The 55,279-nt window shown below is 62.6% G+C and carries 61 protein-coding genes (1 of these 61 running past the window's edge); 43 read left to right on the top strand and 18 right to left on the bottom strand.

What is annotated here, in order from left to right; translation table 11 throughout:
* Positions 1-1,150 carry the 3' portion of a mandelate racemase/muconate lactonizing enzyme family protein gene (locus tag NKG99_RS02610; protein ID WP_352863839.1) on the top strand. Its footprint begins 62 nt before the window's first position, so only the last 1,150 of its 1,212 coding nucleotides appear in the window; its start codon lies beyond the left edge, outside the window; its stop codon occupies positions 1,148-1,150.
* Entirely contained in the window at positions 1,147-2,064 is a 918-nt protein-coding gene (locus NKG99_RS02615) for an NAD(P)-dependent oxidoreductase (protein ID WP_352863841.1), read from the top strand. Before NKG99_RS02610 ends, NKG99_RS02615 begins: the two co-directional genes overlap by 4 nt.
* Before the next feature lie 79 nt (positions 2,065-2,143).
* Here NKG99_RS02615 and NKG99_RS02620 read toward each other — a convergent pair whose 3' ends face one another.
* On the bottom strand, positions 2,144-3,082 hold the full coding sequence (locus tag NKG99_RS02620; protein ID WP_352863843.1) for a diacylglycerol/lipid kinase family protein: 939 nt from the start codon (positions 3,080-3,082) through the stop codon (positions 2,144-2,146).
* 710 nt (positions 3,083-3,792) lie between these two features.
* Here NKG99_RS02620 and NKG99_RS02625 point away from each other — a divergent pair.
* The 3 genes from NKG99_RS02625 to NKG99_RS02635 all read left to right on the top strand — a co-directional run bounded on the left by NKG99_RS02625 (position 3,793) and on the right by NKG99_RS02635 (position 6,078).
* Positions 3,793-4,227: a DUF4383 domain-containing protein gene (locus NKG99_RS02625; protein WP_352863845.1), complete on the top strand. Its 435-nt coding sequence runs from the start codon at positions 3,793-3,795 to the stop codon at positions 4,225-4,227.
* Between the two features lie 6 nt (positions 4,228-4,233).
* Complete coding sequence (locus NKG99_RS02630) at positions 4,234-5,364, top strand: hypothetical protein (RefSeq protein WP_352863847.1); 1,131 nt, start codon at positions 4,234-4,236, stop codon at positions 5,362-5,364.
* A gap of 192 nt (positions 5,365-5,556) precedes the next feature.
* The gene (locus tag NKG99_RS02635) at positions 5,557-6,078 is read left to right on the top strand and encodes a hypothetical protein (protein WP_352863849.1); all 522 of its coding nucleotides are present in this window, start codon (positions 5,557-5,559) and stop codon (positions 6,076-6,078) included.
* Positions 6,079-6,087: 9 nt separating this feature from the next.
* On the opposite strand, the gene NKG99_RS02640 is transcribed toward NKG99_RS02635, so the two are convergent.
* Together NKG99_RS02640 and NKG99_RS02645 are read right to left on the bottom strand one after the other, a co-directional pair.
* The gene (locus NKG99_RS02640; RefSeq protein WP_352863851.1) at positions 6,088-6,711 is read right to left on the bottom strand and encodes a hypothetical protein; all 624 of its coding nucleotides are present in this window, start codon (positions 6,709-6,711) and stop codon (positions 6,088-6,090) included.
* A gap of 17 nt (positions 6,712-6,728) precedes the next feature.
* Positions 6,729-8,351, bottom strand: coding sequence for an FAD-binding oxidoreductase (locus NKG99_RS02645; protein WP_352863853.1), 1,623 nt, complete (start codon positions 8,349-8,351; stop codon positions 6,729-6,731).
* 238 nt (positions 8,352-8,589) lie between these two features.
* Here NKG99_RS02645 and NKG99_RS02650 point away from each other — a divergent pair, with 238 nt between their 5' ends.
* Positions 8,590-9,051, top strand: a complete 462-nt coding sequence (locus tag NKG99_RS02650) for a YegJ family protein (RefSeq protein ID WP_352863855.1) — start codon at positions 8,590-8,592, stop codon at positions 9,049-9,051.
* Positions 9,052-9,057: 6 nt separating this feature from the next.
* Here the strand turns inward: NKG99_RS02650 and NKG99_RS02655 are convergent, their stop codons facing one another.
* Together NKG99_RS02655 and NKG99_RS02660 are read right to left on the bottom strand one after the other, a co-directional pair.
* Positions 9,058-10,026: a hypothetical protein gene (locus NKG99_RS02655; RefSeq protein WP_352863857.1), complete on the bottom strand. Its 969-nt coding sequence runs from the start codon at positions 10,024-10,026 to the stop codon at positions 9,058-9,060.
* A gap of 64 nt (positions 10,027-10,090) precedes the next feature.
* The gene (locus tag NKG99_RS02660; protein WP_352863859.1) at positions 10,091-11,149 is read right to left on the bottom strand and encodes a CapA family protein; all 1,059 of its coding nucleotides are present in this window, start codon (positions 11,147-11,149) and stop codon (positions 10,091-10,093) included.
* 107 nt (positions 11,150-11,256) lie between these two features.
* On the opposite strand from NKG99_RS02660, the gene NKG99_RS02665 reads away from it, so the two are divergent.
* The 10 genes from NKG99_RS02665 (at position 11,257) to NKG99_RS02710 (ending at position 22,754) form a co-directional block, all read left to right on the top strand.
* Positions 11,257-12,513: a hypothetical protein gene (locus NKG99_RS02665; protein WP_352863861.1), complete on the top strand. Its 1,257-nt coding sequence runs from the start codon at positions 11,257-11,259 to the stop codon at positions 12,511-12,513.
* Positions 12,514-12,997: 484 nt separating this feature from the next.
* Complete coding sequence (locus NKG99_RS02670) at positions 12,998-14,566, top strand: DUF2778 domain-containing protein (RefSeq protein ID WP_352863863.1); 1,569 nt, start codon at positions 12,998-13,000, stop codon at positions 14,564-14,566.
* Positions 14,567-14,694: 128 nt separating this feature from the next.
* Positions 14,695-17,781 carry an excinuclease ABC subunit UvrB gene (gene uvrB / locus NKG99_RS02675; RefSeq protein ID WP_352863865.1) on the top strand — a complete coding sequence of 1,029 codons (3,087 nt, stop codon included), beginning with the start codon at positions 14,695-14,697 and terminating at the stop codon, positions 17,779-17,781.
* A gap of 120 nt (positions 17,782-17,901) precedes the next feature.
* Complete coding sequence (locus tag NKG99_RS02680) at positions 17,902-18,807, top strand: DMT family transporter (RefSeq protein WP_352863867.1); 906 nt, start codon at positions 17,902-17,904, stop codon at positions 18,805-18,807.
* 305 nt (positions 18,808-19,112) lie between these two features.
* On the top strand, positions 19,113-20,639 hold the full coding sequence (locus NKG99_RS02685; protein WP_352863869.1) for an ABC-F family ATP-binding cassette domain-containing protein: 1,527 nt from the start codon (positions 19,113-19,115) through the stop codon (positions 20,637-20,639).
* 140 nt (positions 20,640-20,779) lie between these two features.
* Positions 20,780-21,061 (top strand): type II toxin-antitoxin system RelE/ParE family toxin, encoded by a 282-nt coding sequence (locus NKG99_RS02690; RefSeq protein WP_352863870.1) that lies wholly within the window; start codon positions 20,780-20,782, stop codon positions 21,059-21,061.
* Between the two features lie 10 nt (positions 21,062-21,071).
* Positions 21,072-21,371 carry a HigA family addiction module antitoxin gene (locus NKG99_RS02695; protein ID WP_023768797.1) on the top strand — a complete coding sequence of 100 codons (300 nt, stop codon included), beginning with the start codon at positions 21,072-21,074 and terminating at the stop codon, positions 21,369-21,371.
* Positions 21,372-21,512: 141 nt separating this feature from the next.
* A complete protein-coding gene (locus tag NKG99_RS02700; protein WP_352863872.1) occupies positions 21,513-21,686 on the top strand; it encodes a hypothetical protein in 174 nt (57 codons plus the stop codon).
* 211 nt (positions 21,687-21,897) lie between these two features.
* On the top strand, positions 21,898-22,326 hold the full coding sequence (locus NKG99_RS02705) for a VOC family protein (RefSeq protein ID WP_352863874.1): 429 nt from the start codon (positions 21,898-21,900) through the stop codon (positions 22,324-22,326).
* 74 nt (positions 22,327-22,400) lie between these two features.
* Positions 22,401-22,754 (top strand): DUF1428 domain-containing protein, encoded by a 354-nt coding sequence (locus tag NKG99_RS02710; protein ID WP_352863876.1) that lies wholly within the window; start codon positions 22,401-22,403, stop codon positions 22,752-22,754.
* 63 nt (positions 22,755-22,817) lie between these two features.
* On the opposite strand, the gene NKG99_RS02715 is transcribed toward NKG99_RS02710, so the two are convergent.
* Complete coding sequence (locus tag NKG99_RS02715; protein WP_352863878.1) at positions 22,818-24,452, bottom strand: tetratricopeptide repeat-containing sulfotransferase family protein; 1,635 nt, start codon at positions 24,450-24,452, stop codon at positions 22,818-22,820.
* A gap of 186 nt (positions 24,453-24,638) precedes the next feature.
* Positions 24,639-24,857: a hypothetical protein gene (locus NKG99_RS02720; RefSeq protein WP_352863880.1), complete on the bottom strand. Its 219-nt coding sequence runs from the start codon at positions 24,855-24,857 to the stop codon at positions 24,639-24,641.
* 322 nt (positions 24,858-25,179) lie between these two features.
* On the opposite strand from NKG99_RS02720, the gene NKG99_RS02725 reads away from it, so the two are divergent.
* The 5 genes from NKG99_RS02725 (at position 25,180) to NKG99_RS02745 (ending at position 26,573) form a co-directional block, all read left to right on the top strand.
* A complete protein-coding gene (locus NKG99_RS02725; protein ID WP_352863882.1) occupies positions 25,180-25,386 on the top strand; it encodes a cold-shock protein in 207 nt (68 codons plus the stop codon).
* A 145-nt stretch (positions 25,387-25,531) separates the two neighbouring features.
* Positions 25,532-25,801, top strand: a complete 270-nt coding sequence (locus NKG99_RS02730; protein ID WP_352863883.1) for a hypothetical protein — start codon at positions 25,532-25,534, stop codon at positions 25,799-25,801.
* Positions 25,798-26,067: a hypothetical protein gene (locus tag NKG99_RS02735; RefSeq protein WP_127265761.1), complete on the top strand. Its 270-nt coding sequence runs from the start codon at positions 25,798-25,800 to the stop codon at positions 26,065-26,067. Before NKG99_RS02730 ends, NKG99_RS02735 begins: the two co-directional genes overlap by 4 nt.
* A 44-nt stretch (positions 26,068-26,111) precedes the next feature.
* On the top strand, positions 26,112-26,249 hold the full coding sequence (locus NKG99_RS02740) for a hypothetical protein (protein WP_352863886.1): 138 nt from the start codon (positions 26,112-26,114) through the stop codon (positions 26,247-26,249).
* Between the two features lie 99 nt (positions 26,250-26,348).
* On the top strand, positions 26,349-26,573 hold the full coding sequence (locus NKG99_RS02745) for a hypothetical protein (protein ID WP_352863888.1): 225 nt from the start codon (positions 26,349-26,351) through the stop codon (positions 26,571-26,573).
* A gap of 145 nt (positions 26,574-26,718) precedes the next feature.
* On the opposite strand, the gene NKG99_RS02750 is transcribed toward NKG99_RS02745, so the two are convergent.
* Entirely contained in the window at positions 26,719-27,123 is a 405-nt protein-coding gene (locus NKG99_RS02750) for a Kazal-type serine protease inhibitor family protein (protein ID WP_352863890.1), read from the bottom strand.
* Positions 27,124-27,625: 502 nt separating this feature from the next.
* Here NKG99_RS02750 and NKG99_RS02755 point away from each other — a divergent pair.
* The 3 genes from NKG99_RS02755 to NKG99_RS02765 all read left to right on the top strand — a co-directional run bounded on the left by NKG99_RS02755 (position 27,626) and on the right by NKG99_RS02765 (position 28,976).
* Complete coding sequence (locus NKG99_RS02755) at positions 27,626-27,838, top strand: cold-shock protein (RefSeq protein ID WP_006202520.1); 213 nt, start codon at positions 27,626-27,628, stop codon at positions 27,836-27,838.
* A 315-nt stretch (positions 27,839-28,153) separates the two neighbouring features.
* A complete protein-coding gene (locus tag NKG99_RS02760; RefSeq protein ID WP_013530020.1) occupies positions 28,154-28,366 on the top strand; it encodes a cold-shock protein in 213 nt (70 codons plus the stop codon).
* 181 nt (positions 28,367-28,547) lie between these two features.
* Entirely contained in the window at positions 28,548-28,976 is a 429-nt protein-coding gene (locus tag NKG99_RS02765) for a BA14K family protein (RefSeq protein WP_352863893.1), read from the top strand.
* A gap of 96 nt (positions 28,977-29,072) precedes the next feature.
* Here NKG99_RS02765 and NKG99_RS02770 read toward each other — a convergent pair whose 3' ends face one another.
* From NKG99_RS02770 to NKG99_RS02780, 3 genes are all read right to left on the bottom strand, one after another.
* Positions 29,073-29,711, bottom strand: a complete 639-nt coding sequence (locus NKG99_RS02770) for an MBL fold metallo-hydrolase (RefSeq protein ID WP_352863895.1) — start codon at positions 29,709-29,711, stop codon at positions 29,073-29,075.
* A gap of 138 nt (positions 29,712-29,849) precedes the next feature.
* Complete coding sequence (locus NKG99_RS02775) at positions 29,850-30,167, bottom strand: hypothetical protein (RefSeq protein ID WP_352863897.1); 318 nt, start codon at positions 30,165-30,167, stop codon at positions 29,850-29,852.
* A 145-nt stretch (positions 30,168-30,312) separates the two neighbouring features.
* Positions 30,313-31,206, bottom strand: a complete 894-nt coding sequence (locus tag NKG99_RS02780) for a branched-chain amino acid aminotransferase (RefSeq protein WP_352863899.1) — start codon at positions 31,204-31,206, stop codon at positions 30,313-30,315.
* 245 nt (positions 31,207-31,451) lie between these two features.
* Between NKG99_RS02780 and NKG99_RS02785 the strand changes: the two genes are divergently transcribed.
* The 4 genes from NKG99_RS02785 (at position 31,452) to NKG99_RS02800 (ending at position 35,386) form a co-directional block, all read left to right on the top strand.
* Positions 31,452-31,985, top strand: a complete 534-nt coding sequence (locus NKG99_RS02785) for a MarR family winged helix-turn-helix transcriptional regulator (protein WP_352863901.1) — start codon at positions 31,452-31,454, stop codon at positions 31,983-31,985.
* Positions 31,972-32,691: a response regulator gene (locus NKG99_RS02790; protein WP_352863903.1), complete on the top strand. Its 720-nt coding sequence runs from the start codon at positions 31,972-31,974 to the stop codon at positions 32,689-32,691. Before NKG99_RS02785 ends, NKG99_RS02790 begins: the two co-directional genes overlap by 14 nt.
* A 49-nt stretch (positions 32,692-32,740) precedes the next feature.
* The gene (locus NKG99_RS02795; RefSeq protein WP_352863905.1) at positions 32,741-34,156 is read left to right on the top strand and encodes an ATP-binding protein; all 1,416 of its coding nucleotides are present in this window, start codon (positions 32,741-32,743) and stop codon (positions 34,154-34,156) included.
* 207 nt (positions 34,157-34,363) lie between these two features.
* Positions 34,364-35,386: a glycosyltransferase family 4 protein gene (locus NKG99_RS02800; protein WP_352863907.1), complete on the top strand. Its 1,023-nt coding sequence runs from the start codon at positions 34,364-34,366 to the stop codon at positions 35,384-35,386.
* Here NKG99_RS02800 and NKG99_RS02805 read toward each other — a convergent pair.
* The 3 genes from NKG99_RS02805 to NKG99_RS02815 all read right to left on the bottom strand — a co-directional run bounded on the left by NKG99_RS02805 (position 35,383) and on the right by NKG99_RS02815 (position 36,888).
* On the bottom strand, positions 35,383-35,742 hold the full coding sequence (locus NKG99_RS02805) for a tRNA-binding protein (protein WP_352863908.1): 360 nt from the start codon (positions 35,740-35,742) through the stop codon (positions 35,383-35,385). The two genes, NKG99_RS02800 and NKG99_RS02805, sit on opposite strands and share 4 nt — an antisense overlap.
* 18 nt (positions 35,743-35,760) lie before the next feature.
* Positions 35,761-36,261 (bottom strand): type III secretion system chaperone family protein, encoded by a 501-nt coding sequence (locus tag NKG99_RS02810; RefSeq protein ID WP_013893499.1) that lies wholly within the window; start codon positions 36,259-36,261, stop codon positions 35,761-35,763.
* 324 nt (positions 36,262-36,585) lie between these two features.
* Positions 36,586-36,888, bottom strand: coding sequence for an accessory factor UbiK family protein (locus tag NKG99_RS02815; RefSeq protein WP_109659791.1), 303 nt, complete (start codon positions 36,886-36,888; stop codon positions 36,586-36,588).
* Between the two features lie 162 nt (positions 36,889-37,050).
* Here NKG99_RS02815 and NKG99_RS02820 point away from each other — a divergent pair, with 162 nt between their 5' ends.
* From NKG99_RS02820 to NKG99_RS02855, 8 genes are all read left to right on the top strand, one after another.
* Positions 37,051-37,311, top strand: coding sequence for a type II toxin-antitoxin system ParD family antitoxin (locus NKG99_RS02820; protein WP_352863974.1), 261 nt, complete (start codon positions 37,051-37,053; stop codon positions 37,309-37,311).
* Complete coding sequence (locus NKG99_RS02825; RefSeq protein WP_352863910.1) at positions 37,308-37,631, top strand: type II toxin-antitoxin system RelE/ParE family toxin; 324 nt, start codon at positions 37,308-37,310, stop codon at positions 37,629-37,631. The genes NKG99_RS02820 and NKG99_RS02825 overlap by 4 nt, the downstream gene beginning before the upstream one ends.
* Positions 37,632-37,692: 61 nt before the next feature.
* Positions 37,693-38,547 carry a prolipoprotein diacylglyceryl transferase gene (gene lgt / locus NKG99_RS02830; protein WP_352863912.1) on the top strand — a complete coding sequence of 285 codons (855 nt, stop codon included), beginning with the start codon at positions 37,693-37,695 and terminating at the stop codon, positions 38,545-38,547.
* Positions 38,544-39,644 (top strand): class I SAM-dependent methyltransferase, encoded by a 1,101-nt coding sequence (locus NKG99_RS02835; protein WP_352863914.1) that lies wholly within the window; start codon positions 38,544-38,546, stop codon positions 39,642-39,644. The genes lgt and NKG99_RS02835 overlap by 4 nt, the downstream gene beginning before the upstream one ends.
* A 126-nt stretch (positions 39,645-39,770) precedes the next feature.
* Positions 39,771-40,565, top strand: coding sequence for a peptidoglycan editing factor PgeF (gene pgeF, locus NKG99_RS02840; RefSeq protein WP_352863916.1), 795 nt, complete (start codon positions 39,771-39,773; stop codon positions 40,563-40,565).
* The gene (locus tag NKG99_RS02845) at positions 40,565-41,716 is read left to right on the top strand and encodes a M24 family metallopeptidase (protein WP_352863918.1); all 1,152 of its coding nucleotides are present in this window, start codon (positions 40,565-40,567) and stop codon (positions 41,714-41,716) included. The genes pgeF and NKG99_RS02845 overlap by 1 nt, the downstream gene beginning before the upstream one ends.
* 43 nt (positions 41,717-41,759) lie before the next feature.
* Positions 41,760-42,392, top strand: a complete 633-nt coding sequence (locus NKG99_RS02850; protein WP_352863920.1) for a hypothetical protein — start codon at positions 41,760-41,762, stop codon at positions 42,390-42,392.
* Positions 42,393-42,630: 238 nt separating this feature from the next.
* Complete coding sequence (locus NKG99_RS02855) at positions 42,631-43,566, top strand: ribose-phosphate pyrophosphokinase (protein ID WP_015316090.1); 936 nt, start codon at positions 42,631-42,633, stop codon at positions 43,564-43,566.
* 15 nt (positions 43,567-43,581) lie between these two features.
* Here NKG99_RS02855 and NKG99_RS02860 read toward each other — a convergent pair whose 3' ends face one another.
* Positions 43,582-44,466, bottom strand: coding sequence for an AraC family transcriptional regulator (locus NKG99_RS02860; RefSeq protein WP_352863922.1), 885 nt, complete (start codon positions 44,464-44,466; stop codon positions 43,582-43,584).
* Positions 44,467-44,667: 201 nt separating this feature from the next.
* On the opposite strand from NKG99_RS02860, the gene NKG99_RS02865 reads away from it, so the two are divergent.
* From NKG99_RS02865 to NKG99_RS02875, 3 genes are all read left to right on the top strand, one after another.
* Positions 44,668-45,912, top strand: a complete 1,245-nt coding sequence (locus tag NKG99_RS02865; RefSeq protein ID WP_352863924.1) for an MFS transporter — start codon at positions 44,668-44,670, stop codon at positions 45,910-45,912.
* Between the two features lie 100 nt (positions 45,913-46,012).
* A complete protein-coding gene (locus tag NKG99_RS02870; protein ID WP_352863926.1) occupies positions 46,013-46,309 on the top strand; it encodes an SDR family oxidoreductase in 297 nt (98 codons plus the stop codon).
* 112 nt (positions 46,310-46,421) lie between these two features.
* A complete protein-coding gene (locus tag NKG99_RS02875) occupies positions 46,422-47,336 on the top strand; it encodes an alpha/beta fold hydrolase (protein WP_352863928.1) in 915 nt (304 codons plus the stop codon).
* Between the two features lie 81 nt (positions 47,337-47,417).
* On the opposite strand, the gene NKG99_RS02880 is transcribed toward NKG99_RS02875, so the two are convergent.
* Complete coding sequence (locus NKG99_RS02880; RefSeq protein WP_352863930.1) at positions 47,418-48,275, bottom strand: alpha/beta fold hydrolase; 858 nt, start codon at positions 48,273-48,275, stop codon at positions 47,418-47,420.
* A gap of 152 nt (positions 48,276-48,427) precedes the next feature.
* Here NKG99_RS02880 and NKG99_RS02885 point away from each other — a divergent pair, with 152 nt between their 5' ends.
* Complete coding sequence (locus NKG99_RS02885) at positions 48,428-48,856, top strand: MarR family winged helix-turn-helix transcriptional regulator (RefSeq protein ID WP_352863932.1); 429 nt, start codon at positions 48,428-48,430, stop codon at positions 48,854-48,856.
* A 148-nt stretch (positions 48,857-49,004) separates the two neighbouring features.
* Here the strand turns inward: NKG99_RS02885 and NKG99_RS02890 are convergent, their stop codons facing one another.
* Positions 49,005-50,996 carry a putative bifunctional diguanylate cyclase/phosphodiesterase gene (locus NKG99_RS02890; protein ID WP_352863934.1) on the bottom strand — a complete coding sequence of 664 codons (1,992 nt, stop codon included), beginning with the start codon at positions 50,994-50,996 and terminating at the stop codon, positions 49,005-49,007.
* A 289-nt stretch (positions 50,997-51,285) separates the two neighbouring features.
* On the bottom strand, positions 51,286-52,326 hold the full coding sequence (locus NKG99_RS02895; RefSeq protein ID WP_502910943.1) for a class I SAM-dependent methyltransferase: 1,041 nt from the start codon (positions 52,324-52,326) through the stop codon (positions 51,286-51,288).
* A gap of 311 nt (positions 52,327-52,637) precedes the next feature.
* On the opposite strand from NKG99_RS02895, the gene NKG99_RS02900 reads away from it, so the two are divergent.
* From NKG99_RS02900 to ychF, 3 genes are all read left to right on the top strand, one after another.
* Positions 52,638-53,279: a 50S ribosomal protein L25/general stress protein Ctc gene (locus NKG99_RS02900; RefSeq protein ID WP_352863938.1), complete on the top strand. Its 642-nt coding sequence runs from the start codon at positions 52,638-52,640 to the stop codon at positions 53,277-53,279.
* Positions 53,280-53,302: 23 nt separating this feature from the next.
* On the top strand, positions 53,303-54,028 hold the full coding sequence (pth, locus tag NKG99_RS02905; protein WP_352863940.1) for an aminoacyl-tRNA hydrolase: 726 nt from the start codon (positions 53,303-53,305) through the stop codon (positions 54,026-54,028).
* 91 nt (positions 54,029-54,119) lie between these two features.
* Entirely contained in the window at positions 54,120-55,223 is a 1,104-nt protein-coding gene (gene ychF / locus NKG99_RS02910) for a redox-regulated ATPase YchF (RefSeq protein WP_352863942.1), read from the top strand.
* Positions 55,224-55,279 lie beyond the last annotated feature (56 nt).

The following is a 55,279-nucleotide window of genomic DNA, read 5'->3' on the forward strand; positions in this document are numbered from 1 at the left end:
ATATTTCATCTTCGTCAAGCTCACGACAGACGGCGGCGTCGTCGGCTATGGCGAAGCCTACAACGCCACCTTTTCCGCCCATGTCACGGCGAAAATGGTCGAGGACATGGCCGAGCGCTATCTCGTCGGCCGCGATCCGCACGACATCGAGAATTTTTTTCGCCGCGCCTATTCCTCCGGCTTCACCCAGCGCCCCGACGTGTCCGGCATGGGCTGCTTCTCGGCGCTGGAAATGGCTTGCTGGGACATCATCGGCAAGGAGGCCAACAAGCCGGTCTACAAATTGCTCGGCGGCCAGGTGCACGAAACGCTGCGCTCCTACACCTATCTCTACCCGCACAGCGGCAGCGTCCATTCCGAGGACGCGCACGGCAGGAACGTCTACAACGATCCCGATCTCGCCGCCGCTTGCGCGCTCGAATATGTCGAGCAGGGTTTCAACGCGGTCAAGCTTGATCCAGCCGGCCCTTACACCGCCTTCGACGGTCACCAGCCGCGCCTTGTCGACATCGACCTGTCCACCCGCATGGTCAAGGCGATCCGCGAGGCTGTCGGCACCCGTGCCGACATCCTGTTCGGCACGCACGGCCAGTTCACCGCGTCCGGCGCGCTGCGCATGGCGCGCGCCATCGAGCCCTACGATCCGCTGTGGTTCGAAGAGCCGGTGCCGCCTGATATGCCCGAAGTGATGGCGCAAGTGGCCCGCGCGACCTCGATCCCGATTGCCACCGGCGAGCGGCTGACGACCAAGTTCGAATTCGCCCGCGTCATCGAGAACCGCGCCGCGACCATCCTGCAGCCGGACCTCGGCCGCTCCGGCGGTATTCTCGAAACCAAGAAGATCGCCGCCATGGCGGAGGCCTATCACATCCAGATCGCGCCGCATTGCTATTGCGGGCCGATCGTCGGCGCCGCCAACATCCAGCTGGCGGTGACGCTGCCAAACTTCCTCATCCTGGAATCCCTGAAACAGTGGGATGGATTTCACGCCACGCTGCTGAAGAAGAAGATCGAGTGGCAGGACGGCAACGTCATCCCCTCGAAGGAGCCGGGCCTCGGCGTCGAGCTCAACGAAGCGGTCTGCGACGCCCATCCCTACACCGGCAAGGAGCTGCATCTGCAGATGATGCAGACGCCGTTGATGCCGTGAGCGAAAGCTACGCCTTCATCGGACTGGGCCATCTCGGCGGCAACCTTGCCGCCAGCCTGATCCGCAACGGCTTTGCCGTCACTGTCTTCGACCGTGATCCCGCCGCTGTCGAGCGCCTCGTTGCGCTCGGCGCCTCCGCTGCGAACAGTCCCGCCGAGGCCGCAGCGATGGCCGGCAACGCCATCTCTTGCCTGCCGTCGCCCAAGGTCAGCGAAGCGGTGCTGGCTGGCCCCGGCGGCTTGCTCGAAGGGTTGCCCCAGGGCGGCACCTGGATCGAGATGTCGACCAATGGCCGCGACGAGATTCTTCGCCTCGCCGCCCTCGCCTCGGCCAAGGGCGTCGAGACGTTGGAATGCCCGGTCACTGGCGGCGTGCATCTGGCGGCGGCCGGAAAGATCACCGCGCTGGTCGGCGGCGATGCGGCGCTCTACGAGCGTCATCGCCCGGCGATCGAAGCGATGTGCGCGAAGTCCTTCCTGATGGGACCAATCGGCTCGGCGGCGGTGATCAAGGTCATCACCAACATGCTCGCCTTCGTCCACCTTGTCGCCGCCGGCGAAGCGCTGATGCTGGCCAAACGGAGCGGTCTCGACCTCGCCCAATCCTATCACGCCATCGTGGCCTCCTCCGGCAACAGCTTCGTCCACGAGACCGAAAGCCAGCTTATTCTCAACGGCTCCTACGACATCGGCTTCACAATGGACCTGGCGCTGAAGGACCTTGGCTTCGCACTCGCCATGGGCGAACAATCAGGCGTGCCGCTCGACCTGGCATCGCGCGTCAACGCGATTTTCGAGCAAGGCAAGGCTGCCTATGGCGGCAGCGCCTGGTCGACCCAGATCGTCAAATTGCTCGAAGATGCCGTCGGCACCGACCTGCGCGCGCCCGGCTTTCCGGCCAAACTCGAAATCTGACGCCGGCTAGATATCAAGCAATATCAGATGGTTGTATCCATCGGCGGATCCATCTGAATCAGTCTGTTAACGGCTTGATTCAGTATCTGAGCGTCAGCGCGCCGGGAAGGATCTCGAAGGTCGCGGGTATGCGTCCGGGCGACTCGCCGTCTATGTCGACCAGCGCGCCGTTCTTCTCCACATCGCCGAGCGGTTCGACCACCACTTTCCTGCCGCGCAGGATGGTGATTGCTGGATGATTGCGGTGCCGGCCGCCATAGAGCAGGCGGATGTCCCAGATCAGCTTCATCTTGCCGGCGGCGCGCAGGATGACGATGTCGAACTGCCCGTCGGTCAGTTCAGCATCCGGCGCGATCATCATGCCGCCGCCGAAGAATTTTCCATTGGCCACCGCCACCAGCGCCATGCGCGCCTCGACCGGGGCGCCGTCATCGACAGTGATCCTGACATCCTGGAAGCGGTAGCGGATGAACTCGACAACGGTGCGCCACAGGAACAGCGCCTTGGCCGGCATCCTGCCCTTGCGCTTGTCGGCATTGACGGCACGGTCAGTGGCGCCGGACAGGCCCAGGCTGGCGATGTTGATGAAGTGGCGACTGGCCAGCGCGCCATGGTCGTCGATGTAGCAGATGCGCCCGGCATCGACCTTGCGCGCCTTGGCCTCGGCGATTCGCCTCAGCGCCGCGTCCACCTCCTTCGGCAGGCCGAGGCCGCGCGCGAAATCGATGCCGGCGCCGCACGGCAACAGACCGAGTTCGGTCGTCCTGCCGCCCTCCTGGATCGCCTGCAGCAGCCCGTCGGCCACTTCGCTGGCGGTGCCGTCACCGCCCGCCGCGATCACCAGATTGAAGCCTTCAGCCGCAAGATCGAGCGCCAGCCTTTCTGCATCACCTTCGGCCTGCGTTTCGCGCAGTTCGAATTCGCCGAAATGCTTTTTCAGCGATGCGGCGACATCAGGCCAATGCCGTTTCAGCCGGCCGCCGCCGGCAATCGGATTGAGAATCACCCCGACTTTCAAGCGCACCCTCCCGCAAGGACATCGAAGCGCCTCGAATCCTTGCCGGCATTGAAGCCCGCACCGGTCGGCAGGGCAAGGCCGAATGTCTACCGATGCCGCCCACCATACGACGGATCGGAAAATCGCATTCTCGTTAGTTGGTCCCCGATAATCCCGCTATCCACAGGCCCTCGGCCATTTCGCAAAGCCCTTTCCCAGCGTAAGTTAAACCCATCTCAGGCGGCTACCGATCACCCAGCCGAAAGGCGAAGTGAAAGGCGGATTTCCTGAGGCCCGTACGGACCGAAGCGAGAGCAGGCTTGCCTGTTTCGAGGGACGGAGCCGAGACCTACGGGGCCGCGGAAAGCGTGCCAACGCCGACGGCGGACCGATGCTGCCATGAAGGACGGCAAAAACCTTCGATGGCGCGCAGGGCAAAGCCCGCAAGGGTGGAGACCGGTGTGGTCCCGAACGGACGCTGCTTTCGGGTGGCGGACTGGCAGGACCGTCAAAATCAAGGCCGGCAAGGCGCGACGACTTTACGGAAGTTGCTGCCGCGACCGTGTCCTGATCTGACAGGGAGGCGCTGGGAGAAATCCCGGCGCCGACTGTCTTTTCTCCCCTTTGCCGGCGATCTTGCGAGCGCCGCTTCACCGCGCGTTAAAATCGGTTAGTATCGGCGCGTCGTCAGAGTCTGTTTGCGAAACGGGCTCGTAGAAGGGGGATACTTCATGACGTTGATCCAGAAGCTTGCCGTTGCCTATGCCTTCCTGTTCTTCGGCGTCGTCGCTATCGGCTACATACCGCCGTTCAACGATGCCGAAGGCAATCTGTTCGGCCTATTCTCGCTGCAATGGTATGACGACCTGCTGCACGCCTTCTCCGGCGTCTGGGCGCTGGCCGCGGCCTTCATCTCGCACCGCCAGGCGGTTTTCTATTTCAAGCTGTTCGGCTCGGTCTACCTGTTCGACGGCGTGCTCGGGCTGATCACCGGTTCCGGCTGCCTCGATGCCGGCATCTTCATCAACGGCTTCCGCTCCCTCAACGATATCGAATTCCCGGCCCGCTTCTTCGCCAACCTGCCGCACATCGTCATTGGCGGCTTCGCCGTCTATGTCGGCTTCTGGCTGGCGAAGCGCGTACACGATCACTTCGCCACGGCCTGATCGGCCATGTTCCTGTTTCGCTGGCTGAAGCGCATCATCAAGACGATCCTCTGGCTGATCGTCATCGTCATCCTCATTCCGATCGTCGGGCTGAGCTACGGCTTCCTGACGACGTCGTCTCTCGACAAGACGCCGCTGCCCGGCATTGCCGACGGCGCTCCGCCCAAGGCGCTGGCCGACAAGGTCCGCGCCGAGATCCCCGGCTACCAGCGGCCGGAGGAATCGACCTTCCTCACCTATCCGGAATGGTCGATCGTCTACGCCGCGCGCGAATATGCCGGCTTCGTCGACAAGGACCAGCCGAGCGGCTTCCCCTACTGGTCCTATGTCGGACGCTTCTGGCAGGATTACGCCATGGTGATCCGCGCCAGCTCTCCCTACAAGTTCAACTACGCCAACCAGCAGATGCTGGTCATCATCGGCACCAGCCACTCGATCGAGCATATGCTGCAGTGGGCCTACGAGAACACTGTCGGCCGTATCACCGAGGCGACAGCCGGCAAGCGAACCGCCGTCGACATCTATCAGGCCAAGGTGGCGGCCGACTATGCCGCCTTCCTCGACCAGGTGCCGTGGTACGAGTTCCCCTATGCCGACAAGCGCGCCGGCCTGTTTGCGGTGCAGCCGGCGCCGAGCGACAGTTCCATTCGCACCAGCGAACGCAAGCTGGCATTCGGCCTCGCCGACACCATCAAGCAAGGCTACGCCGACCTGATCAAAAAGGCCCTCGCCGCCACGACCAACCCCGCCTTCCTCGACATCCATGTCTGGGCCAAGGGGCCGGTCGGTGAAGCCACGCGCGACGAGCCAGACACCTTGCTCGAACGCGACCTAGGCGCCGATGGCACCATCTTCGTCACCAAGCGCTATCAGGTGTTCACCGAAATGATTCCGCGCCTGATCGACAAGGGCGTGTCGTTCGTCGAGATCGGCGGCAACGACGAGATCATGGTCACCATGCTCTCCACCGACTCGATGGCCATCCCCGAAGGTATGCGCATCCTGTTCAGCTATCCTCTGCCGGCCGATCCGGCAACGCGCCGCACCGGCATGGTCGTCGCCGTGCGCAAGCTGCATCTCGTGCTGCCGGCGCTGATCAAGTCGGGCGCCCGGCTTGAACATGTCTATGACTACTGAGGCCTTTCGGCCACGCCCGGCCAGGATTATGCGTTTCGAGCGCTCCGCCACGCCCATTCCACAATCGCGGCCAAATCCCGCCTTGTTCGCGCGCGATGGAGTGTTGCATGTCGCCCAAAAGTGGAATCCGGTTTTGGGATCACGACATCAACCTGAATGGGTTGCCGGGGGGCATCTCGAAGGGACGAGACCGTGATCAAGACCGCCCTTGTCGCCATGACCATTGTCGGCTGCGACTGCGATGCCAAGCTGTGCGAATATATCGGTGAGACGCCGGCCAAGTGGTCGACCGTCGCCGAGTGCGAGGCCGCGATGAAAAGCCAGATGCTGCACGAGCGCAATTTCAACTATCCGCTCGTCTCCGGCATCTGCCGCACGAAGGGCTCGTCGTCCTCCTCGCAGCTGGCCGCGACCGCGTCGCGCCCGGAATTGAAGCCAGCCAGCCGGATTGTCAGAACCGAAAGTCCATTGCCGCCTGAATTGAGCCACCGGCCGAGCGTCCCGGTCGGTTCGCCGACGACGGCCATGGAAGCCGACGCCGCCCGGCCCGTCGCCTATGAACAGGTGGTCGACGGCGGAACCGGCGTGCTCTATCGCACGAAAAACGGCTACGCCGTGGTCAAGACCGACCTTGGCCGCGCCGCTTCCGCGACCGCCGACGCAGCGAAACGCTCCGTAAGCTGGCTGGCCGGACTGGTGCCGAAGGGGCTGTAGTCCCTACAGCTACAACTTCACCTTCAGGCTCTGCCAGAATTTGTCGATCAGCGGCTTTTCGGTAGCCACGTCCTCGCCGGCAATGCGGGTGATGAACAGCAGCCCCCGATCGGCAACGCCGAAGCCGACGATCTCGAAATCAGCCGTGTCGGTGCGTGTCTTCACGACAGCCTTTATGCCGGTCAATTCCTTGCCGTCGGCGAGCTTGCGCGTCGTCGGCTCCTGCGTAAGCGTGGCACCGGCCTGCACCGATTCCTTGGTCATCTCCTGCAGCATCAGCTGGTTCAGCGACACCGGATTCATCTTGCCGTATTCCTGCACGACAACGATCGTGCCCAGCGCCGACGCCATCAGATACTGCGTGATGTTCTCGCCAAGGTCGGTCTTGGTCACCGAAATATCGCTCGGATGGACGAAGGAGAAATCGCCGCCGGAAAAGGTGGCGAAGTCGTTGCGCTCGAGCGTCACCTTGCTCTTTCTGCCGCCGGGCAGCGTCATGCTTGTGCTCTCGCCGGGATCGATATCGACGGTCACGCCGTCGATCGTCAGCTTGAAGGCCTTGAGATCCTCGGCTGCCGAAGGTCCGGCGCACAGCGCAATGAGGGTGAGTGCCGCCGCCGATACCATGCGCATGGCTGTTCTCCTGCTTTTTACGCCACCCCGCTCAGCGCCTTGATGGCACGGTAGAAGGTCGAGGAAAACAGTTCCGTCGGGTCATATTGCCGCTTCGCCGCCAGGAAGGCCGGCAACTCGGGATAGGAGGCCAGCAACTCCTTGGCCGTATAATGCAGTTGGTAGGGCAAGAAGAAACGGCCGCCATGCTTGATGGTCACATCGATCAGCGCTCGGGTCAGCGCCCGCATCCTGGCGTTGCCGTCGGCATCGGTCGGCTGGTTGATGTAGAGCACCAGCGAATAGGCCGGCTCCGGCGCGTAGGTCAGTGCGACATCCTCATTGTGGACGATGCGCACCGAAGCATTGAGCACCGGCAGCGTCTGGTTGCGCAGAATATCGCGGGCTTCCGCGATGAATGGATTATAGGCGGCGCGTGGAATAAAATATTCGTGCAGGATGTCTGTCTCATCCAAAAGGTCGTTGAACAGATACGGCACTGAATCGTGCATCGGGTTATTGCGGGTGACGAGGCAGGCCTCGCCTTCGGCCATGGCCGAGCTGCGAGCCACCGTGCAGCTCTCGAATTTCGGCTCCAGCGTCTTTTCGGTGAACCACTTCAGCTCCTGGAACAGGCTGCCCCATTTCGCCATGTTGATGATCACGCGCTTCAGCCCGACCGAACCCGGCTCGCCGATCGCGGGCTGATCCGCCGGCGGCTGCTCGGCCACCTTGTCATAACGGTAGACGATCATGTCCTCGAGGAAATTGCGCGGCGCCGTCGACAGATGGCCGTAAAACAGGCCGATCGCCCTGTTCGGCTCCAGCACCTCGGCGAAGAATTTCGGGAAATCGTCGGATTTGATGATTTCGCGAGAGGTCCGGTAGACGGCGTTGTCGACGATATCGAGCGTGGCTTCGAGCACCACGCCGAACAGGCCGTAGCCGCCGACGACGTGGCGGAACAGATCGGTGTTCTGGGCAGGCGAACAGGTCGTCACCGACCCGTCGGCAAGCATCACCCGCATCGAGCGGATCGAGCTCGCCACCGAACCCGCCTGATGATCCATGCCGTGCGCATTGACCGACAGCGAGCCGCCGACCGAGAAGATGTCGGTGGACTGCATTGCCTTCACCGCGAAGCGCGGATGCAAGAGGTTCTGGATATCGTGCCAGCGCGCGCCCGGCTGCAGCGTCATGGTCTTCGCCGCGGCGTCGACCGTCACCTTGTTGAATTTTCTGAGGTCGAGTACCAGCGCATTGTCGTCGAAGGCGTGCCCGCCCATCGAATGACGGATGGCCGCCAGCGACACTTTCAAGCCATTGGCGCGCGCGAAGGCCAGCGCCTTGGCGATGTGCTCCTCCTTGCTGACTTCGACCACGCCATAGACCGGCGTCTTCGAGAGACCGCTGGCATCGTTGATGTCGCCGCCTTTTGCCGACCAGGGCAGCGACGCGTCAAACGCCGGCGCACTCTCCAGCGGCTTCAGCGGCAGCGCGATGCCGTCGATATCGGCGATGCGGCCCGCGTTCTTCGGTCCCAAAGGCCCGCGCGCCAGCCGCGCCACCGTGTTGCCGCCCCACAGCACCGCGCCGCCGACGACAGCCGCACCCAGCAACAGCCGCCGCGACAGCCGAAATCCCTTTTGTTCGTCAGCCATGAGTATCCCCCGTGGCCAAGGGATAGCGCGGCCTGCTGGCAAAAACCATAGTGGTCGCGCGGAAGAACGTTCCGTCAGAAAATCGATATCGATATGAACCATTGTCGGCTCGACCATCGCTTGAAGCGGATGAAACTCGCGCTCCGGTTGCAAACCCGGAATGGATGCACCATGATGGCTGCGACCACGGTGAGGGGGGCCTTCCATGAAACTCGCAGTCCGGACCATGATGTCCCTGATGCTGGCGCTTGCTCCGGGATCGGCCGGTGCACAAGGCGCGGATCCAGGCGACGACAAGACGGTTATCTTTACTCCCGACGATCCAGAGATGGCGGCGGCGACCGCGCAGGCACTCGCCAGCCTGGACGACTTCCTGGCACTGTCCGAGGCTCCTCCCTCCGGCACGGACAGGTTCAAACTGAAGGTCAAGGTGCGGGACGGGAATGTCAGCGAACACTTCTGGGTCATCCCGTTCCGACGCACCGAAACCGGCTTTGTCGGCATATTGGCAAACCAGCCGGAGGGAGTGCACAACGTCGTCCTGGGGCAGAACATAGAATTCACCAGGAGCGATATTTCCGACTGGGGATACACACGCGGCGGCCATCAGATCGGCAGCTTCACCGTCTGTGTGATGTTCAAGAAAATGTCGAAAGAAGAGGCAGACTTCATGCGCGACCAATACGGCTTCGACTGCTGACAGCGATTAACCGATCTCGTCCTTCGCGCCGACCTTGCGCACCAGCGCCGCCGTCGCCAGCATCGCGCCCATGTCTGATATCATCGGCGCGACATGCGTGGTGTAGTCGAGCGGCACCGAAATATCCGGCAGTTCGAAGAAGTTCTTCGTCTGCGGCAGCAGCAGGAAACCATCGCTGCCGTTGAGCGCGACGCGGGCCGGGTCGTCCGGCCAGGTTTCGCCCAGCCATTTCAGTGCCTGCGCCAGGCGGCCTGTCACCAGCGGCCGCGCCGCCTCGGCATTGTCGGTGCGGAATTCATAGGCGGCGTCGAGTTCAGGCACGCCGCACGACAAGTCCTGCATCTTGCTGGCGAACATGCCGCGGAAGAAGCCGACGACCGCATTGGTCCGGCGCGTCGCCACCAATACCCCCGGGAACGGCTCGATCGCTTCGAAAGCGACAATGACACCCTTGAAGACTCTCGATGAATCCTTGCCCGACCCTACTCGCAGTTCTGCTTCGTAAAGCTCGAACGGAAACTCTTCGTAACGGCCCGAAACGACATCGTCGAACGACTGCTTGTTGAAAGCGCCGACCGCCTCGCGCGGCAGCCGGTCGAAAGAGTTCGGCCTCCCTCCATGCTGGTAACGCATATCCGCGATGAAGCCGAAGATGATTGGCAGCAGCGTCTCGCGGAACGATTGCTGCAGCCGCGTCGCCGGTTGCATGGCCTGGAAGTAGAGCACGCTCGAAGCCACCAAGCCGATGCCATAGAGAAACACATGTGGCGTCGAGAACCATTGCTCGTTGGGGTCGGCGACCTTGTTGAACAGCCAGGCGACCAGCGCCACGAACACCAGCACAAGGCCGACGAACAGTGGCACCCGCCAGCGCACTTGGCTGGCCGCGGAGGCCCTTGCCGCCTCATAGGCCTCGATGTCTTTCCGGATACCGGCAATCACCGCGGCGCCAGGCATGAAATCCGCTGTTTCCATCGCCACCCCGCAAGCCTGCCTCTGCCGGCGCATGATAGCCGGTTTTGCAGGGGCCGCCAGACGGTTAAGCGGTGACACCTTCTTCGCCTGGGGGAGAAGGAAATATCACCCGCAGCCGACCTTCCACCCTGCCGCGCATTCGCCCCTTCAACCTTTCCACCAACACCAGCCGCTCATGGTCGCCGGCGCGCACGCGCATGAAGGGATGCAGCCGGTAAGACGCGATGGCGCCGCGTGTGCCGGCATCGGCGCTGACATCGACGACGAAGATTCCTCCGATGCGGCCCGGCCATGTCTGGCGCGCAAAGGCGGTGCCAAGGAAATCGCCGAGCCCGTAAGCGACGATCGTCCCGTCGATCTTTTCCACCGGCTGCACGACATGGGCGTGATGGCCGGCGATCAGCCCGACGCCTTGCCCGGCCAGCCGCCTGGCCAGCGCCCGCGTCTCGGCGCGCGGAAAATGCCGGAACTCCCAGTCCCAATGCGGCACGGCACAAAGAAGATCGACACCATAGCGCGGCCAGCCGGCCGGATCGCTGTCCATCGATACGCGCCCGGCGAACAGGTTTTCATCGGCGTTGCGCCACAGCGTGAAGGCGGCGAAGCCGATATCCAGCGGCCCGGCCTGGACAGGCACCACCGGACCATTGGCGGCCTGGCCGACCGTGCGGATGCCGAGCCGCTGCAGCGCCGCGACCGTCTCGTCGAAACCGGCGACGCCCTGGTCGAGCACATGATTGTTGGCCAGTGACAGCACGAGCCTTTCGCGCGCAATACCAGCCGCCGCCAACGCCTCGGCCAGGAACCGCTCGCTCATCGCATGATGCGTGCCGAGCCTCGTGCCCAGCGCCGCGCTTGGTCTGTCCACGACAGGGCTTTCGCAATTGCCGATCACCACATCGGCAGCTCCGAGCAGCCTCTTGACCTCCGGGTCGCAGTCCGGCGCGGTGCGGTTGGCCACCGCCGAGATGTCGCCGACGAAGGCCAGCCGCACTGCCTCCCTTGGTGGCGGATTCATCAGCGTTCCCGCCATCGGCGCAAAGTCTTGCGCGCCGCCGGCAAGCGAGGGCTTCAGAAAACGCGGCAGCCAGGACAGCTTGTAGGAAAACGGATAATTCGACACGCGGCGCCCAATTGTTTGCCTTGTGTAGACCGTCCTCGGGACGGGTTGAAGCGCGACGCTGCAAATGGTGTATGTTTGTTCCGCGCGACAAATATTTGGGGGGAAAGATGACACGACTGGCAAGCCTGCTGACATCCGCTTTCATGCTGATTGTGCCGCTGTCTTCCGCGACGGCGGCTATGCCCGAAGCGGCATCCGCTCTGTTCGAGGCGAAGACCGTGGCCGCGCGCGACAGCGCCCTGTCGACGCTGGAGGCCGCCGCGCCAAAAGACCCGGCATCAGCTTACGCCGCCGGCGCCGGCGAGTTCTTCACCGCACTGGAAATCCTGGCCGGCGGCCTGCACCGTCATGGCTTCGAAAGCCCGCAATCCTTCATGCTGCCGCTGATGCGGCTGCCGGTGCCCGACAATCCGAACCCCGAACCGCTGACCTACGAGCAGTTCCGCGCCATTCTGGTCGCCTTCCGCGACCGGCTCGAAAAATCCGCCGCCACGTTTGCGTCGGTGCCGGCGGGCGCCGATACCGGCATGGCAATCGATCTCACCCATACCGGCATCGATCTCAACGAGGACGGCACCATCGCGCCTGATGAAAGCATGGCCGCCATCATGGCCTCGCTGTCGCGCGGCGGCAGCGCGCCAGACGATGCAGCCCCCTCTTTGACCTTCCGCTTCGATCGCGCCGATGGCTATTGGCTGCAGGGCTATGCCGAATTCCTCATGGCGCAGGCCGATTTCTGGCTGGCGCATGATTTCAGGAGCACCTTCGACGGGTCCTTCCACATGCTGTTCCCGCGCGCCAAGCTGCCGTTGCAGGATATCCTGGTGCCGCCGGCCGGCGACACGGGCAGCAGCATATTCTCGTCGGAGTGGCGCATCGCCGATTTCATCTCGCTGGTGCATCTCGTCAACTGGCCGGTGGTCGAACCCGAGCGCCGGCAAGCGGCACGCCGTCATCTGCTGGAAATGATCCGGCTGTCGCGCGAGGATTGGAAGGCGATCCGCGCCGAGACCGACAATGACCGCGAATGGCTGCCGGGACCGCGGCAGAAGGGCGAGAACCCGCTCACCGGCCTCGAAGTCGGCGAGGAGCAGGTGCAGGCCTGGCTCGCCGCCTTGACCATGGCCGAGGATCTCCTCGAAGGCCGCGTGCTGCTGCCGCATTTCCGCATCACCGATAAGGGCATCAACGTGAAGCGCTTCTTCGACGAGCCAAAAAACTTTGACCTGGTGTTGTCGATCACAGGCCCGGCCATCGCGCCCTATCTCGAAAGCGGCAGGATCCTGACCAGCGACGATTTCGACCAGATCCAGCGCCAGTTCGGCGGCGGCGGGTTTCTGACGTTTGCGCTTTGGTTCAATTGAGGGTGCCACTCAAGGCGGCCGTCCAGGCGAAGAAATTGTGACAAGCAGGCAACGGTTTTACCTGAGACAGGCGCCTATTTGGGCAATTTTCACCGGCGGTCGCTTCGTTGCATTTATCGCTGAAGGTGCCGCGAAAAAATTTAGAAACGGCTGTTTTGCTTGACTCGGCGATCAAAAGCGGGCAGCAAAACGACGTCGGAGAGGCAACAACACCACTTTCCTGGCCGTGGACGAGGCCTGATTTGACCTAAATCCACATCTCGTCGTTGGTTTTGAGAGGGATTAATTAACCAACTTTGTCCATATTTTGAAGCAATCGGCAACCAACGACAGACGCGGCAAACGCGTCGGGGACCACCTGGGATCACTCACAGAATGGTCGTCGCGGCTCTCAAGGCCACGTACGGGGGAAACCGGTTGGAGCAAGATTGGTTGCATGGCGTTGTTGCGTAAAAAAAATTCCGGGGACGAGCGTAGGGACGGCGTGACCGCCTGCGACGCGCCATGTTCCTCTTCCTTCACTCCTGAACGGATCGTCCGCTGGGTCGCCGTGCCCGGCATCAGCGCTGCCGTTGGCCTGTGGCTGATCGGCACCATGGTCGGCCTCAGCTCCGTCGGCGCCTCGCTGTCGGCGACATCAGGTAGCCTGCCGCGGAGCCTGTCGATGCCGGGTTCGTTCGCCCTTGCCGATCCGATCAAGCAGCATTTTCTGAGAGCACCCTTCGCCCTTGCCAATGCCCATGGTGGCACGCAGGCCCTTCACGACCATGCCGTGCAGTGCGGCGCCAGTTGCTTCAAGCTTGCCCGGTTGAGCCCGCGGGCGGAGAAATCCGCGCGCCTCGTGGCGCAGGCAAAGCCCGTTCCCACTGATGCGAAGTCGAGGTCGCAGGAGCGTTTCGAGCGCATGGAAGCGTCGCTTTCGCCGATGAAGCTCGCCGCTGCCTTTGCCGGCGCCGGAAAGCCCGTCGTCGCCGCAGAGGCCCGTCCCGTGATTTCCACCGTCGCGCCGCGAATTGCCGAGGCGTCGCTGGTGCCATCCGTCACGGTGATGGCCAGTCTGTCGGACGACATGCCGGCTCCGGAGGCGGAACGCTTCGCCCGGCTGGATACCGGCTCGGTCGTCGTTCAGACCGCGCCGCAACCGATGGGCTTTGCCCAGTCGGACGCGACGACGCCGGATAATTCGCAGTTGGCGCTGGCCCTCGTGCAGTCGCTGCCGGTCGACGACGAAGCGTTTGCCTCACCGCTGCCAATCGAGGATTCGTCGGCTGACGTCGCGGTTTCGCCTGTCGAAACTCAGCAGGGACAGCCCGGCGACGCCGCCTCGCTGCCGGACGCGCTCACCGACGATGTGCCATTGCCGACCCGTCGCCCTCGGATCGAAGAGCCGCAACCCGAGGTTGCACAACAGTCCAAACCTGTTCAGCAGCCGAAGCCTGTCCAGCAGCCGAATCCAGCTCGCGGGACCGTCCAGCAGGTCCAGACTGACCAACCGGCCAAACCGGCTCGGCAAGGACGGCCGGCCGATGGCGGCAACGTGCTGGCCTATGCCAAGCCGGACACGCCTTCGGGTGGCCTCGGCAAGGCATTCAAGAACCTGTTCAATTCACCGAACCCCAGGAGCGGAGCCAGCAATGGCGTCGCCGTCTACGACATCAGCGCCGGGACCGTTTACATGCCTGACGGCTCGAGGCTCGAGGCGCATTCGGGCGTCGGCGCCATGGTGGACCAGCCTCGCTATGCCGACCAGAAGAACCGCGGACCGACACCGCCCAACACCTACAATCTGTCGCTGCGCGAGTCGCGCTTTCATGGTGTGGAGGCCTTGCGCCTGACACCGGTCGATGGCCGCAACAAATACAATCGCGACGGCTTCCTGGCCCATACCTATCTGCTTCGGGGCCGCTACGCCCAGTCGAGCGGTTGCGTCGCCTTCAAGGACTATGCGCGCTTCCTCGCCGCCTTCAAGAAGGGCAAAATCAAACGCCTCGTTGTGGTGCCGCGCCTGTCGTCTTCGCCGACGCAAGTCGCATCCGCCGCCAGGGGCGCGTAGTACCTACAGGCATTCGGCCGCACCTTCCCGCCGGCTCCTGACAGCCTACTGTCAGGAGCCGCATTGTCCGGTACGCCTCTACCCACCGCGCTCTTTCCATTTTGGCCAGGAAATCCCATATTCGGGACATGGCCAGATCTCCCGATAAAAAAACGCCGCCGACGGCGAATGACGACCGCGCCGCACCGAAGCGGCGCAGTCCGCTGACCGATTTCCTCGACGCCTCCGAGCCGCTGCACGGAGGCAGCTTCGCGGAGATGCCCCAGCCGGAGTTGTCGGGCACGCCGCTGACCGGTTCGATCGCGGATTGGGCCGAACAGATCGAGCAGGAAGCCGAAAAGGAAGGACGTCTCGTCGGCAAGGGCGATGGTGGCAAACCACCGAAGCCATCGAAGAAGATACCTGAGCGCTCAAGCTCGCCGGGGCGCAGCGCGCGCGGCACCTCGATGGGTGGCGCGGCATCAGCCAGGGAGCGCACGGCAGCCGGCCTCAATCCGGTCGCCGGTCTCGACATTTCATTGGAAGACGCCGAGACGATGGCCTCGGGCAGCGTCACCGCTACCGTCGCCGCGCTGTCGGCGCTGATCGAGTCCGGCAATCCGCTGCACAAGGACGGCGTGCTGTGGACGCCGCACCGCCCTGCCCGTCCGGAGAAATCCGAAGGCGGCATCGCCATCAAGATGGTGTCGGACTTCGAGCCGGCTGGCGACCAGCCGACAGCGATCAAGGATCTGGTCGAAGGCGTCGCCAACAACGACCGCACCCAGGTGCTGCTCGGCGTCACCGGCTCCGGAAAAACCTTCACGATGGCCAAGGTGATCGAGGAGACGCAGCGCCCCGCGCTGATCCTGGCGCCGAACAAGACGCTGGCGGCCCAGCTTTATTCCGAGTTCAAGAAATTCTTCCCCGAAAACGCCGTCGAGTATTTCGTCTCCTATTACGACTATTACCAGCCGGAAGCCTACGTCCCGCGCACCGACACCTTCATCGAGAAGGAATCCTCGATCAACGAGCAGATCGACCGCATGCGTCACTCTGCGACGCGTTCTCTGCTCGAGCGCGACGACGTCATCATCGTCGCCTCGGTGTCCTGCATCTACGGTATCGGCTCGGTCGAAACCTACACGGCGATGACCTTCCAAATGCAGATCGGCGACCGGCTCGACCAGCGCGCTCTGCTCGCCGATCTCGTTGCCCAGCAGTACAAGCGGCAGGACATCAACTTCGTCCGCGGTTCGTTCCGCGTGCGCGGCGACACGATCGAGATCTTCCCGGCCCACTTGGAAGATCGCGCCTGGCGCATTTCGATGTTCGGCGACGAGATCGAGCAGATCACCGAATTCGATCCGCTGACCGGCCAGAAGACCGGCGAGCTGAAAAGCGTCAAGATCTACGCCAATTCGCACTATGTGACGCCGCGCCCGACGCTGAACCAGGCGATCAAGTCGATCAAGGAAGAGCTCAAGCACCGGCTGGTGGAACTTGAACGGGCTGGTCGGCTGCTGGAGGCGCAGCGGCTGGAGCAGCGCTGCCGCTTCGACCTGGAGATGCTGGAGGCCACCGGCTCCTGCGCCGGCATCGAGAATTATTCGCGCTATCTCACCGGCCGCCAGCCGGGCGATCCGCCGCCGACACTGTTCGAGTACATTCCCGACAATGCGTTGGTCTTCATCGACGAAAGCCACGTCACCGTGCCGCAGATCGGCGGCATGTATCGCGGCGACTTTCGCCGTAAGGCGACGCTGGCCGAATACGGTTTCCGCCTGCCGTCCTGCATGGACAACCGGCCGCTGCGCTTCGAGGAATGGGATGCCATGCGCCCGCTCTCCGTCGCCGTTTCGGCAACCCCGGGCGCTTGGGAGATGGAACAAGCCGGCGGCGTCTTCGCCGAACAGGTCATCCGCCCGACCGGGCTGATCGACCCGCCTGTCGAGGTACGCCCGGCCAAGAGCCAGGTCGACGATGTCGTCGGCGAAATCCGTGACACCACCAAGGCCGGCTATCGCACGCTGGTGACGGTGCTGACCAAACGCATGGCCGAGGACCTGACCGAGTATCTGCACGAACAAGGCATCCGCGTCCGCTACATGCACTCCGACATCGACACGCTGGAACGCATCGAGATCCTGCGCGATTTGCGCCTTGGCGCCTTCGACGTGCTGGTCGGCATCAACCTTTTGCGCGAAGGCCTCGACATTCCCGAATGCGGCTTCGTCGCCATTCTCGATGCCGACAAGGAAGGTTTCCTGCGTTCTGAGACCTCGCTCATTCAGACCATCGGCCGCGCCGCCCGCAACGTCGACGGCAAGGTCATCCTCTATGCCGACCAGGTCACCGGCTCGATGGAACGGGCGATGGCCGAGACCAACCGCCGCCGCGAGAAGCAGATGGAGTGGAACGAGGCCAACGGCATCACGCCGGAATCGGTCAAGTCGCGCATCTCCGACATTCTGGATTCGGTTTACGAGAAGGACCACGTCCGCGCCGACATCTCGCAGTTCACCGACGGCGCCGGCGCCATGATGGGCAACAACCTGAAAGCCCATCTCGATGCCATGGAGAAGCAGATGCGCGACGCCGCCGCCAATCTCGACTTCGAGAAGGCGGCCCGCATCCGCGACGAGATCAAGCGGCTGCGCGAGATGGAACTGTCGATTTCCGAAGACCCGCTGGCCAAATACGCCGACATGGAAAGCCCGGTCTCGGGCCGTGAAAAGGGCAAGCACAACAAGGGCGTGGCCAAACATCGTACATCAGAGGAACAGGACCGTTTCCGCAAGCTCGACGAAGCACGTGCCGCCGAAGAAACGGCCAAGGCTGCCCGGCCCAACCTCTTCCGCAAGCCTGATCTCGACGAAATGGGCGCCGACGGCGCCGTGCCGGTGAAGAAGCCGCTGTTCACCAAACCCTCGCTCGACGCCATGGGGCCGGGCACCGATATGCCGACGCCGGCCGGTGCGGTGTCGCGCTCGCTGTTCAAGAAGCAGTCGGCCGAAGAGGCGCACGGTTCCGACTTCGGCATTCCCGGCGACGCCACCAAGCCGCTGTTCAAGAAGAACTCACTCGATGAGATGACCGTGCGGCGAACAGAGACGCCGATCGAGGGTGACAAGCCGGTCAAGCGTGAGCGCGCCGGCATCGGCTCATACGAGGATCCAGGCGATGTCCGCCGGGAGAAGCGCCGGCCGGGGAAGACAGGCAGACCGGGACGGTAGAGCTTGGGGTCACACTGTCGACTGGCTGGACCACGCCCCACCCTTGTCAGTTGCCAGTCGAAACGATACGGGCCACGGCAGCTTCTCCGCTTCCAACTGCAAGAAACGGCCGCCCGCACAATGAAACCCAAAGACATCGCCGCCTATATCTTCTTGGCCGTCACCTGGGGCTTGTCGTTCCTTGTGCTGCTCAAGGTGGTGCACGCCTTCGGCTGGGTCGGCGCGGTCACCTTGCGGTCGCTGATCGCCGGCATCACGCTCCTGCTGCTTGCCGCCGCGACCCGACGCCGGCTCGATTTCAGCGCCGGCTGGCGGCGCTTCGCCGTTGTCGGCGCGACGACGGTTGCCGCGCAGCTTGTCGGCCTATCCTATGCCACCCCGCGCATCGGCACGGCGGTGGCGGCCATCCTTGTTGCCGCGATCCCACTGTTCTCGATGATCCTCGGCCAGCTATGGGGGCTTGAGCGCATCACCGTTCGCGGGCTGGCCGGACTGCTGCTCGGCGCCTTGGGCATCATCGTCCTGGTCGGTTTTCCCGCGGTGCCGATCACCGCATCCTTCGCTTTCGGCTGCGCCGCCTCGCTGTTTAGTTCCTTCTCGGCCGCCTTCGGCAGCAATTACGCAAACCGACATCTGGGCTCGGCCGGCTCGTGGGAACTCACCAGTGCCGCGTTCCTATTAGGCGGCCTGATGACGCTGCCATTGCTTCTCGCCGTACCGGTGCCGGCGATGCCTCGGGCCATCGACTTTCTCTATCTCGCCGTCCTCTCCTGCGTGATGAGCGCGTCGACCTACATCGTCTATTTTCGGCTGGTTGCCAGTATAGGCGCGACCAGGACGATCAGCGTCGAATTCGCCGTTACGGTGATCGCGGTGCTGGTCGGCACCAGCATGCTTGGGGAGTCGCTGACCGTAATCCAGGGCTTAGGCGCAGTCGCGATCATCGGTGGCTGCATACTGGTGCTCGATCCGTTCCCGCGCCGGGTGAAAGCGGTAGCCTTGCCTTCCGCCACGCCCTTGGTGTAGTCAGTCCGCACACTCGAACGTCTTGAAAGGAGGGCTCACGTGTTCGATTTTTCTCGTCACCATCGTCAGCGTGGCCCGATTTCCGCCCTGCGAGCTTTCTTGCAGGGCTGACCAGGGACGGTCCGGGGTTTCCCGCTTCGATTTTTTGGTCTGCCCTTCGTGGTGCAGCAACGCCGAGCCTGATGGCCGGCACGCACACCGTCAAAGTGCATTGAGCCGCTAGAGCATGATCCCGAAAAGTGGGAACCGGTTTTCGGAAAAGATCATGCTCCGACAAAGAGGCGGCCAAGACCAGAGAAATCAAAATGGCCCTGATCAGCCTCAAATCCCTCGGCGTCACCATGAGCGCGCCGTTGTTTTCCAACCTCGACCTCACCATCGGCACTGGCGATCGGCTCGGCATCGTCGCCGCCAACGGCCGCGGCAAGTCGACCTTGCTGAAATGCCTGACCGGCGAGATGGAGCCGACCTCCGGCGACATCACCCGCACGCGCGGCCTGCGCGTCGGCCATGTTGAACAGTCCGTTGCCCCTGCCCTTCTGAGCCACACTTTCCATCAGGTGGTGGCCGATGCCTTGCCGGCCGAGCAGGCCGACAGCGAGCTGTGGCGCGTCGACGTGGTTCTCGACTCGCTCGATGTACCTGAGCCGATGCGCGAACGGCAGATGCAGGCGCTGAGCGGCGGCTGGCAGCGGCTGGCGCTGATCGCCCGCGTCTGGGTGACCGATCCGGACGTGCTGCTGCTCGACGAGCCGACCAACCATCTCGACCTTGCCCGCATCAGTCAGCTGGAAAGCTGGCTCAACACGCTGCCGCGCGAGGTGCCGGTGGTGATCGCCAGCCACGACCGCGCCTTTCTGGACGCCACCACCAACCGGACGCTGTTCCTGCGCCCGGAGCAGTCGCCGGTGTTTGCCCTGCCCTATTCCCGCGCCAGGCAGGCGCTCGACGATGTCGACGCCTCGGCGGAGCGCAAGTTCCAGCGCGACATGAAGGTCGCGCAGCAATTGCGCCGGCAGGCGGCCAAGCTCAACAACATCGGCATCAATTCGGGCAGCGATCTGCTGACGGTGAAGACCAAGCAGCTCAACCAGCGCGCGGAAAGACTGGAAGAGGCGGCGGCTCCGGGGCATCGCGAGAAATCGGCCGGTGCAATCAGGCTGGCCAATCGCGGCACCCACGCCAAGGTGCTGGTCACGCTCGACGACGCGGCCGTCGAAACACCCGACGGCACGCTGCTGTTCAGGACCGGCAAGCGCCACATCTGCCAGGGCGATCGTATCGTCCTGCTCGGCCGCAACGGCGTCGGCAAGTCGCGCTTCGTTACCCTGATCCGCAATGCCATCGTCGAACCGGACACGGTGCGGAATGTGAAGGTGACGCCGTCCACGGTGCTCGGCTACAGCGACCAGGCGCTGTCCGGCATCAGCGGCGCCGACACACCGCTGGCGCTGGTCTCGCGCCGCTATGATGTCGGCGAGCAGCGTGCACGGTCGCTGCTGGCCGGCGCCGGCGTGGTCATCGAGATGCAGGAGAAAAAGATCGGCGTGTTGTCCGGTGGCCAGAAGGCGCGGCTGATGATGCTGACGCTCAGGCTAGCCAATCCCAACTTCTATCTGCTCGACGAGCCGACCAACCATCTTGACATCGACGGCCAGGAAGCGCTGGAAGCCGAGCTGCTGGCGCATCAGGCGAGCTGCGTGCTCGCCTCGCACGACCGCTCCTTCATCCGCGCCATCGGCAACCGCTTCTGGCTGATCGACAAGCGGAAACTGACCGAAGTCGAGGACCCGGAGGATTTCTTCCGTTCGGTAGCGGAAGCGGGCGGCTGACGATTTTGGTGGCGGGACGATATCCATGCCTGTGAAATTTCAGCCTGCCGATAACAGGTCAAAATTCGTATCATAACACGAGACGTTTTCTTGACTTTACGAAGCGTATCATGCGAAGGTACGCTGATCGGATACGACAGATGATACGCTCGTTCAAGGACAAGACCAGCGAGGCCGTTTCGAACGGCAAGGCTCCGAAGGGGTTCCCGTCGGACCTTGTTCGATCAGCCCAGCGGAAGCTGTTCATGATCGACAATGCCGCCGAACTATCCGACCTGAAGACGCCTCCCGGCAACCGGCTTGAGCCGCTAAAAGGCGACCGTGCCGGTCAGCATTCGATCCGCATCAACGATCAGTTTCGCATTTGCTTTCGCTGGGTGGACGGACAAGCCGAGGATGTCGAGATAACTGACTACCATTGAGGTTTTCAAAATGCTGAACATCAACCCACCTATTCATCCGGGAGAAATCCTCCGCGAGGAATATCTCGTGCCGCTTGGCCTGAAGCCTTACACGCTGGCCAAAAAGCTGCATGTGCCGCGCACGCGCATCGAGCGCCTCGCCGGCGAGACGACACCGGTAACGCCCGATACCGCGCTACGTCTTGCGAAATTCTTCGGAACCACGCCGCAGTTCTGGATGAACATGCAGGCGAGTTACGATCTGGCCGTGGAAGGAGAGGCCAAGAAAGCCGACCTTGAGACGATCGAGCGGTTAGAAACTGCTGCTTGATACAAGGCGCTCCACAGCAGTCCGCATCGAGCCGCCTGCAGTGGCCGCAAAAATTTTCGACCGTCTGTCGGATGATCGCCACGCACCGCGTCCTTGGAATGCCGACACAATGATGCCGGCTTCAACCGAGGACAAAGCATCATGTTCACCCTGTCATCCATAGGCCGCATCACCACCCGTTACATGGAAGCCCGCGCCCGCTATCGCAGCGAGCGCGCCCTCCTTTCACTGCCGATCGAGTTGCGCAAGGACATCGGCTGGCCGGAAATCGTGATCGATGCGCGGAACGGCCCCCGGATTCGCAGAGCACCCTGACCCATGCAGCCGGGGGCCGGCAACTATGCCGCTGGTCAGTCATGCGTATCGCCCCATTGGGGGGCGCCGACGCAAGTTCGTTTCACGCTTCTCGCTCAAGCCCGCCGGTCGCCCAGTTTGTCCGAAAAAAATTCGAGGCCATGTAGGATCGCCGTCACCTCAAGCGTCCTACGGTCCGCAAGGCCAAGCCAAACGCGAAGAGGAGCAAGACATGACTGATCAGACCCCCGTTCAGCCCGCGGCCAAGGTGCTCGGCGGATTGACCCCTTATCTGCAACTGGACGGCGCCTTCAAGGCCGCCGAATTCTATAAGAAGGCCTTCGGCGCCGAGCAGGTCTTTGCCTATCCGGCGGACGAAAAAGGCCGCACCATGCACATTCACCTCCACATCAACGGCTCGACGTTGATGCTCTCCGATTTCTATCCCGAAAACGGGATGCCCGCCGTCAAGCCGCAAGGCTACACCATGCAGCTTCACCTCGGCAGCGACGACATAGACGCCTGGTGGAAACGCGCCGTCGATGCCGGCTGCGAAGTCGCCGTGCCGCTCCAGGTCATGTTCTGGGGTGACCAGTGGGGCAATATGCGCGACCCGTTCGGCGTCGAGTGGGCAATGAACGCGCCGGTGAAGAAAGCCTGATCTGCCGCCAATGGCGAAGCCCCTCACCGGCTGGCGTCGGTGAGGCCCTGTGAACTTCCAGGAGGAGACCCAAAATGTCATATGTCGATGGCTTCGTGCTTGCCGTGCCCAAGGCAAATCTCGAGGACTACAAGAGGCTGGCCAACCTCGCGGGCCCTATATGGAGGGAACATGGCGCGCTCGCCTATGTCGAATGTATCGGCGACGACGTGCCCTATGGCGAGGTCACTTCGTTCCCGCGCGCCGTGCAGGCCAAGGACGACGAGATCGTCGTCTTCTCCTGGGCCGTCTATGAATCGCGGGAGAGCCGCGATGCCGTCATGGCCAAGGTGATGGCAGACCCGCGCTTGACACCCGATTGGGGGCCGATGCCGTTCGATATGAAGCGCATGATCGTCGGTGGCTTCCAGCCCTTCATGGAGCTGTAGGCGCGCCTGCTCCGCCCGTGGATGACGAAGCTTGGGGACTTCGGCTAAACTGTAACCAGGCCGCTAATCCAGCTTGTCTAGCAGCGGCTTCAGCAGGTCGCCATAGCGCTTCCACAGATCGACCGAGCCCTGATACATCGGCTGGCGTACCTGCGCGGCGGATGCGGTGCGCACCGGCCGGTCGGTCTCGTGGAAGGACAGCGCCGCATCGTCCCAAGGCAGGCCGAGATGAGCGATCAGCGCCCGCGTCTGGCCTTCCTGGTCGGCGACGAAATCCTCGTAGCGTACATCATGCACGACGCCGGGCAGCACGGTGTGCCAATGCGCCATGATGTCGGTGTAGAGATTGTGGAAATCGGCGAGTTCGCCGAGATCGTAGCCATAGCGATGGCTATCGCCACGGAAATGCACCTTGTAGATCGACAGGCAGGTGGCGGCCGCATCGCGCGCGCAATGGACGATCTTGGCCTTCGGCAGCATCAGATGCAGGAAGCCGATCAGCAGGAAGTTGCCAGGCATCTTGTCGGTGACACGCTTGAAGCCGGGATAGCGGGCGTGCAGCATGTCGAGATAGGCCTCGCCGGCCTCGGCGAAAGCCTTGTCGGGCATATCGGCGATCCCTGCGGGAAAGCCGCCCTTCATGGTCAGGGGAAACTGCTTACCGACCGCCGTCTTCAGGATGCTGAGCTCGCCGGCGCCGTAGACCTGGGGATGGCTGGCGATGATCTGCTCGACCAGCGTCGTGCCCGAGCGCGGCATGCCGACGACGAAGATCGGCGTGTCGTCGCTGATTGAGCTGGGCTTGTGTTTCTCGAAGAAGCCGGCGTCGAAGGTTGCCGTCATCGCCTCGAACTCGGCCCGCGTCTTGGCCGCATCGTAGTCGATCCCCTTGCGGCGGATCGCATTGCCTTCGGCGAAATAGTCGAAGGCCCGGCCATAATCCTTCAGATCGTCATTGGCCTTGCCGAGACCGAAGGACAACTGCATGCGCGCCAGGCTGTCCTGCGGCGTCTTGGCATGCTGAGCCTCCATGCTGGCGAGTTCGCTGTCGCGCTCCTTCTGGCGCTTGACCTGCGTCAGCATCAGCCAGGCTCTCGCCATGCCGGGATCGACCGCCAGCGCCTGCCGGAACAGGTCGGCTGCTTCATCGAGCTTGCCCCTTTCCATCAGCCCGACGCCGAGCCCATGCAGCAGGTCGGCATCCTTAGGCCGGATCGCCAGCGCTTCGCGGAAGACGGCAAGCGCCTCGTCCAGGCGTCCCGCTTCCTGCAGCGTTTCGGCAAGACCGATGCGGGCGCGGACATGGAAGGGATTGCGCCCGACCGTGCCGCGATAGATCTCCTCGGCACCCTCGAACTGGCCGAGCTGCTTCAGCGACGAACCGAGATTGTCGCGCGCCGCCAACTGATCGGGCCGCAGCGTCACCGCCTTGCGGAAGCAGTCGACGGCGGCAGCGACTTGGCCGAGGTCGCGCAGCACCGTACCGAGATTGTTTTGAAAATCCGGATTGCCGCTCTGCAGGCGCACCGACTGTTCGATCAGGTCCAGCCCTTCGGCGCCGCGCCCGGTCTGGTGCAGCAGCAGCCCCAGGAAATGCGCCGCGGCGGCGTGATTGGCCTTTTGCGCCAGCACCTGCCGGTAGATCGCCTCGGCCTCTTGCCGGCGTCCGGCCTGATGCAGCTGCAGCGCCTGCTGCACACGCTGGTCGAGCCCCAGCGGTGGCTGACCCCCAGCGCCAGATCTGGCTCCCGCGCCCGCCGCTCGTCTCTGATCTCTGTTGATGGGAAACCTGCCGTGTTTTGTCCGCCTGTGGCGGTCTAGGCCATCGGCGCGGCGGGTTCAAGGCGTCGCTTGGTATCTCGCCCTTGCCATCAACGGCGAAGGTCAGATCAGGCGGTTGGTCTCGGCGACCTGTCTGGCCCGCCTCACGGTGCCATCGGTATCGGCGATCGTTCGCCTTGCCGCCTCATCGCTTCTGATGGTCAGCCGCGCCGACTTGACGATCAGCGGCTTACCGGTCGGGCCAGCGGCACCGGCGTGTATGATGGTTGGCTTGATGATCGTCGCTACGGTCGTGCCTCTCGGGGTTCTGACAGAAACCATGATTTTTCCTTCCGTGAATAAATAAAATGCAAGTTCTGGGACAATCGGCCCAGCGTAAATTTAAGCATTTTTTTGAAAGTCGCCGATCCATATCAGAATTTTTTAAATAATTACAGCGATCTATTTTTTTGCCGCCGTCCGAGGTTTTCAGGAATCTTCTTGAACAATCAGCCCCATTAGCCTATATAGACAGGATCGCTTTGGGCCAGAATTGGCATCTCGCGGCGTCAGAAGTTCTCGACCCGCCAATCTCATTCCAATCATCGATACCGGGCGCGCCTATTCGCTCTGCGGCCATGTCTCATTTTTTCGAAAGACCCACATGAACACCGGAACCGTGAAGTTCTACAATGGCCAGAAGGGCTTTGGCTTCATTCAGCCGACCGATGGCGGCAAGGACGTTTTCGTCCATGTGAGCGCGCTGGAGCGCGCCGGCTTTCCCGGCCTCGCCGAAGGCCAGAAGCTGCGGTTCGAGTTGGAGCGTGACACCAAGGGCCGCGAGTCGGCCGCCAATTTGCAATTGATCTGATCCGGCCGAATTCGATGAACGCTGACCACGGATGTACTGGCAGCTCTCGAAAGCGGCTTATTTCCAGCGACTGCCGGAAATAGGAAAGCGGGGCACGTCCCCGCTTTTTTGCTTTCAGCATCGCTGCTTTGCATAGGTTAAGACAATGCCGGACCGCACCACACACTCCATCGCGCATTTCGCGGCACCTTTCGTGCTCGGCGGACTGGAAGGGCAGCTGCCGGCCGGCGATTACGACATCGATCACGACGAAGAGCTGATCGAGGGCATGTCACGGCTTGCCTGGCGCCGTATCGCCACTTTCATCCATCTGCCGGCAAGGGCAGTGAAAAACCCGCCCACCAGCCAGCTTGTCGCCATCGATTACCTCGAACTCGAAACAGCGCTGAAGCGCGACAGGGAGAATGCAGCATGATCCGTTTCCAGCAGAATGCGCGCCCGCGCACCGACACGCCCGCGCACCAGTTTGCGATTGGTCAGACCGTGCGGATGAAGAGCCGCACCGGCCTGGTCCAGAAGACCGCCGAACTGTTCCAGATCAAGAGCCGGCTGCCGGTCAAGGACGGCTCGCCGCAATACCGCATCCGCAGTGAGCAGGAGACCCATGAGCGGGTCACCACCGAAGACAATCTCGAACCGGCCGATCCGGTTGTTGCCGACAGCCCGGTTGTCACCGTCTGAGATCCCCACCGCAAAGCCAAGCCAACACGCAGCAGGAGCACACCATGTCCAAGGGTCAACAGCGAAGCAACCGCGAAGTGCGCAAGCCGAAGAAGGACAAGGTCGTGGCCAAGCCCGCCTCCCCATTCGGTTCGTCGGTCAAGCAGGCCGAGAGCAGCCTGAAGCCAAAGCCGAAGGGCTGAGCTGACATCCAGGGCGCCTCGTGCGCCCTCTCCGTCGCCCTATGTGAGGCGACGGACTGACATAACAGGCCCGCGCAACGCTCTGCCACGGAGGCTTGCTTGAACTTCTTCATCGAGTTCTATCGGTCGCGCGACGCCGACGAAGCCACGCTCGACAAGGTGTCGCTGGAAGCGCCGAACCTGCGCGCCGCGCTGCAGGGTGCCACCGCGCTGTTCCACACGCTGGCCATGCCGCAAATCCCCGATCGCCTGCGCATTTCCGACGACAATGGCAGCGAGCTTTATGCCGGCCCGGCTGATGGAGCCTATCCGACGGAAATATGACCGAACGCCTCGGTTCTCCCTTGCGGGGGCCCGAAGAGCCGGCGAGACTCCCGACTCGCCCAATCGGTGAATTGCCGGGCGGCACCGAGCTTGCTCGGCCACTTTCTCCCACAAAAAGGTGTAAAGGCAAGATACGCCCTGCCCCTCAGCACGGCCCGTCGTCAACGATGCGATAGTCGGCGGCGCGGGCCTCGCAAGCGTTGGGGAAAGTCCGCATCTCGCCGTTCCGACGAGCGCACACGGGAGCGTATTCACGGGTGCAGAACGTCTGCTCTTCGCCACCGCCACCGCCGTCGCGGCACGGACCATCGCGCACGATGCGATAGCCGGCCCGGTCGGCAAGGCAGGCATTGGCGAAGGTCTGGCGGTCACCGCCGCGCCGGGCACAGACCGGCTCGTACTGCTTGCTGCAATATTGCGGTTCTGGCCGTGGCTGACGCGGACGCGGCCCCGGTCCTTCATCGACGACGACGGCGCAGGCGGCAAGAATTGCCGACAGCAACAGGATGACAAAACCCTGCCGCGAAAAGATTGCCGCCAGAAATTTCATGATGATCTCCCACGATCGCGTCCCGGTTGCCGATCCTCGCCAATCCCTTGCCAATTGCAACCCCCGTTTGCAGCCCTTTCAGCCGGAAACGGTGCCTCGGCCGTGGTCGGCATCAGCCTCCTCGGCCATCTCGACATCTGGCCCATTCGTGGCCCGGCTCTGGCCGATGACCCGGCCGGCAAGCAAGCCTATGCCGAGCCGATCGATGCTCAGGTCAGTCGATCCATGCGTCGGGATGCGCCAATGCGGCGGCCCGCGGCGCTATCTTGCAACCATCACGTTTCCGTGCGATAAATTCCGTGTTCGGGCATTTGCGACCCGGAGAGCGGAACGTTTTGGACGACCTTTCCCCGATACTGTGAATCTCTGACGGCCCCGTTTTCGGCGGGGGGTTTTGACCATGCGCCAATGCATGACTGCCGAAGCAACCACCAGGAACTGCCCTTTGCGCCAGGCGGCGGGCAGAACCACCAAAGACTGAACGGGTGAAGGAGTTTCCCCAATGGCCCAGACCGGCACCGTTAAATTCTTCAACGCGACCAAAGGCTTCGGTTTCATCACGCCCGATGGCGGCGCCAAGGATGTGTTCGTCCATATTTCCGCCATCGAGGCTTCGGGCCTGCGCACGCTCGTCGATGGCCAGAAGGTCACCTTCGACGTCGAGCCGGACCGCATGGGCAAAGGCCCCAAGGCTGTCAATCTCCGCGCGGCCTGAGCTATCGGGACGTCCTCTGACGCGCGACGGAGGCTCCAACGCCTGAACCTGGCTTGGAGAGGGATCTGAATTTTGAAAGGCGCGGCGATCTTCGTCGTGCCTTTTTCGTGCCGAAGACGCGGACCAATGCATGTCGCCCAAAAGTGGCCTGTTTGGGGGAACGACAGGCATGAAAACAAGGACCCGAAGATCGCCGCGACGCCCTTTGACTGCCCGTAAAACTTTCTCTTGCCGATGACGCTAAAATAAAGGACAAATTTCCTCTCGGGCATTTGCCGGCCCGAGACTGGAGTTTATGGGACAAAGGAGCTTCCCATGCCGCAGACCGGCACCGTCAAATTCTTCAACCATGCCAAGGGCTTCGGCTTCATCACGCCCGATGATGGCGCGAAGGATGTTTTCGTCCATATTTCAGCCGTGCAGGCGTCCGGTCTTCCCGGTCTCGAGGATGGGCAGAAAGTGTCATTCGACACCGAGCCGGACAAGCGTGGCAAGGGACCGAAGGCCGTCAACCTGTCGGTCGGCTGAGCCGGCTTCAGGCTGTGGGCGGGCAGTTTCGCCCCTTGAGAGCGTGTGATTTTTGACGTCTTTTTTGAATAAACACGTCAAAATCCGTTCAGCCCCCGTTCAGCCACGGTCGCATATTAGTCTTTGGTAAAGCCGGACCGCATCCCCCGAAACTGCACGGGCCGGCACGAAGGAGACCAAGATGAACCGAATTTTCAAAACCGCCGTCCTGGCCGCTGCCGTGGCCGCCACCACGCTCGCGACCTTGCCCGCAGCCGATGCGCGTGACTGGCGCCGTCACGGCCATCACGGCAATGGCGATGCGATCGCCGCCGGCGTCCTCGGCCTCGCGGCCGGCGCACTGATCGGTGGCGCGTTGGCCAATGACCGGCCCCCGCCCTACGCTGACCGCTACTACGATGACGGTTACTACGATCGTGACGTAGTGGTGCGCCCGGCCCCGGTCCGCCGCTACTATGCGGAGCCGAGGGTTGTCTACGCCGATCGTTATGCCGAGCCGTGGACGCGTGACTGGTACGAATACTGCTCGGACCGCTACCGCACCTTCAATTCCCGTACCGGCACGTTCACCGGCAATGACGGCGAACAGCATTTCTGCACCGCCAACTGAGGCTTCCCTGCCCCAAAACAAAAAGCGCTGACCGCAAGGCCAGCGCTTTTTTGTTTGGAGCATCGCAGGATTTGGGACCGGTGATATCGGCACGCCCTAAACGAGGAAAGGATTGGTCCGCCGCTCCTCGCCAAAACGTCCACCGGGACCGTGGCCGCAGATGAAGCCGATGTCGTCGCCGAGCGGCAGGAGCTTGTCCTTGATCGAGGCGATCAGCGCCGCATGGTCGCCGCCCGGCAGGTCGGTGCGGCCGACCGAGCCGCGAAACAGCACATCGCCGACATGGGCGAACTTGGCCGCGCGGTTGTAGTAGACGACATGGCCGGGCGCATGGCCGGGGCAGTGCAACACCTCGAACACATGCGAGCCGAACGAGACGGTCTCGCCTTCGGTCAGGAACCGGTCGGGCACGCAGTTGCGCGCGCCGGCAATGCCGTAGCGCCTGCCTTGGTTTTCCAGATTGTCGAGCAGCGACTTATCGGCCTCATGCGGGCCGATGATCTCGACGCCGAGCGCTTCCTTTAGCTCCATGGCGCCGCCGGCATGGTCGATATGGCCATGCGTTATCCAGATCGCATCGGCTGATACCGAATTGTCCTTCAGCGCCGCCAGCACCTTGTCGATGTCACCGCCCGGATCGATGACCACACCGTGCTTGTCATCCATGTCGAACAGGATGGTGCAATTCTGCTGGAACGGTGTGACCGGCACGATGCCGGCATTGAGCTGACCCATAATCGTCCTTTCGCTATGCCAGCCGTGATTTAGAGACGCTGGTAAAGGGCGTCCACCCCCCGAAGGGCGAACAGTCAGTAGCCCCAAAACGGAAATGGGCGGCCGAAGCCGCCCATTTGAAGACCGAATGGCCCCTGCTTACTTCTTCATCGCGCCCATGACCGCGCCGAGAATGCCGGTCAGGATCGCGCCGCCGCCGGCGCCGCCGATGATATTCTGCAGGTTCAGCGCGCTGCCGAGACCGCTCGTTGCCGCTGCCGCAGCCGCCGGATCAACCGCGCCGCCACCAAGCAGGCTGCCGAGGATCGCCGCGCCGCCGACGCCGCCAATGGCTCCGCCCAGGATTTTGGGAAGCTGACCCATCGCCGCCGTCTTGAGCGCCGCACCGACCGCCTGACCACCGATGATACCTGTAATCACCTGTACGATGATCGGAAGAAGCGTGTTCATGTCCATATGATTAGTCCCTCCATAACTGCCAGCCTCCCGGGCCGACAGCATCATGAGACGCCGAATTGGACGAAAGTCAAATGCAAGAATGCTTAAATAAAAGGGGCGGCGCTAAAACCGCCCCTGCTTGCTAAAAAAGCTGTGACTATCGTTATTCCGCGGCGATCGCGTGCTTGGGTTGAACGGCGGCAGAATAGTCATCCATAAGGTTCTTGGCGATTTCACCGACCTCGAATCGGTAAGGTCCGATCTCCGACACCGGCGTTACTTCCGCTGCGGTGCCGGTCAGGAAGCACTGCTGGAAGCCTTCCAGCTCTTCCGGCAGGATTGCGCGTTCGATCACCTCCAGACCGCGATCCTTGGCCAACCCAATGACCGTGCGGCGGGTGATGCCGTCGAGGAAGCAGTCTGGCATGGGCGTGTGGATCTTGCCGTCCTTGACGAAGAAGATGTTGGCGCCGGTCGCTTCCGCGACCTGGCCGCGCCAGTCGAGCATCATGGCGTCGGCATAGCCCTTGGCCTCGGCGGCGTGCTTGGACATGGTGCAGATCATGTAGAGGCCGGCGGCCTTCGATTTGGACGGGGCGGTGCGCGGGTCGGGCCGCCGCCATTCCGCCACGTCGAGACGGATGCCTTTCAGCTTCTGCGCCGGATCGAAATAGCTCGGCCACTGCCAGATGGCGATGGCGCAGTTGATGCGGTTGTTCTGTGCCGAAACGCCCATCTGTTCGCTGCCGCGCCAGGCGATCGGCCGGACATAGGCGTCCTGGAAACCCTGCTTCTTCAGAAGCGTGGTGGAGGCGTCGTTGAGCTCGGCCACCGAATAGGGAATCTTGAAGCCGAGCAGGCGCGCTGAGTCATGCAGGCGCTCGGTGTGTTCGTTGAGCTTGAATATCTCGCCGCCATAGGCGCGCTCGCCCTCGAAGACGGCGCTGGCGTAATGCAGACCATGGGTCAGCACATGGATCTTGGCGTCACCCCATTGGACGAATTCGCCGTTCATCCAGATGAAGCCTTCCAGTTGATCGAAGGGAACGGATGCCATGGTAACCTCCCGCGGGCGGCAGCCCGCATAGTGTTTTGTCGTTGTGTGTTCTTGTCGCCTATCGAAGGCGGCTTTTTCAGGAGCGTAGGCGGATAATTGCGCTCTGGCAAACTAAGGAAGTTCCGGAAAAACCGGCTTGCCTTGCCTTTTCGTTCGCAATGCGCCCAAAAGCTTGTCAAAAATTACCATTGCAGGGAAATTACGTCAATAGTACTGACATAATCTCTCTTTCCCACGGAGAAATGATGACGGATCGTAGCCACGTAGCCGGGAAACCGATCAGGACCGCGATGTCAGACGAGGACGGCATCGACTTCGCCATCATCGAATTGCTCTTCTTCGCCTATCGTGACTTCACCTCCGATCCGGATCAGATCCTGGCCGATTACGGTTTCGGCCGTGCCCATCACCGGGTGCTGCATTTCGTCAACCGCAGGCCGGGCCTGACGGTCGCCGAACTGCTCGACGTGCTGAAGATCACCAAGCAGAGCCTGGCCCGCGTGCTCAAGCAGTTGATCGACACCGATCATGTCGTGCAGTTGCAAGGTCCACGCGACCGCCGCCAGCGGGAGCTTTATCCGACGGCCAAGGGCCGTGCGCTGGCGCTGGCGCTGGCGCGGCCACAGTCGCGCCGCATCCATGCTGCATTGGAAGATTCCGGAATAACCGAACGGACCTTGGTGGAACGGTTCCTCGAAGCGATGGTCGATCCGGAACTGAGAGCGCAGATCGACCTGGGGTCCGCAAAAATGTCAGGGAAAAACCATGGAGAGCACTGAACGGGTAGATCACGCGGCCGCACCGGACGATGACGCACCGCATCTGCTTGTGGTCGACGACGACACCCGCATCCGCAATCTTCTCAAGCAGTATCTGACCGAAAACGGCTTTCGCGTCACCGTCGCCGGCAATGCCGACGAAGCCAGGCGCAAACTTGCCGGCCTCGACTTCGACCTTCTGGTGCTCGACGTCATGATGCCCGGCGAGACAGGCGTCGACCTGACCAAGTCGCTGCGCGCCGAAAAGAACGTGCCGATCCTGATGCTGACGGCGCTGTCGGAGACCGACAGCCGCATCAGCGGGCTGGAGGCCGGCGCCGACGACTATCTGCCGAAACCTTTCGATCCGCGCGAGCTGATCCTGCGCATCAACAACATCCTGCGCCGCGGCGGCCCGGCGACCACGCCGAAGGTCGAGCAGTTGGTTTTCGGCCCTTACACCTTCCAGATCGCCAGGCGCGAATTGAAGCGTGGCGGCGAGGCGCTGAAGCTGACCGACCGCGAGCAGGAGATCCTGGCGATCTTCGCTGCGCGGGCAGGTGAGACGATACCCCGCCACGAGCTTGTCGGCGACGATTCGGAAGTCGGCGAGCGCACCATCGATGTCCAGATCAACCGGCTGCGCCGCAAGATCGAGCGCGATCCGTCCAATCCGGTCTGGCTGCAGACCGTGCGCGGTATTGGGTATCGGCTCAGCGTGGAATAGAATGCCGCCTGCGGCCGGCTGAACGGCCGCGGGCAAGCGAAAAGAGCGAATGGCAACCACGGAACTGGAACAGCCGGGCAATGGCGGCTTGAGCGCACGCGCCACGCGGCCGCTGAAGGCGGTGCCACGCGCCTGGAACCGCTTCTGGCGCCTCGTCTCGCTCTATATGCCCAAGCGGCTCTATGCCCGCTCGCTGATCATCGTCATCGCGCCGATGATCCTGCTGCAATCGGTCGTCGCCTTCGTCTTCATGGAGCGCCATTGGGCAACCGTGACGCAGCGCCTGTCGCAAGCCACCGTGCGCGACATCGCCGCCATCGTCGACCTGATCGAGACCTACCCGCACGACGCCGACTACACCAGCATCATCCGCATCGCCCAGGACCGCATGCAGTTGAAGGTCGACCTGCTGCCGCCCGATCCCTTGCCGCCGCCAGGACCCAAGCCGTTCTTTTCGATCCTCGATGACGTTCTCTCATCCGAAATCACCCGCCAGATCAACCGGCCGTTCTGGATCGACACGGTCGGCAATTCCAATATCATCGAGGTACGCGTCCAGCTCGAGGACAAGGTGCTGCGCGTCTTCGTGCGCCGCAGCCAGGCCTATGCCTCGAATACCCACATCTTCCTGATCTGGATGGTCGGCACCTCGCTCGTGCTCCTGATGATCGCCATCCCCTTCCTGCGCAACCAGATCCGGCCGATCCTGACGCTTGCCGAAGCCGCCGAAAGCTTCGGCAAGGGCCGGCCGATGCCGCGCGACTTCCGGCCGCGTGGCGCCGAGGAGGTTCGTCGCGCCGGCTTTGCCTTCATGCAGATGCGCGAGCGCATCGAACGCCAGATCGAGCAACGCACCGCCATGCTGACCGGTGTCAGTCATGATCTGCGTACCATCCTCACCCGCTTCAAGCTGCAGTTGGCGCTGGCCGGCGGCAAGGCCGAGACCAAGGCGGCACTCGACCAGGACATCGACGACATGCAGTCGATGCTCGAAGGCTATCTCGCCTTTGCCCGTGGCGAGGCTTCGGAAGACGCCGGACGGTTCGATCTCGAAGCTTATTTCGAGAAGCTGGGCGAGGAGGCCAGGCTGCGCAAGCGCAAGCTGTCGACGACGCTTGCCGGCGACCCCGATGTGCATGTGCGGCCGAACGCCTTCGCCCGACTGATGTCCAACGTCATCGGCAACGCCTTCCGCTACGCCAAGGCGGTGGAGGTCAACGCCACCCATGGCCGCGGCTCGCTGCTGGTCACCATCGACGATGACGGTCCAGGCATTCCGGCCGACAGGCGCGAAGACGTGTTCAAGCCTTTCGTGCGGCTCGACGAGGCGCGCAACCTCGACGCCAGCGGCACCGGGCTCGGCCTGTCGATTGCCCGCGACATCGCCCGCAGTCACGGCGGCGACATCACCCTGGACGACAGCCCGCTCGGCGGCCTGCGAGCGGTGATCAAGGTTCCCGCATAATCCGCGGAGGACCGGGCTTCATCCGCCCGTCATGAAACCATGATCAAGAGCGCGCATGAAACGCGCGACCTCAATTGATTCGGCCTTGCCGCCTCACTTCGACCCCGTGCCCGCCCGGGTGCGCCGGAGCGAAGCGAGGGTAGCAGGCCGGTCGCCGTTCCGGCATCGTCTCAAGGCAACCATCGACCTTTCCTGCAAAGGGCCGCCATGCGGATATTGATGGTCACCGACGCCTGGCGCCCGCAGGTCAACGGCGTCGTCCACACGCTGGAGCGGCTTACCGAAACGCTGAAATCCTTCGATGTCGCGGTCGATTTCCTGACGCCCAACATCTTTCGCACACTGCCCTTACCGACCTATCCGGACATAAGGCTGGCGCTGACCACGCCCGGCCATGTCGCGCGCCTGATCAAGGCCGGCAGGGCCGACCATATCCATATCGTCACCGAGGGTCCGCTCGGCATCATGGCGCGGCGCTATTGCCGCAATGCCGGCCGGCCGTTCACCACCAGCTATCACACGCGCTTTCCCGAATATCTCAGCGCCCGCCTGCCGGTGCCGGAAAGCTGGGCCTATCGCTGGCTGCGCGATTTCCACAATTCCGGCCAGGGCACGCTGGTCGCCACCCAATCGCTGGCCGACGACCTTTCGGCGCGCGGCTTCACCAAGCTGCGGCCCTGGACGCGCGGCGTCGACACCGACCATTTCCGGCCGGACAAGAAGAAGGATCTCGGCTTCCCCGGGCCAGTCTTCCTCTGCGTCGGCCGCGTCGCCATCGAAAAGAACCTGAGCGCCTTCCTCGACCTCGACCTGCCCGGCAGCAAGGTGGTCGTCGGCGAGGGTCCCGAGCTTGCCAGGCTGAAGGCGAAATACCCACAGGCGCATTTCCTAGGCCACCGCCCCAATGACGAACTGGCCGAGATCTATGCCTCGGCCGACGTCTTCGTCTTCCCGAGCCGCACCGACACTTTCGGCAACGTCATCATCGAGGCGCTGGCCAGCGGCACGCCGGTCGCCGCCTATCCGGTGACAGGGCCGATCGACATCGTCGGCGACGGCTTTGGCGGCGCTGTTTCCAATGATCTGCGCGAGGCAGCGCTCGCCGCGCTCAACGTCGACCGCGCGCAGGCGCGCGAACGCGCCATGCGCTACAGCTGGAAGGCTTGCGCGGAAATGTTCCTCGACACGGTCGAGGAAGCACTGGGAACGACGCGGAAGCTGGCGGCCTAAAATAACCTGCCGCCGTCCGGCACTTTGCGCTCGATGGCGCCGAGCACCACGGCACCCTCCTCGTCGGGAAAGCCGAGCGTCAGCACTTCCGACATGAACGGCCCGATCTGGCGCGGCGGGAAATTGACCACCGCGAACACCTGCCGGCCGATCAGCGTCTCCGGTGCATAGTATTTGGTGATCTGCGCCGACGATTTCTTGATGCCGATGTCGGCGCCGAAATCGATCTTCAGCTTGAATGCCGGCTTGCGCGCCTCCGGAAACGGTTCGGCTTCGACGATCGTGCCGGCGCGGATGTCGACACGATCGAAATCGGCAAAACTGATCTCGGGCTTAAGCGCGCTGCTCGAACTCATCTTCCGTCTTACCGTGGTTCAGGCGTTGCCGTAGGTCTCGAACAGCACGCCGGCCAATGCGTCCTTGGCCGAGGTTCCCGACCAGACGACGAACTGGAAAGCCTGGAAATAGCATTCGCAGGCTTCCAGCGCTGACGACAGCAACACTTCGACCTGCTGGCTCGATGGTTCGACGCCACCGGCCAACAGCAGCGACTGGCGGAACATGATCGCGCCCTCCTGCTCCCAGAGGTCGAAATGGCCAAACAGCATCTGTTCGTTGATGAGCGACAGCAGCCGCATCACTTCCAGCGCGCGGGTCTCCGGCACCTTGATGTCGAAGGCACAGGCCAGGTGCAGCGCTTCGAAATCCTCCATCCACGAGAAGGAGACGTGATAGTCGGTCCAGCTTCCGGCAACCGAGATCGAAATCTCGTCGTCGCCGGCCCGCTCAAAGGACCAGTCGTTGTTGTGGGCCACCTGCTCGATAACATCCACCGGATGGATTTCGCGGGAGAATTCGAGTTCGAGAAGTTCCATGGAATGCTTCCTGTCGTTCTGTACGAGCGCCGCCACACGCTCCGCGGGAGGGCACACACAACGAACAATCTTGTCTAGAACTCGGACGGCCAGGACTTTCTTCGCGCAAAGACCCCAGACCGGACCCACCGCCCGGCTGCATGACCCTGCTCCGAATCATGCAACAAATTCAGTCTATTGATCGGGAGTCGCGTGAACAGCCCAATTTTTCGCACTGCGTCATTCGCATGTGGAAAGCCGCTGTCACAAAGATTCATGCAATGCCGTTAAGCGATTCACGGCAAAGCGCTTTTCAGGATCGGGCTATGTGGAAAAGTTTAACGATTATTTTTTTGCGCGGGGCTTGGCCGCCGCCGCCGGTGCGGCGTCACCCGCCAGTTCGGCAAGCTTCGCCTCGAGCGCCTCGATGCGGGCGGCAAGACGGGTGTTTTCTTCCCTGGCCTTGGCGGCCATCTCGCGCGCGGCTTCGAACTCTTCGCGCTGCACCACGTCCATGGTGTTGAGAATGCGCTCGGCCTGGCCCTTGAAGGCGGTCTCGACCTCACGACGCACGCCCTGCGCGGCCCCGGCGGCGTCGGTCATCAGCTTGGCGAATTCATCGAGAATGCGGTTCGGTCCGGTCGACATGGCAAATCCTCGCTTGCTCGAAATGACGTAGTGGCGCTGCGCGCGGAATGCAAGAACGTTGAAGCCTGCTGCGGCATCAAGTCGGATCTGCCCTTGCTCAAATCACTGGCAAGTTCGATCAATAACTATTATTATCTGGGGTGTCTTTTTGGGAACATCATCATGGCCATTAGCGCCGACTTGGGCACCCGTCTCGAAGATATCGTAAACCAGCTCGTCAGCACCGGCCGCTACAATTCGAAGAGCGAAGTGCTGCGTGAGGGCGTCCGCCTCGTCGAAGAGCGGGAAAAGCGCCTTGCCACCCTCGACGCAGCCCTAGCGGAAGGCATTGCAGATGCCGACGCCGGCCGGGTGAAACCCGGCGACGAGGTGCTGGACAGACTCGAAGCCAAATACAAGGCGATGGCAGAGAAGAACAGGTGAAGCGGCTGGTCTTCACCCGTCGGGCTGAAGCGGACCTTGCAGCCATTGGTGACTACATCGCGCTGCACAACCCATTTCGTGCGGTGACGTTCATTCAGGAATTGCGCCGCGATTGCATGGAACTGCGCCCCATGCCGGAGCGGTATCCACTCTTCGAGCGGCATCGATCCTCAGGCATTCGGCGGCGCGTCCATGGCAACTATCTGATTTTCTATCGCATTGGCCCCAGAAACCATAGAGATACTGCACATCCTGCACGGCGCGATGGACCTTGGACCGATCCTGTTCCCCGACAGTTGACGGCGCCCACCTTGCCTTGACCCTGCCAAAAGCCTGCCGCATGGTCCGCGCCCAAACGCGTTCGCAATCGAGAGTTCCCCGTTGAACGAATATTTCCTGCTGCCGCTGGCCTCCTTACCCTTCCCCAACATCAACCCGATCCTCATCCAGATCGGACCGCTGGCGGTGCACTGGTACGGCATCGGCTACATCGTCGGCATCCTGTTCGCCTGGTGGTACGCCAAGCGGCTCGCCGCCAATGCCAAGCTGTGGCCGAATGGCGTCCTGCCGATGAAGCCGGAAGACCTCGACGATTTCATCGTCTGGGCGGCCATCGGCGTCGTGCTCGGCGGCCGCACCGGCTATGTGCTGTTCTACGATTTGGCGCGTTACATTGCCCACCCGCTCGACATCTTCGCGGTCTGGCAAGGCGGCATGTCGTTTCATGGCGGCTTGCTTGGCGTCATCCTCGCCATGACGCTGTTTTCCATCAAGCGCGGCATCCGCACATGGTCGCTGTTTGACGTCGTGGCCGCCGGCGTGCCGGTCGGCCTTGGCCTGGTGCGCATCGCCAACTTCATCAACTCCGAGCTGTGGGGGCGGCCAACCGACGTGCCCTGGGCATTCGAATTCCCCAATGGCGGGCCATTTGCCCGCCACCCGAGCCAGCTCTACGAGGCACTGCTCGAGGGCGTGGCGCTGTTCCTCGTGCTGCGCATCCTCACCCATTCGCGCCTCAAGCTGAAGACGCCGCGCTTCGTCGGCGGCGCCTTCATTTGCGGTTATGGCCTGTCGCGCATCTTCGTCGAGTTCTTCCGCGAGCCCGACCAGCAGCTCGGCTATCTCCTCGGCACCAACTGGCTGACCATGGGCATGATCCTGTCGACGCCGATGGTGCTGGCCGGCATCTGGGCGATGCTGACCGCCAAGCCGGTGGCGCAGCCGCGGCCGGCATGACACGGCTGAAAACCCGCATCGTCGACCTGATCGAGGCGTTGGGGCCGATCCCGATCAACGAATACATGGCACTGTGCCTGTTCGACCCGCAGGACGGTTATTACACGACGCGCGAGCCCTTCGGCACGGCCGGCGACTTCATAACCGCGCCGGAGATCAGCCAGATGTTCGGCGAACTGGTCGCTGTGTGGATGTACCAGGCCTGGCTGGCGAGCGGCCGGCCGCTGCCGGCCACCATCGCCGAGATCGGCCCTGGCCGCGGCACGCTGATGAAGGACATGCTGCGCACCCTGTCGCGGCTTGATCCTGATCTGGCCAACGGCGCCGCCTTCGCCATGATCGAGACTAGCCCGCGTCTGGCCGAGGTGCAGAAACAGACGCTTGGCGTCACACCCTTCGTGATCGGCTGGCACGAGACCATCGAGACCTTGCCGCAACAGCCGCTGTTCATAGTCGGCAACGAACTGTTCGACGCCGTGCCCGTCCGCCAGTTCGTCCGCGCCGGCGCCGGCTGGCGCGAGCGCATGGTCGGCCTCGACGACACCAATGAGCTGCGCTTCTTCGCCGGTGCCGGTTCGGTCGATCCGACCCTGCTGCCCGCCGATGCCGCTGACGCACCGCAAGGCGCTATCGTCGAAGTGGCGCCGGCCCGCACGGCGCTGATGGCGACCATTGCCGAGCGCATATCCAAGCATGGCGGTGCCGGCCTGTTCCTCGACTATGGCCATCTCCAGCCGGGCGTCGGGGACACGCTGCAGGCCTTGCGCGGCCACAATCACGAAGATGTGCTGGCCAATCCCGGCGGGGCCGACCTCACCACCCATGTCGATTTCGGCGCCCTTGCCGCAGCCGTTCGCGCGCAGGGCCTCGGCGCCCATCTGTCGACGCAGGGCGATTTCCTGCTCGGCATGGGCATTCTCGAACGCGCCGGCCGGCTCGGCGCCGATGCCTCCCAGGCGGCGCGCGACAAGATTACCGAAGCCGTCGAGCGCCTCGCCGGCCCGCACGCCATGGGCGAACTGTTCAAGGTGCTTGCGGTGCTGCCGCGCGGCGTGGCCGCCCCACTCTCCGCAACAACGCCCTTCGCGGCGGATTGACTTTTCACCGCCGCCCCTCCCAATCTCCCGTCCGGTAAAAAAAGCGGCCGGACCGCCAGCCTCGCCTTCTTCTCGACGAAGCACCTTCTTCTTGACGAAACCGCCCACACGGACAACAACGCCCGCATGCTGAATCAGACCAAACCGGATCCCGTTCGGTCGCCGCTGCTGGACAAGGCGCGGGCACAAGGCATCCGCCACGGCTATTTCACCCGCATTGGCGGTGTCTCCAGCGGCATCTATCATGGCCTCAACATCGGCACCGGATCGGATGACGATCAGGCGCTGGTGGCCGAGAACCGCGGCCGCGTCGCAGCCTGGATGGGTGTACCGGCAACCCATCTCTTGACCGCCTGGCAGATCCATTCGCCCGATGTCGTCATTGCCCGGGAACCCTTTGCCGGCGAACGCCCCAAGGCAGACGCCATCGTCACCGACCGGCCGGGCATCGCCATCGGCGCCTCGACCGCCGATTGCGGTCCGGTCCTGTTCGCCGACCCGCAGGCGCGCATCATCGGCGCCGCACACGCCGGCTGGAAAGGCGCCCTCACAGGCATGCTCGAAAACACCATCCTCGCCATGCAAAGCCTCGGCGCCCGTCGCGAAAACATCGTCGCCGTGCTCGGCCCCTCGATCGGCCCTGATAACTATGAGGTCGGGCCGGAATTCGTTGCCCGCTTTGTCGAGGCCGACGCCGAAAACATCGGCTATTTCGCGCCTTCCGCCAACGCCGGCCATGCGATGTTCGACCTCAACCGCTACACGGTCGACCGTCTGGCCAAGGCCGGTGTAGCAGCCGACGGCCTCGGACGCTGCACCTATGCCGAGGAAGATCTGTTCTACTCCTACCGGCGCGCCACGCACCGCAAGGAGCCCGATTACGGCCGGCAGGTTTCGGCAATCGTTTTGGAGAGGGAATAATGGCGCTGCATTTTGAACGATCCGAATTCGACGCGCGGCGCGACCGGCTGATGATCGAGATGGCCGAGAAGAAGCTCGACGCCATCCTGCTGTTCGCGCAGGAGAGCATGTACTGGCTGACCGGCTACGACACGTTCGGCTTCTGCTTCTTCCAGTGCCTGGTGGTGAAGGCCGACGGTTCGATGGTGCTTCTGACCCGCTCGGCCGATCTGCGCCAGGCGCGCCAGACCTCGATCATCGACAACATCGTTCTGTGGACCGACCGCAACGGCGCCAACCCGGCGGTCGACCTGCGCAACCTGCTCAACGAGCTCGACCTGCTCGGCGCCCGTATCGGCGTCGAATACGACACCCATGGCCTGACCGCCTTCAACGGCCGCCGCTTGGATGAGCAATTGCAGACCTTTGGCCAGATCGCCGATGCATCCGGCATCGTCGGCCGGCTGCGCCTGTTCAAGAGTCCGGCCGAGATCGCCAAGGCCGAGAAAGCCGCCAATCTCTCCGACGACGCGCTCGACGCGGCCTTGCCGCTGATCAAGCAGGGCGGCGACGAAGCCCTGATCCTGGCCGCCATGCAGGGCGCGGTCTTCGCCGGCGGCGGCGATTATCCGGCCAACGAGTTCATCATCGGTTCCGGCGTCGACGCGCTGCTGTGCCGCTACAAGGCCGGCCGCCGCAAGCTCACCAAGAACGACCAGCTGACGCTTGAATGGGCCGGCGTCTTCAACCACTACCATGCACCGATGATGCGCACGGTGCTGACAGGCAAGGTCTCGAAGCGCCATCAGGAGCTGTTCGACGCCGCCCGCGCCGCTCTTCTGGCCGTCGAGAAGGCGATGGCGCCGGGCAACAGCTTCGGCGACGTGTTCGATGCCCACGCCCGCACCATGGAGGCGCACGGCCTGACCAAGCACCGGCTGAACGCCTGCGGCTACTCGGTCGGCGCCCGTTTCACGCCGTCCTGGATGGACATGCCGATGTTTTACCAGGGCAACCCAGAACCGATCGCGCCGAACATGACGCTGTTCGCCCACATGATCATCATGGATTCCGAAACCGAGACGGCGATGACGCTTGGCCGCACCTACCTGACCACCGAATCCCAGCCCAAGCCGCTGTCCCGCCATGATCTCGACTTGATCGTACAGTGAATCCATAATGAGAGGCGTTCTTCGCCAAGGAGTTAGAAGGCAAATGAGACGATCGCATGTGACGACCGTGTCATTGCTTGTGGCATTGGCTCTTGGCGCCTGCACCAACGCAAAGGACGTGCTCGAACCGTCGGCCATCACCCCGCCCGCGACATCGGCCCAGACGCTGCCCGCCACGCAAGGCAACACGGCAGCAGCGGTTCCGGCGCCGGCGTCGCCTGCCACCACCGTGGCGGGCGCTCCCACAACCGCCACCACACCGGTCACACCAGCGCAAAGCGCCGCCGTCCTGGCGAAGACCCGTCTGCAGATCGCCCCGATCGTCGGCGCCTCGGTCGAGGCCGCGACACCGCTGACGGCGGAGCTGCAGACGCGCGCCCGGCAGCGCGGCATTACGCTCGCCGGCAGCGCCGACCAGACCCCGACGCATGTGCTCAAAGGCTATTTCTCGACGATGTCTGAAGGCACCGACACCACCGTCATCTATGTCTGGGACGTCTATGACCCGGCCGGCAACCGCCTGCACCGCATCAATGGCCAGCAGAAGGCGCCTTCGGTCAATTCCGGCGGCAGCGGCGGCGACAGCTGGAAGGCGGTCTCGCCGGCCACCATGCAGACGATCGCCGACCAGACCATCGACCAGTTCGCGGCCTGGCTTGGCGGCAAGGCGGGCTAGAGGCATCGGACCCAAAAGTGGAGACGGTTTTGGGAAAATCCGATGCCCAACGAGAAGAAGGAACAGCGGAAGCCCGCTGCTCCCTGTTGCCCACCGGCGATGGCGCGAGGCTTTACTTGAGATTAGCCGGCGGATTCCCGATCTCGGCGCTTGCAATACCGGCGCGGGCCGCTAAAAGCCCGGTTAAAGGGCGCAGGCGAGTCCGTCAGGTCCCGCCATCCTCCACCAGGAACCGTGCATGAAACTCTTCGCGGGCAATTCCAACAGGGTGCTGGCCGAAGCGGTCGCCCGGTACCTCAACGTCCCGCTGGGCAAGGCCAGTGTCAGGCGCTTCGCCGATCAGGAAATCTTCGTTGAAATCCAGGAGAACGTGCGCGGCGAGGATGTCTTCATCCTGCAGTCGACCTCGTTCCCGACCAACGATCATCTGATGGAACTGCTCATCATGATCGATGCCTTCATGCGCTCGTCGGCCAAGCGCATCACCGCGGTCATCCCCTATTTCGGCTACGCCAGGCAGGATCGCCGCGCCTCCGGCCGCACGCCGATCTCGGCCAAGCTGGTCGCCAACATGATCACCCGCGCCGGCGTCGACCGCGTCTTGACGCTCGACCTGCATGCCGGCCAGATCCAGGGCTTTTTCGACATCCCGACCGACAATCTGTTTTCCGTGCCGGTCATGGCCCGCGACGTGAAGGCAAAATACAAGCAGCTCGGCAATGTCGTTGTGGTGTCGCCCGACATCGGCGGCGTGGTGCGGGCCCGCGCGCTGGCCAAGCGCTTCGACGCGCAGCTCGCCATCGTCGACAAGCGCCGTGAGCGTCCCGGTGAATCGGAAGTCATGAACATCATCGGCGCGGTCGCCGGCAAGGATTGCCTGCTGATCGACGACATCGTCGATTCCGGCGGCACGCTTTGCAATGCCGCCGATGCGCTGCTGGCCAACGGCGCCACCAGCGTCACCGCCTATATCACGCACGGCGTGCTGTCGGGCGGTGCGGTTGCCCGCATCAGTGGCTCGAAGCTGCAGGAACTGGTGATCACCGATTCCATCCAGCCGACGCAAGGCGTGCTCGACGCGCCCAACATCCGCGTCATCTCGATCGCCGACCTGATGGGCGAAGCCATCTCGCGCACGGCGACCGAGGAATCGGTGTCCAGTCTCTTCGACTAAGACCGATACCTGCCCCTACGGCGCGGGGCTTTCCAGCCGAACCGGACTGATCAGGCGACGCGCGCTTTCACCGCTTTCACGTGCGCCGCGCATATAGCCGCGCGGCGAGGCGCCCAGCATGCGCTTGAACATTGTGATGAAGGCCGGCACGCTGTCATAGCCGAGATCGAGCGCCACCCTGGTGATCGGCTCGCCATCGGCGAACCTGGGCAGGGCCGCGAACAGGCAGGCCTGCTGGCGCCATGTCGACAGAGACAGCCCGGTCTGGCGCTGGAAGGCGCGGGTGAAGGAGCGGCGGCTCATGCCGGCGGCATCGGCCCACTCGTCGATCGTTGCGTGCGGCGAAGGTGCGGCGACGAAGCGCCGGCACAGAGCCGACAGCCTGGGATCGGACGGGAACGGCAGCCCGAGCGGCCGTTCCGGCAGGGTCGGAATCTCATGCAGCAGGAGATTCATGATCAGCCCGCCGCGACCTTCCAGTTCGCTGCCCCGCGGCAGCTTTTCCGATTCCACGATCAGGCTGTGCATCAGGTCGGTGACGCCGACGACGCGCAAGCCTTCGGGCAGGCCGGGGATCGCCTGCGGCATGACATAGACGGAACGCATGGAGACATCGCCCAGCATCTCGACGGAATGCTCCGTGCCGGCTGGAATCCACATCGCATGGTCGGGCGGCACCATCCAGCGCCCGTAGCGCGTCGTCACCAGCACGACGCCGACCAGCGCATGCAGCAACTGGCTGCGGCTGTGGCGGTGCTGCGGCACACGGTAACCGTCAGGATATTCGGTCGGCAGCGCCACCGCCGGCCCGGCGACTTGCTCCAGCCACTGCCAGCGGCGCTCGTGCAACTGCTCGAGATCGACACTACCGGCGTGAAAGACTTCTTTGCCGTGCGGCACCCTGTATGGCCCACTTGCGAAACTATTGGACCAAACCACGAAAGAAGTCACCCCGCAAGCAGCTTATAAGGCAACCGTCCCAAGGCGCTCCGTAGGGGCGTCCTTCAAGGCGCTCCACGGGAGCGTCCGTTAAGGCGGCCTTCAGCAGTGCCGCGAGTTTGCGCTGCGGGCCTACCCGCCAAAAAGACCACGGAGCCTACCTTGACCGATACGACAGCCGCCAGCGTCGCCCCACCGGCGAGCGCCAGTCACGCTTCAGCCCAGGCGACGGCCTTCACCGTCATCCTGGCGGTGAGCTTCTGCCACTGCATCAACGACATCATGCAGTCGCTGCTATCGGCCATCTATCCCTTGCTGAAAGAGAATTACGGCCTCGATTTCTGGCAGATCGGCCTCCTGACCTTCACCTTCCAGGTGACCGCATCGCTGCTGCAGCCGATGATCGGCATGATCACCGACAAGCGGCCGATGCCCTATTCGCTGCCATATGGCATGGCGTCGTCGCTGATCGGCCTGGTCGTGCTCGCCTATGCCGGGCACTATTCGCTGCTTCTGATCGGCGCCTCGCTGATCGGCATCGGCTCTGCGATCTTCCATCCGGAATCCTCGCGCATCGCCCGCTTCGCCTCCGGCGGCCGCTTCGGCCTGGCGCAGTCGCTGTTCCAGGTCGGCGGCAATTTCGGCCAGTCCATGGGGCCGCTGCTGGCTGCCTTCATCGTCGTGCCCTTCGGCCAGACCAGCATTTCGTGGTTTGCCGTCGGCTCGCTGATCGGCATCATCGTTTTGTGGCGGGTCGGCGGCTGGTACAGCCGACTGCGCGCCGCACAGGGCAACCGCAAGACGGCAAGCTTCGTCTCGCCCTTCCCGCGCCGCAAGGTCATGTGGGCATTGGCGGTGCTGACCTTGCTGGTGCTGACCAAGAACGCCTACATCGCCAGCCTCGCCAGCTACTACACGTTCTATTCCATGCATAAGTTCGGGGTTTCGGTGCAGATGTCGCAGGTCATGCTGTTCCTGTTCCTCGGCGCCTCGGCGCTGGGCATCCTGCTCGGCGGCCCGTTCGGCGACCGCTATGGACAGAAGGCCATGATCTGGTTCTCCATCGTCGGCGTGCTGCCCTTCACGCTGGCCCTGCCCTACGCCAACTTGGAATGGACGATGGTGCTGACGGTGTTGATCGGGCTGATCCTGTCATCGGCCTTCTCCAACATCGTCGTTTTCGCCCAGGAACTGGTGCCGGGACGTGTCGGCATGATCGCCGGGATCTTCTTCGGCTTCGCCTTCGGCGTGGGCGGCATCGCGGCTGCCGTGCTCGGCGTGGTCGCCGATGTGAAGGGCATCGATTATGTCTTCCAGATCTGCTCGTATCTGCCGCTGCTTGGGCTGCTGACCGTGTTCCTGCCGAACATGAAAGAAGCCAGGAAGGCACAGGCGGCGACCAGCTAAAAATCAGCTTATCTTCCGGAATTGATACGAGGGCGCGGCATTTGCTGCGCCCTCTTTGATTCTTTCACCATACGCCGGGTGAAAAGCCGTTAGGAGATTAATGAAGGCTCCGCGCCAGGAAGGCAATCGCCATGTCCAGACTGAAAGGCAAGGCCGCATTGATTACCGGCGGCATCGGCACGGGCGCGGCATCCGCGCCAATGTGATCAGCCCCGGCCCGATCGACACGCCACTCAACGACAAGCTTGGGCTGGACCCCGAAGCGGCGAAGGCGCGCGCGAAAGCCGTCGTCGGCCTGGTACCTGCCGGCCGTTTCGGAACCGCCGAGGAAATTGCCAATGCGGTGGTGTTTCTTGCCTCCGACGAATCCCGTTCATGGTCGGTGCGGAAATGCTGATCGACGGCGGCTTAAGCATCGCCTGACAGCAGAAAGGCACCGCCTGACGGCGGCTTGTCAGCCGCGCGCTGTAGACTGTAGGTTTGGTTACTCAATGTCTCTGGAGAATGATATGCGCAAGATCGTGTTGGCCGTGTTGGGTGTGCTTCTTGTTACCTTGCCGGCTACGGCACGCATCGTTGCTTTTCCACCGGGTTTCAAGACGCGGTCCGTCGAAACCAATGGCACCAAACTCTATGTGCGCGTAGGCGGAAAGGGTCCCGCCGTCGTGCTGCTGCACGGCTTTGCCGATACCGGAGATATGTGGGGCGCGGCAGCGGCCGCACTTGCGAAGGATCATACCGTCGTCGTGCCGGATCTGCGCGGCATGGGTCTGTCCGCTCACCCGGAAGCGGGCTACACCAAGAAGAACCAGGCCGTCGACATCGCCGGGGTGATGGACGCGCTTAAGATCGACAAGGCTGACCTGGTCACGCACGACATTGGCAACATGGTCGGCTATGCGCTTGCCGCGCAATATCCCAAGCGCATCACCAACTGGGTCATCATCGATGCGCCGCTGCCCGGAATCGGCGACTGGGAAAAGATCAAGCAAAGCCCGCTGCTTTGGCACTTCAACTTCCGCGGCCCAGACATGGAGCGGCTGGTCGCGGGTCGCGAGCGCATCTATCTCGACCGCTTCTACAACGAGCTGTCGGCCAACCCCAAGAAGATCGACGAGGCAACGCGCGGTCACTATGCCAAACTTTATGCCCGCCCGCATGCGATGCATGACGCTTTCGAGCAGTTCAAGGCCTTTGACCAGGACGCGATCGACAACCAAGCGATGCTCGCCGCCGGCGGTAAACTGACCATGCCGGTGCTGGCAGTTGGCGGGGAAAAATCCGCCGGCACCACGCAGGCCGATATCCTGCGGCTTGTTGCCACCGACGTCACGGGCGGCATCGTGCCCGACTCCGGTCACTGGATCATGGAGGAAAACCCCGACGCCACCGTCAAGCTGATCACTGGTTTTCTCGCCAAATAGGCACTGTCCCGCGGACATTTCGATGAAAGCACAAAGCACCCGCCTGACGGCGGGTGCCTTTGTCTATCTAACTGGACGATTCTAGGCCTTGAAGAACGCCAGCAGGTCGGCATTGATGACATCGGCATGGGTCGTGGCCATGCCGTGCGGGAAGCCCTTGTAGACCTTGAGCTCGCCCTTCTTGAGCAGCTTGATCGTCAACAGCGCCGAGTCGGCTATTGGGACGATCTGGTCGTCGTCACCATGCATCACCAGCACAGGCACGTCGATCGCCTTCAAATCCTCGGTGAAGTCGGTTTCCGAGAAGGCCTTGATGCAGTCGTAGTGCGCCTTGGTGCCGCCCATCATGCCCTGGCGCCACCAATTGTCGATGACCCCTTGAGAGACCTGCGCACCGGGTCGGTTGAAACCGTAGAACGGACCGGCCGGAATGTCGCGAAAGAACTGGGCGCGGCTGGCTGCCTGGGCGGAGCGGAAGCCGTCGAAAACCTCGATCGGCAGGCCGCCGGGATTGGCCGCGGTCTTGAGCATGATTGGCGGCACCGCGCCGATCAGCACCGCCTTGGCGACACGGCCACCCGAGCCATATTGAGCGACATAGCGCGCCACCTCACCGCCACCGGTCGAATGACCGACATGGATGGCGCCCTTGAGATCCAGATAAGTGGCCAGTTCCGCGACATCGGCGGCGTAGGTATTCATCTCGTTGCCGATATCCGTCTGGGTCGAGCGGCCGTGACCGCGGCGATCATGGGCAATGACACGGTAGCCTTGTGACAGGAAGAACAGCATCTGGGCGTCCCAGTCGTCGCTGCTCAATGGCCATCCATGATGGAAGACGATCGGCTGCCCGGTCCCCCAGTCCTTGTAGTAGATTTGCGTCCCGTCCTTGGTGGTGATCGTGCCGCTGCCGGAGCTGGGCTTGGTGTGCGAGGTCATCTCAATCTCCGTTCTGTTGTTCTCGCGATAAACAATATCGCGACAACGAAATAGATAGCGCAACCCAAAACTCCTGTCTATAGAGATGTATATCGCGATATCATTTTTCGTGGTATCGAATTAATGGTCGTGTCGGCAAGAAGGAATTCGCCGTGCCTCTCCCGTTGGACAATCAGCTCTGTTTCACGCTCTACGCCACCAGCATGGCGATCAACCGCACCTACAAGCCGATGCTGGATGAGATGGGGATCACATACCCGCAGTACCTCGTGCTCAACGCGCTGGCAGAGGCGGACGGCATGTCGGTCGGCACGGTCGCCCACCGGCTCGCCCTGGAATCGAGCACCGTCACGCCGCTGGTAAAGCGAATGGAGCAGGCCGGACTCGTGACCCGCCAGCGCAGCCAGGTCGACGAGCGCCAGGTGCAGGTCGATCTGACCGCGGCCGGGCGCGCGCTGCTGGTCCAGTGCAACTGCCTCAACGAAACCTTGATCGAGCGCTCAGGGATGACGGTGGGCGAGCTCGACGCGCTGAACCGGCAGATCCAGGCACTGCGCAACGCGTTGAGCGGTGGCCGGTAGCCCGGCCCGCCTCGTTAACGGCCGGCGGCGATCAACAGGCGCTGGAAACGAGCGCGGTTCAAACTTCAGCTTTTGACCCATGGTGGGTCACGCAGCGGTCCGAGCCAAACGTCGGGAACAAGCCACAGTGCCACCGCCCGCACCGTCATCATGCGGACTTAAGCACGGCAAATGGGCGTTTGCGCATGGCCCGCTTTGCCTGGAAACTGACGGCGGGGGCGGGACGGCCGACATGAAAGCCCTGGACCTTGTCTATGCCGAATTCGCGCATGAGAGCCATCTGTTCGTCGGTTTCCACCCCTTCGACCAGGATTTTGTGGCCGCGATTTCGAACCAGCGTAATAATGTCCTGGAGCATTGCCTTGCCGTTGGGGGCGCTGCAGTCGTGCAGGAACGAGCGGTCGATCTTCACCGTATCGAAATCGATCAGGCGAAGCCACGAAAGGCCCGCGAAGCCCGTCCCGAAGTCGTCAAGCCAAATCTTGATCCCGAGCAGCTTCAGGTCGCTGATGCAGCGAAGAATGTCCGAATGCATCTCCATCTCCAGCCCTTCGGTGATTTCGAAGGCCAGCCGGCTGCCAGCGACGCCGGTCTCGCCCAGAATGGTCGCGACAGACGTTGCGAAACCGGGTGTCTTGAGCTGGATCGGAGAGACGTTGACACTGACGACACGGACGTGGTCGTCCGCAAGGAGCTCGGCGCACACCGTTCTTATTGCCCAGCGCCCTAGTTCCAGGATCGCGCCGGTTCGTTCCGCGACGGGAATGAACAGGCTCGGCGGAACCGATGTACCGTCCAGCATTTTGAGGCGCATCAGAGCCTCTACGGCTTCGACCCGGTCCGTTTTGACATCCTGGATAGGTTGATAAACGAGTGAAACGAGGTTCTGGCCGATTGCGATCTTCAGCAAAGCCGCAATGTTCTCGCTCTCGTCGCTGCTCTGGGGATCGGTTGGGTCGAACAGCCGGGCACAGTTTCGGCCGCCGGCTTTTGCCAGATAGAGTGCGCGATCAGCCTCGTGGATGATCTTCTCCAGCTTAGCCCCGGTCTGCGTCCTGGTGAATGCAGCGCCAACGCTCACCGTCACGATCGAGACGCCGTCGCGCCGCAGCTCGTGGGTGAGCGCCAGGTTCTCCACCGTGCTGCAAATGGCTTCCGCGATCTCCAGGATCTGCTCTTTGTTCTCCACGCGAGCCAGGATAATGAACTCTTCACCGCCGTAGCGGCCGATGGAGCCATTGTACCGCCTGATCATTTCGCTAAGGGCATTGGCGACATGGATCAGGCAGCGATCGCCTTCCTGATGGCCGTAGCAGTCATTGAACTTCTTGAAGAAGTCCACGTCGATGAGGATCGCCCCAAAACTGGTGCCAACCTTTTGCCAATCATTCCAGTAGTCCCGCAGCTTCTCGTCGATCGCCCGCCGGTTCTCCAGACCCGTAAGCGGATCGGTCCGCGACAATCTCAGCAGGGCCTTACCGCGTTCGGTCGCCTCGTTGTGTTGGATCTTGGCTTCCAGGGCGTTCAGGAAGACGTTGTAGCGCTCCTCATTCAGTTTCCAGTTCACATACGAGGTGAATGTGAAACAAGAAATGTAAAACGTGCCCATTGCGATCTGATAGGAACCGGTCGCTGGAAACAAATACAGAGCGACGAAGAAGGCCATCAGGACTATGCCCGACGACACAATTGAAAGAAGAAACTGGAACCGGAAGAACAGGTTGGCACCCATCATGAAGATCGCGCCAAAAATCATGAAATAGGAGAAATTCTGGGCATATCCGGTCATGATTGCCGGAACCAGCCAACCTACATAGCCCGAGACCAGGGCCCCCGCGCAGGCAAACTCAACTGACTCCGTCCTGAAATTCATGCGAGACTGTATTTCGACGACGGCAAGCGCCGTCACGCTGACCGCGAAGCGGGCGGCGATCGTGTAAGCGGCAACGTCCGGAATCAGCAGTATGTCGATGATGGAGAACTGCAGATAGACCGCGACCGCGAGCCAAAGCCCCTGCCGGGCAGCCTTTCTGCGGGCATGCTCACCTTCCTGTCGGTAGAGCTGGCGCACTTCCGACCAGGTCTCTTCCCTTTGCTGAGGGACATCGTCCTCAACCACATCGGCCAACGTGTGGGTCATGTACCGATCCTAGTTTCGCCCGGCCAAACAGGAATTCACCGCCCTGCCTTCAATCGATGGCCCGATTTCCGCATCGCAGCCGCGCCAAGGCTCCCAAGATCAGCACCATAATGCATCGCGCTTACGGAATGTTTCGCACGATACATACAACTTTCCTAAATTAAGATTGATGACCGCTGCCCGATTGTCCTCCTGAAGTCACGGTCTAATGACGGACTGTGAGCTTCGACAAGCAACATCTTCGTCGACCCACCGCTAAACAAGCACCGAAGCCTGAATCCCAAGGGGATCACACTTTCCGGACTTTGCCGTAAACGATGTTTCGGTTTGATCCATGGAAGACTTCAGCTTCGACATGATTCATGTCGACCGCGCCTTTGATGATGTCCCACATATCGTCAGCCGAACGCAGGATCAGCGGCCAATCCATGAAGGTTTCCATGTAACCGTCCGTCGTGATCTCGTCGCTGAAATTGGCAAAAAGGAATTCGCCACCGGGCTTGACCATTTCCATGGCGCGTTGAAACAGGCGGATGCCAATGGCCGCCGGCAGGTAATCATAGAGACCCGACGCATAGACGAGATCAAACGTGCCAAGTTTGTAGGCGCGGCGAAGAATGCCACGCACGGAGCCATCCACCGCCTCGACCGCGGTACCGGCCAGATCGCGGTTGACGATGGCTACGCTGATCGGGTCCTGGTCCAATCCGATCCAGCGCTTTAATTTTCCCCCGGCGAGCGCCTCGGAGAGTTCCGCTTCGCGAAGATGGCCGCAGGCAATCGCAAGCACTTCGGCATTCTCGACCCGAAGGGCCGTTTCGTCCACCGTTCTGGCGAGAATGTCGCGACGCTCGCGTCCAGCCGCGGAACTCGCTGCCTCGCTGGTGTAGGCGTAAATCTCCCGGCCAAGCGGGGTCGAAGAAGCCACCTCCTGGTCTGCGCTGGGGTGCTTGTAGTAAATGTCCAGCAGGCTCGCGTCGCCCGAATACCCTCGCGGCTTTTCGAACGACCAGCGCGTGAACGGATCCTGCATCAGATACTCTGCAACGCGATGCTGCTGGGCCAACGGAATGAGTTGCTGCCAGATAGCGGGAGCGGAATGCCTGCGAAGCTCGTGGAGCCGGCCCGCTAAACGGTCGACTACCAATCCAGCCGGCCCCTCCCTCCTGAACGCCTGGTAAGCAAGATCAAGCACAAGTGCGAGTTCCGCGGATCGCTCTTTCAGTTCGCCCGCATCGACAATATCGGGCGACGTCCCGCGATGCCTCTTGACCAGTTTCGACGTTATCAGGCTATGCTCGTCGAGCTTCGCGTCCATGTTTCGCGCCATACAGCATCCCCTTGGTCACCGGCACCGACTAATAGACACTTAAATGATACTAAATATTTTAATTAAGGTTTAACCAATGGGCTAGATTCGGCATTCGCCCGGAAATGACATGAGGCCGGAATTTCAGGCGCACTTCTGCCGATTGCCTTTGGCTTGCGCCTCCGGCCGCCTTCCGCTATAGAGCCGCCACCCGCGTAGACACCCTTGGAGGCAACGCGGCGGAAGGCCGCCTCACCCGGCGGCTTTCGACGTTTACGGTCCAGGCACTCTGCCAACCGTGAGCGCTCCAGAACAAACCGAAAGGAAATGCCATGAGCCACGACACTTACGAGCTCAAGGCCGAAGCACGCGAACAGGTCGGTAAGGGGTCCGCCCGTGCAGTTCGCCGCAACGGTAAAGTGCCTGCAGTAATCTATGGTGACAAGCAGCCTCCCCTGGCTATCGCGCTCACCTACAAGGACATCTACTACAAGATCCATGGCGGCGGGTTCCTGACCACGATCGCCACGATCGATGTCGACGGCAAGAAGATCCAGGTCCTGCCGAAGGACTTTCAGCTCGACCCGGTCAAGGATTTCCCTGTCCATGTCGACTTCCTGCGCATCGGCAAGGACACCCAGGTCAATGTCGACGTGCCTGTCCACTTCATCAACGAGGACAAGTCGCCCGGCATCAAGCGCGGCGGGGTGCTCAACATCGTGCGTCACGAAGTCGAGTTCCACTGCCCGGCCAATGCGATCCCGGAATTCATCACCGTCGATCTCACCGGCGCCAACATTGGCGACTCGATCCACATCTCGGCGGTCAAGCTGCCAGCTGGTGTGAAGCCTGTGATCTCCGACCGCGACTTCACCGTCGCGACCATTGCCGGTTCGTCGGCGATGAAGCCGGAGGCGGAAGAGACGACTGAAGTGGCTGCACCTGAAGCGGCTCCCGTCGCCGAAGAGAAGTAACTCTTTCACGCCCGGAGCAGGCGATGCTGCTGTTTGCAGGTCTCGGCAATCCGGGCGCGAAATATGCCAACAACCGCCACAATGTCGGTTTCATGGCGGCGGACGCAATCGCCCGCCGCCATTCCTTTTCGCCCTGGTCGAAGAAGTTCCAGGGCCTGATTTCTGAAGGCACGCTCGGCGGCGAAAAGATCGTCCTGATCAAGCCGCAGACCTTCATGAACCTGTCCGGCCAGTCGGTCGGCGAAGCGCTGCGCTTCTACAAGCTCGAGCTTTCCGCACTCACTGTCTTCTATGACGAGATCGACCTTGCCGAAGGCAAGCTGCGCATCAAGACCGGCGGCGGCGCCGGCGGCCATAACGGCATCCGCTCGATCGACGGCCATGTCGGCAACGCCTATCGCCGCGTGCGCATCGGCGTCGGCCATCCCGGCATCAAGGAAATGGTCCAGCACCATGTGCTCGGCGATTTCGACAAGGCCGACCGCGAATGGCTCGAACCGCTGCTCGCGGCAATCGCCGACAATGCCGCGATGATCGCCAAGGGCGACGAATCCGGCTTCATGAACAAGGCCAGCCTCGCCGTCCAGGGCAAGGGCGGCGCGGAACCGGAAAAGCCGGCGCCCAAGCAGCAGGCCACCAAACAGCAGAGTCACATCCGCCAGGCACGCCCGCAACAGGCCCCCGCCAAACTGCCTGAGACCGGCCCGATGGCCGCCATGCTGAAGAAGCTGTTCGGCGGCAAGGACTGAGCGGGATCGGCGCCACGGGGCTTGACGTTGATCACCCCGATCGCCCATAGCCCTGATCAAATTTCTATTTTCCCGATAGGACCGGACAAAAATGGGTTTCAAATGCGGCATCGTTGGCTTGCCCAACGTCGGCAAATCGACGCTTTTCAACGCGTTGACCAGGACGGCGGCGGCGCAGGCCGCCAACTATCCGTTCTGCACCATCGAACCGAACACCGGCGAGGTCGCGGTGCCCGACCCGCGCCTGCAGAAGATCGCCGCCATCGGCAAGTCGAAGGAGATCATCCCGACCCGCATCTCCTTCGTCGACATTGCCGGCCTGGTGCGCGGCGCCTCGAAGGGCGAAGGGCTGGGCAACCAGTTCCTCGCCAACATCCGCGAGGTCGACGCCATCGTGCATGTGCTGCGCTGCTTCGAGGATGACGACATAACCCATGTCGAGGGCCGCATCGACCCCGTCGCCGACGCCGAGACGGTCGAGACCGAGCTGATGCTCGCCGACCTCGACAGCCTCGAGCGCCGCATCGTGCAATTCCGCAAGCGCGCCGGCAGCAAGGACAAGGAAGCGACGACCGTGCTGCCGATGATGGAGGCAGCGCTCGAGCTTCTGCAGGCAGGCAAGCCGACCCGCATCCTGCTCAAAGGCATTTCGGCGGAAGACCTGCGTATTCTGCAGGGCCTGAACCTTCTGACCTCGCACCCCGTGCTCTATGTCTGCAACGTCGCGGAGGCCGACGCCGCCACCGGCAACGAACACACCAGGGCCGTCGAGAAGATGGCCGCCGCGCAGGGCGCCGGCACCGTCGTCATCTCGGCCGCGATCGAGGCCGAAGTCGCCCAACTTTCGGACGAGGAGGAGATGGAGTTCCTGTCTTCGCTCGGCCTCGACGAGCCCGGCCTGAACAAGGTCATCCGCGCCGGTTACGAGCTGTTGCAGCTTATCACCTATTTTACCGTCGGGCCGAAGGAGACGCGGGCCTGGACCATCCACAAGGGCGACAAGGCACCGCAGGCGGCCGGTGTGATCCACACCGACTTCGAACGCGGCTTCATCCGCGCCCAGACCATCGCCTACAATGATTTCATCACGCTTGGCGGCGAAGTGGCGGCCAAGGAAGCCGGCAAGGCGCGCGACGAAGGCAAGGAATATGTCGTCCAGGACGGCGACATCCTGCTGTTCAAGTTCAACACCTGACGCCTCGATCGGCCGGGTGTCCAAAACATCCCGGCGGGCTATCCACGAAGGTTTTA

The sequence above is a fragment of the Mesorhizobium sp. M1409 genome (assembly GCF_040317535.1).
Classification (GTDB): Bacteria; Pseudomonadota; Alphaproteobacteria; order Rhizobiales; family Rhizobiaceae; genus Mesorhizobium.

Excerpts from the sequence above, each read along its gene's own strand:
- NKG99_RS02900 (WP_352863938.1), top strand. The coding sequence starts at position 52,638 with ATGAGCCACGACACTTACGAGCTCAAGGCCGAAGCACGCGAACAGGTC.
- NKG99_RS02870 (WP_352863926.1), top strand. The coding sequence starts at position 46,013 with ATGAAGGCTCCGCGCCAGGAAGGCAATCGCCATGTCCAGACTGAAAGG.
- NKG99_RS02655 (WP_352863857.1), bottom strand. The coding sequence starts at position 10,026 with ATGGAAACAGCGGATTTCATGCCTGGCGCCGCGGTGATTGCCGGTATC.
- NKG99_RS02690 (WP_352863870.1), top strand. The coding sequence starts at position 20,780 with ATGATACGCTCGTTCAAGGACAAGACCAGCGAGGCCGTTTCGAACGGC.
- uvrB (WP_352863865.1), top strand. The coding sequence starts at position 14,695 with ATGGCCAGATCTCCCGATAAAAAAACGCCGCCGACGGCGAATGACGAC.
- NKG99_RS02720 (WP_352863880.1), bottom strand. The coding sequence starts at position 24,857 with ATGGTTTCTGTCAGAACCCCGAGAGGCACGACCGTAGCGACGATCATC.
- NKG99_RS02785 (WP_352863901.1), top strand. The coding sequence starts at position 31,452 with ATGACGGATCGTAGCCACGTAGCCGGGAAACCGATCAGGACCGCGATG.
- NKG99_RS02850 (WP_352863920.1), top strand. The coding sequence starts at position 41,760 with ATGAGACGATCGCATGTGACGACCGTGTCATTGCTTGTGGCATTGGCT.
- NKG99_RS02890 (WP_352863934.1), bottom strand. The coding sequence starts at position 50,996 with ATGACCCACACGTTGGCCGATGTGGTTGAGGACGATGTCCCTCAGCAA.
- NKG99_RS02730 (WP_352863883.1), top strand. The coding sequence starts at position 25,532 with ATGCCGGACCGCACCACACACTCCATCGCGCATTTCGCGGCACCTTTC.
- pgeF (WP_352863916.1), top strand. The coding sequence starts at position 39,771 with ATGCTGAATCAGACCAAACCGGATCCCGTTCGGTCGCCGCTGCTGGAC.
- NKG99_RS02770 (WP_352863895.1), bottom strand. The coding sequence starts at position 29,711 with ATGGGTCAGCTCAATGCCGGCATCGTGCCGGTCACACCGTTCCAGCAG.
- NKG99_RS02760 (WP_013530020.1), top strand. The coding sequence starts at position 28,154 with ATGCCGCAGACCGGCACCGTCAAATTCTTCAACCATGCCAAGGGCTTC.
- NKG99_RS02705 (WP_352863874.1), top strand. The coding sequence starts at position 21,898 with ATGACTGATCAGACCCCCGTTCAGCCCGCGGCCAAGGTGCTCGGCGGA.
- NKG99_RS02795 (WP_352863905.1), top strand. The coding sequence starts at position 32,741 with ATGGCAACCACGGAACTGGAACAGCCGGGCAATGGCGGCTTGAGCGCA.
- NKG99_RS02640 (WP_352863851.1), bottom strand. The coding sequence starts at position 6,711 with ATGCGCATGGTATCGGCGGCGGCACTCACCCTCATTGCGCTGTGCGCC.
- NKG99_RS02625 (WP_352863845.1), top strand. The coding sequence starts at position 3,793 with ATGACGTTGATCCAGAAGCTTGCCGTTGCCTATGCCTTCCTGTTCTTC.
- NKG99_RS02700 (WP_352863872.1), top strand. The coding sequence starts at position 21,513 with ATGTTCACCCTGTCATCCATAGGCCGCATCACCACCCGTTACATGGAA.
- NKG99_RS02685 (WP_352863869.1), top strand. The coding sequence starts at position 19,113 with ATGGCCCTGATCAGCCTCAAATCCCTCGGCGTCACCATGAGCGCGCCG.
- NKG99_RS02845 (WP_352863918.1), top strand. The coding sequence starts at position 40,565 with ATGGCGCTGCATTTTGAACGATCCGAATTCGACGCGCGGCGCGACCGG.
- pth (WP_352863940.1), top strand. The coding sequence starts at position 53,303 with ATGCTGCTGTTTGCAGGTCTCGGCAATCCGGGCGCGAAATATGCCAAC.
- NKG99_RS02630 (WP_352863847.1), top strand. The coding sequence starts at position 4,234 with ATGTTCCTGTTTCGCTGGCTGAAGCGCATCATCAAGACGATCCTCTGG.
- NKG99_RS02740 (WP_352863886.1), top strand. The coding sequence starts at position 26,112 with ATGTCCAAGGGTCAACAGCGAAGCAACCGCGAAGTGCGCAAGCCGAAG.
- NKG99_RS02810 (WP_013893499.1), bottom strand. The coding sequence starts at position 36,261 with ATGGAACTTCTCGAACTCGAATTCTCCCGCGAAATCCATCCGGTGGAT.
- NKG99_RS02855 (WP_015316090.1), top strand. The coding sequence starts at position 42,631 with ATGAAACTCTTCGCGGGCAATTCCAACAGGGTGCTGGCCGAAGCGGTC.
- NKG99_RS02805 (WP_352863908.1), bottom strand. The coding sequence starts at position 35,742 with ATGAGTTCGAGCAGCGCGCTTAAGCCCGAGATCAGTTTTGCCGATTTC.
- NKG99_RS02765 (WP_352863893.1), top strand. The coding sequence starts at position 28,548 with ATGAACCGAATTTTCAAAACCGCCGTCCTGGCCGCTGCCGTGGCCGCC.
- NKG99_RS02750 (WP_352863890.1), bottom strand. The coding sequence starts at position 27,123 with ATGAAATTTCTGGCGGCAATCTTTTCGCGGCAGGGTTTTGTCATCCTG.
- NKG99_RS02780 (WP_352863899.1), bottom strand. The coding sequence starts at position 31,206 with ATGGCATCCGTTCCCTTCGATCAACTGGAAGGCTTCATCTGGATGAAC.
- NKG99_RS02650 (WP_352863855.1), top strand. The coding sequence starts at position 8,590 with ATGCTGGCGCTTGCTCCGGGATCGGCCGGTGCACAAGGCGCGGATCCA.
- NKG99_RS02645 (WP_352863853.1), bottom strand. The coding sequence starts at position 8,351 with ATGGCTGACGAACAAAAGGGATTTCGGCTGTCGCGGCGGCTGTTGCTG.
- NKG99_RS02790 (WP_352863903.1), top strand. The coding sequence starts at position 31,972 with ATGGAGAGCACTGAACGGGTAGATCACGCGGCCGCACCGGACGATGAC.
- ychF (WP_352863942.1), top strand. The coding sequence starts at position 54,120 with ATGGGTTTCAAATGCGGCATCGTTGGCTTGCCCAACGTCGGCAAATCG.
- NKG99_RS02725 (WP_352863882.1), top strand. The coding sequence starts at position 25,180 with ATGAACACCGGAACCGTGAAGTTCTACAATGGCCAGAAGGGCTTTGGC.
- NKG99_RS02695 (WP_023768797.1), top strand. The coding sequence starts at position 21,072 with ATGCTGAACATCAACCCACCTATTCATCCGGGAGAAATCCTCCGCGAG.
- NKG99_RS02800 (WP_352863907.1), top strand. The coding sequence starts at position 34,364 with ATGCGGATATTGATGGTCACCGACGCCTGGCGCCCGCAGGTCAACGGC.
- NKG99_RS02895 (WP_502910943.1), bottom strand. The coding sequence starts at position 52,326 with ATGGCGCGAAACATGGACGCGAAGCTCGACGAGCATAGCCTGATAACG.
- NKG99_RS02680 (WP_352863867.1), top strand. The coding sequence starts at position 17,902 with ATGAAACCCAAAGACATCGCCGCCTATATCTTCTTGGCCGTCACCTGG.
- NKG99_RS02665 (WP_352863861.1), top strand. The coding sequence starts at position 11,257 with ATGACACGACTGGCAAGCCTGCTGACATCCGCTTTCATGCTGATTGTG.
- NKG99_RS02820 (WP_352863974.1), top strand. The coding sequence starts at position 37,051 with ATGGCCATTAGCGCCGACTTGGGCACCCGTCTCGAAGATATCGTAAAC.
- NKG99_RS02710 (WP_352863876.1), top strand. The coding sequence starts at position 22,401 with ATGTCATATGTCGATGGCTTCGTGCTTGCCGTGCCCAAGGCAAATCTC.
- NKG99_RS02880 (WP_352863930.1), bottom strand. The coding sequence starts at position 48,275 with ATGACCTCGCACACCAAGCCCAGCTCCGGCAGCGGCACGATCACCACC.
- NKG99_RS02815 (WP_109659791.1), bottom strand. The coding sequence starts at position 36,888 with ATGTCGACCGGACCGAACCGCATTCTCGATGAATTCGCCAAGCTGATG.
- NKG99_RS02775 (WP_352863897.1), bottom strand. The coding sequence starts at position 30,167 with ATGGACATGAACACGCTTCTTCCGATCATCGTACAGGTGATTACAGGT.
- NKG99_RS02755 (WP_006202520.1), top strand. The coding sequence starts at position 27,626 with ATGGCCCAGACCGGCACCGTTAAATTCTTCAACGCGACCAAAGGCTTC.
- NKG99_RS02835 (WP_352863914.1), top strand. The coding sequence starts at position 38,544 with ATGACACGGCTGAAAACCCGCATCGTCGACCTGATCGAGGCGTTGGGG.
- NKG99_RS02875 (WP_352863928.1), top strand. The coding sequence starts at position 46,422 with ATGCGCAAGATCGTGTTGGCCGTGTTGGGTGTGCTTCTTGTTACCTTG.
- NKG99_RS02735 (WP_127265761.1), top strand. The coding sequence starts at position 25,798 with ATGATCCGTTTCCAGCAGAATGCGCGCCCGCGCACCGACACGCCCGCG.